The organism is Jeotgalibacillus sp. 10bf12, from assembly GCF_055597105.1.
In genome coordinates, this window is record NZ_CP200276.1 from 2,127,696 (window position 1) to 2,185,366 (window position 57,671).

The 57,671-nt window shown below is 41.3% G+C and carries 54 protein-coding genes, 1 pseudogene and 1 other annotated feature (2 of these 56 cut by a window edge); of the genes and pseudogenes, 43 read left to right on the forward strand and 12 right to left on the reverse strand.

Annotated elements, in window-relative coordinates:
- A protein-coding gene (locus tag DH10bf12_RS11075) for a chemotaxis protein (RefSeq protein ID WP_471735351.1) crosses the window boundary here: on the forward strand, positions 1 to 258 show its 3' end. The gene continues 648 nt to the left of window position 1, outside the view; only the last 258 of its 906 coding nucleotides appear in the window; the start codon falls outside the window, past its left edge; the stop codon is at positions 256 to 258.
- A gap of 76 nt (positions 259 to 334) precedes the next feature.
- Here the strand turns inward: DH10bf12_RS11075 and DH10bf12_RS11080 are convergent, their stop codons facing one another.
- The gene (locus DH10bf12_RS11080) at positions 335 to 772 is read right to left on the reverse strand and encodes a YkyB family protein (protein ID WP_471735352.1); all 438 of its coding nucleotides are present in this window, start codon (positions 770 to 772) and stop codon (positions 335 to 337) included.
- A 78-nt stretch (positions 773 to 850) separates the two neighbouring features.
- Between DH10bf12_RS11080 and DH10bf12_RS11085 the strand changes: the two genes are divergently transcribed.
- The 6 genes from DH10bf12_RS11085 (at position 851) to DH10bf12_RS11110 (ending at position 8,337) form a co-directional block, all read left to right on the forward strand.
- Positions 851 to 2,392, forward strand: coding sequence for a Ppx/GppA phosphatase family protein (locus DH10bf12_RS11085; RefSeq protein ID WP_471735353.1), 1,542 nt, complete (start codon positions 851 to 853; stop codon positions 2,390 to 2,392).
- An 11-nt stretch (positions 2,393 to 2,403) separates the two neighbouring features.
- Positions 2,404 to 4,485: an RNA degradosome polyphosphate kinase gene (locus tag DH10bf12_RS11090; RefSeq protein ID WP_471735354.1), complete on the forward strand. Its 2,082-nt coding sequence runs from the start codon at positions 2,404 to 2,406 to the stop codon at positions 4,483 to 4,485.
- 107 nt (positions 4,486 to 4,592) lie between these two features.
- Positions 4,593 to 6,677: a putative bifunctional diguanylate cyclase/phosphodiesterase gene (locus DH10bf12_RS11095; RefSeq protein ID WP_471735355.1), complete on the forward strand. Its 2,085-nt coding sequence runs from the start codon at positions 4,593 to 4,595 to the stop codon at positions 6,675 to 6,677.
- A gap of 85 nt (positions 6,678 to 6,762) precedes the next feature.
- Positions 6,763 to 6,987 (forward strand): hypothetical protein, encoded by a 225-nt coding sequence (locus DH10bf12_RS11100; RefSeq protein ID WP_471735356.1) that lies wholly within the window; start codon positions 6,763 to 6,765, stop codon positions 6,985 to 6,987.
- A 127-nt stretch (positions 6,988 to 7,114) separates the two neighbouring features.
- On the forward strand, positions 7,115 to 7,867 hold the full coding sequence (gene fadH / locus DH10bf12_RS11105) for a 2,4-dienoyl-CoA reductase (RefSeq protein WP_471735357.1): 753 nt from the start codon (positions 7,115 to 7,117) through the stop codon (positions 7,865 to 7,867).
- A 263-nt stretch (positions 7,868 to 8,130) separates the two neighbouring features.
- Entirely contained in the window at positions 8,131 to 8,337 is a 207-nt protein-coding gene (locus DH10bf12_RS11110) for a hypothetical protein (protein ID WP_471735358.1), read from the forward strand.
- A gap of 22 nt (positions 8,338 to 8,359) precedes the next feature.
- Here DH10bf12_RS11110 and DH10bf12_RS11115 read toward each other — a convergent pair whose 3' ends face one another.
- Positions 8,360 to 8,605 carry a glutaredoxin domain-containing protein gene (locus tag DH10bf12_RS11115; protein ID WP_471735359.1) on the reverse strand — a complete coding sequence of 82 codons (246 nt, stop codon included), beginning with the start codon at positions 8,603 to 8,605 and terminating at the stop codon, positions 8,360 to 8,362.
- Between the two features lie 264 nt (positions 8,606 to 8,869).
- On the opposite strand from DH10bf12_RS11115, the gene DH10bf12_RS11120 reads away from it, so the two are divergent.
- The 6 genes from DH10bf12_RS11120 to DH10bf12_RS11145 all read left to right on the forward strand — a co-directional run bounded on the left by DH10bf12_RS11120 (position 8,870) and on the right by DH10bf12_RS11145 (position 14,113).
- A complete protein-coding gene (locus DH10bf12_RS11120) occupies positions 8,870 to 9,127 on the forward strand; it encodes a YkuJ family protein (RefSeq protein ID WP_471735360.1) in 258 nt (85 codons plus the stop codon).
- Positions 9,128 to 9,254: 127 nt separating this feature from the next.
- Complete coding sequence (gene cbpB / locus DH10bf12_RS11125; protein WP_404408876.1) at positions 9,255 to 9,704, forward strand: cyclic-di-AMP-binding protein CbpB; 450 nt, start codon at positions 9,255 to 9,257, stop codon at positions 9,702 to 9,704.
- A gap of 18 nt (positions 9,705 to 9,722) precedes the next feature.
- Complete coding sequence (locus tag DH10bf12_RS11130; protein WP_471735361.1) at positions 9,723 to 11,216, forward strand: MDR family MFS transporter; 1,494 nt, start codon at positions 9,723 to 9,725, stop codon at positions 11,214 to 11,216.
- A 12-nt stretch (positions 11,217 to 11,228) separates the two neighbouring features.
- Positions 11,229 to 12,092 carry a LysR family transcriptional regulator gene (locus DH10bf12_RS11135; RefSeq protein ID WP_471735362.1) on the forward strand — a complete coding sequence of 288 codons (864 nt, stop codon included), beginning with the start codon at positions 11,229 to 11,231 and terminating at the stop codon, positions 12,090 to 12,092.
- 114 nt (positions 12,093 to 12,206) lie between these two features.
- Positions 12,207 to 12,920 (forward strand): 2,3,4,5-tetrahydropyridine-2,6-dicarboxylate N-acetyltransferase, encoded by a 714-nt coding sequence (gene dapD / locus DH10bf12_RS11140; protein WP_404408881.1) that lies wholly within the window; start codon positions 12,207 to 12,209, stop codon positions 12,918 to 12,920.
- 77 nt (positions 12,921 to 12,997) lie between these two features.
- A complete protein-coding gene (locus DH10bf12_RS11145; protein WP_471735363.1) occupies positions 12,998 to 14,113 on the forward strand; it encodes an N-acetyldiaminopimelate deacetylase in 1,116 nt (371 codons plus the stop codon).
- Between the two features lie 65 nt (positions 14,114 to 14,178).
- Here the strand turns inward: DH10bf12_RS11145 and DH10bf12_RS11150 are convergent, their stop codons facing one another.
- Positions 14,179 to 15,033: a mechanosensitive ion channel family protein gene (locus DH10bf12_RS11150; protein ID WP_471738227.1), complete on the reverse strand. Its 855-nt coding sequence runs from the start codon at positions 15,031 to 15,033 to the stop codon at positions 14,179 to 14,181.
- Between the two features lie 232 nt (positions 15,034 to 15,265).
- On the opposite strand from DH10bf12_RS11150, the gene DH10bf12_RS11155 reads away from it, so the two are divergent.
- The 6 genes from DH10bf12_RS11155 to DH10bf12_RS11180 all read left to right on the forward strand — a co-directional run bounded on the left by DH10bf12_RS11155 (position 15,266) and on the right by DH10bf12_RS11180 (position 22,994).
- Positions 15,266 to 15,808 carry a peroxiredoxin gene (locus DH10bf12_RS11155; RefSeq protein WP_471735364.1) on the forward strand — a complete coding sequence of 181 codons (543 nt, stop codon included), beginning with the start codon at positions 15,266 to 15,268 and terminating at the stop codon, positions 15,806 to 15,808.
- Positions 15,809 to 15,988: 180 nt separating this feature from the next.
- Complete coding sequence (locus tag DH10bf12_RS11160; RefSeq protein ID WP_471735365.1) at positions 15,989 to 17,743, forward strand: ABC transporter ATP-binding protein; 1,755 nt, start codon at positions 15,989 to 15,991, stop codon at positions 17,741 to 17,743.
- A 4-nt stretch (positions 17,744 to 17,747) separates the two neighbouring features.
- Positions 17,748 to 19,562: an ABC transporter ATP-binding protein gene (locus DH10bf12_RS11165; protein ID WP_471735366.1), complete on the forward strand. Its 1,815-nt coding sequence runs from the start codon at positions 17,748 to 17,750 to the stop codon at positions 19,560 to 19,562.
- Between the two features lie 251 nt (positions 19,563 to 19,813).
- Positions 19,814 to 21,160, forward strand: coding sequence for a cytochrome ubiquinol oxidase subunit I (locus tag DH10bf12_RS11170; protein WP_471735367.1), 1,347 nt, complete (start codon positions 19,814 to 19,816; stop codon positions 21,158 to 21,160).
- 97 nt (positions 21,161 to 21,257) lie between these two features.
- Positions 21,258 to 22,271, forward strand: coding sequence for a cytochrome d ubiquinol oxidase subunit II (locus DH10bf12_RS11175; RefSeq protein ID WP_471735368.1), 1,014 nt, complete (start codon positions 21,258 to 21,260; stop codon positions 22,269 to 22,271).
- 63 nt (positions 22,272 to 22,334) lie between these two features.
- Complete coding sequence (locus DH10bf12_RS11180; protein WP_471735369.1) at positions 22,335 to 22,994, forward strand: potassium channel family protein; 660 nt, start codon at positions 22,335 to 22,337, stop codon at positions 22,992 to 22,994.
- A gap of 103 nt (positions 22,995 to 23,097) precedes the next feature.
- Here the strand turns inward: DH10bf12_RS11180 and rnjA are convergent, their stop codons facing one another.
- The 3 genes from rnjA to def form a co-directional block, all read right to left on the reverse strand.
- A complete protein-coding gene (gene rnjA, locus DH10bf12_RS11185; protein WP_471735370.1) occupies positions 23,098 to 24,768 on the reverse strand; it encodes a ribonuclease J1 in 1,671 nt (556 codons plus the stop codon).
- A 3-nt stretch (positions 24,769 to 24,771) separates the two neighbouring features.
- Positions 24,772 to 24,981: a DNA-dependent RNA polymerase subunit epsilon gene (locus tag DH10bf12_RS11190; RefSeq protein ID WP_471735371.1), complete on the reverse strand. Its 210-nt coding sequence runs from the start codon at positions 24,979 to 24,981 to the stop codon at positions 24,772 to 24,774.
- A gap of 345 nt (positions 24,982 to 25,326) precedes the next feature.
- Positions 25,327 to 25,881 (reverse strand): peptide deformylase, encoded by a 555-nt coding sequence (gene def, locus DH10bf12_RS11195; RefSeq protein ID WP_471735372.1) that lies wholly within the window; start codon positions 25,879 to 25,881, stop codon positions 25,327 to 25,329.
- A 217-nt stretch (positions 25,882 to 26,098) separates the two neighbouring features.
- Here def and DH10bf12_RS11200 point away from each other — a divergent pair, with 217 nt between their 5' ends.
- From DH10bf12_RS11200 to DH10bf12_RS11225, 6 genes are all read left to right on the forward strand, one after another.
- Positions 26,099 to 26,749, forward strand: coding sequence for a YkyA family protein (locus tag DH10bf12_RS11200; protein WP_471735373.1), 651 nt, complete (start codon positions 26,099 to 26,101; stop codon positions 26,747 to 26,749).
- Positions 26,750 to 27,090: 341 nt separating this feature from the next.
- Positions 27,091 to 28,203: a pyruvate dehydrogenase (acetyl-transferring) E1 component subunit alpha gene (gene pdhA / locus DH10bf12_RS11205; RefSeq protein WP_471735374.1), complete on the forward strand. Its 1,113-nt coding sequence runs from the start codon at positions 27,091 to 27,093 to the stop codon at positions 28,201 to 28,203.
- A 3-nt stretch (positions 28,204 to 28,206) separates the two neighbouring features.
- Positions 28,207 to 29,184 carry an alpha-ketoacid dehydrogenase subunit beta gene (locus DH10bf12_RS11210; protein ID WP_471735375.1) on the forward strand — a complete coding sequence of 326 codons (978 nt, stop codon included), beginning with the start codon at positions 28,207 to 28,209 and terminating at the stop codon, positions 29,182 to 29,184.
- Positions 29,185 to 29,270: 86 nt separating this feature from the next.
- Positions 29,271 to 30,605 (forward strand): dihydrolipoamide acetyltransferase family protein, encoded by a 1,335-nt coding sequence (locus DH10bf12_RS11215; RefSeq protein ID WP_471735376.1) that lies wholly within the window; start codon positions 29,271 to 29,273, stop codon positions 30,603 to 30,605.
- Positions 30,606 to 30,609: 4 nt separating this feature from the next.
- The gene (gene lpdA / locus DH10bf12_RS11220) at positions 30,610 to 32,019 is read left to right on the forward strand and encodes a dihydrolipoyl dehydrogenase (RefSeq protein ID WP_471735377.1); all 1,410 of its coding nucleotides are present in this window, start codon (positions 30,610 to 30,612) and stop codon (positions 32,017 to 32,019) included.
- Between the two features lie 120 nt (positions 32,020 to 32,139).
- Positions 32,140 to 32,991: a polysaccharide deacetylase family protein gene (locus DH10bf12_RS11225; protein ID WP_471735378.1), complete on the forward strand. Its 852-nt coding sequence runs from the start codon at positions 32,140 to 32,142 to the stop codon at positions 32,989 to 32,991.
- Positions 32,992 to 33,266: 275 nt separating this feature from the next.
- On the opposite strand, the gene DH10bf12_RS11230 is transcribed toward DH10bf12_RS11225, so the two are convergent.
- Positions 33,267 to 34,463 (reverse strand): CapA family protein, encoded by a 1,197-nt coding sequence (locus DH10bf12_RS11230; protein WP_471735379.1) that lies wholly within the window; start codon positions 34,461 to 34,463, stop codon positions 33,267 to 33,269.
- A gap of 139 nt (positions 34,464 to 34,602) precedes the next feature.
- Positions 34,603 to 36,123: an aminotransferase class I/II-fold pyridoxal phosphate-dependent enzyme gene (locus tag DH10bf12_RS11235; RefSeq protein WP_471735380.1), complete on the reverse strand. Its 1,521-nt coding sequence runs from the start codon at positions 36,121 to 36,123 to the stop codon at positions 34,603 to 34,605.
- A gap of 109 nt (positions 36,124 to 36,232) precedes the next feature.
- Here DH10bf12_RS11235 and DH10bf12_RS11240 point away from each other — a divergent pair, with 109 nt between their 5' ends.
- Entirely contained in the window at positions 36,233 to 36,508 is a 276-nt protein-coding gene (locus DH10bf12_RS11240) for a UPF0223 family protein (protein ID WP_471735381.1), read from the forward strand.
- Between the two features lie 43 nt (positions 36,509 to 36,551).
- Here DH10bf12_RS11240 and DH10bf12_RS11245 read toward each other — a convergent pair whose 3' ends face one another.
- Positions 36,552 to 37,190 carry a YktB family protein gene (locus DH10bf12_RS11245; RefSeq protein WP_471735382.1) on the reverse strand — a complete coding sequence of 213 codons (639 nt, stop codon included), beginning with the start codon at positions 37,188 to 37,190 and terminating at the stop codon, positions 36,552 to 36,554.
- A gap of 173 nt (positions 37,191 to 37,363) precedes the next feature.
- Here DH10bf12_RS11245 and DH10bf12_RS11250 point away from each other — a divergent pair, with 173 nt between their 5' ends.
- Together DH10bf12_RS11250 and DH10bf12_RS11255 are read left to right on the forward strand one after the other, a co-directional pair.
- Positions 37,364 to 37,564, forward strand: a complete 201-nt coding sequence (locus DH10bf12_RS11250; RefSeq protein WP_471735383.1) for a hypothetical protein — start codon at positions 37,364 to 37,366, stop codon at positions 37,562 to 37,564.
- 155 nt (positions 37,565 to 37,719) lie between these two features.
- Entirely contained in the window at positions 37,720 to 38,514 is a 795-nt protein-coding gene (locus tag DH10bf12_RS11255; RefSeq protein ID WP_471735384.1) for an inositol monophosphatase family protein, read from the forward strand.
- A gap of 36 nt (positions 38,515 to 38,550) precedes the next feature.
- Here DH10bf12_RS11255 and DH10bf12_RS11260 read toward each other — a convergent pair whose 3' ends face one another.
- A complete protein-coding gene (locus DH10bf12_RS11260; RefSeq protein ID WP_471735385.1) occupies positions 38,551 to 38,733 on the reverse strand; it encodes a YlaF family protein in 183 nt (60 codons plus the stop codon).
- Between the two features lie 111 nt (positions 38,734 to 38,844).
- Here DH10bf12_RS11260 and typA point away from each other — a divergent pair, with 111 nt between their 5' ends.
- The 11 genes and pseudogenes from typA to DH10bf12_RS11315 all read left to right on the forward strand — a co-directional run.
- A complete protein-coding gene (typA, locus tag DH10bf12_RS11265) occupies positions 38,845 to 40,689 on the forward strand; it encodes a translational GTPase TypA (RefSeq protein ID WP_471735386.1) in 1,845 nt (614 codons plus the stop codon).
- A 22-nt stretch (positions 40,690 to 40,711) separates the two neighbouring features.
- Positions 40,712 to 41,023 carry a YlaH-like family protein gene (locus DH10bf12_RS11270; protein ID WP_471735387.1) on the forward strand — a complete coding sequence of 104 codons (312 nt, stop codon included), beginning with the start codon at positions 40,712 to 40,714 and terminating at the stop codon, positions 41,021 to 41,023.
- A gap of 479 nt (positions 41,024 to 41,502) precedes the next feature.
- Positions 41,503 to 42,402: a branched-chain-amino-acid transaminase gene (gene ilvE / locus DH10bf12_RS11275; protein ID WP_471735388.1), complete on the forward strand. Its 900-nt coding sequence runs from the start codon at positions 41,503 to 41,505 to the stop codon at positions 42,400 to 42,402.
- A 40-nt stretch (positions 42,403 to 42,442) separates the two neighbouring features.
- Positions 42,443 to 42,674 (forward strand) — a binding site (T-box leader).
- Between the two features lie 82 nt (positions 42,675 to 42,756).
- A complete protein-coding gene (gene ilvB / locus DH10bf12_RS11280) occupies positions 42,757 to 44,496 on the forward strand; it encodes an acetolactate synthase large subunit (RefSeq protein WP_471735389.1) in 1,740 nt (579 codons plus the stop codon).
- Positions 44,493 to 45,005, forward strand: coding sequence for an acetolactate synthase small subunit (gene ilvN, locus DH10bf12_RS11285; protein ID WP_039808635.1), 513 nt, complete (start codon positions 44,493 to 44,495; stop codon positions 45,003 to 45,005). The genes ilvB and ilvN overlap by 4 nt, the downstream gene beginning before the upstream one ends.
- 229 nt (positions 45,006 to 45,234) lie before the next feature.
- Positions 45,235 to 46,263: a ketol-acid reductoisomerase gene (ilvC, locus tag DH10bf12_RS11290; RefSeq protein WP_471735390.1), complete on the forward strand. Its 1,029-nt coding sequence runs from the start codon at positions 45,235 to 45,237 to the stop codon at positions 46,261 to 46,263.
- Entirely contained in the window at positions 46,250 to 47,791 is a 1,542-nt protein-coding gene (locus tag DH10bf12_RS11295) for a 2-isopropylmalate synthase (protein WP_471735391.1), read from the forward strand. The genes ilvC and DH10bf12_RS11295 overlap by 14 nt, the downstream gene beginning before the upstream one ends.
- Before the next feature lie 18 nt (positions 47,792 to 47,809).
- Positions 47,810 to 48,910 carry a 3-isopropylmalate dehydrogenase gene (gene leuB / locus DH10bf12_RS11300; RefSeq protein WP_471735392.1) on the forward strand — a complete coding sequence of 367 codons (1,101 nt, stop codon included), beginning with the start codon at positions 47,810 to 47,812 and terminating at the stop codon, positions 48,908 to 48,910.
- Positions 48,911 to 48,929: 19 nt separating this feature from the next.
- Positions 48,930 to 50,330 (forward strand): 3-isopropylmalate dehydratase large subunit, encoded by a 1,401-nt coding sequence (leuC, locus tag DH10bf12_RS11305; RefSeq protein ID WP_471735393.1) that lies wholly within the window; start codon positions 48,930 to 48,932, stop codon positions 50,328 to 50,330.
- A 12-nt stretch (positions 50,331 to 50,342) separates the two neighbouring features.
- On the forward strand, positions 50,343 to 50,915 hold the full coding sequence (gene leuD / locus DH10bf12_RS11310) for a 3-isopropylmalate dehydratase small subunit (RefSeq protein WP_471735394.1): 573 nt from the start codon (positions 50,343 to 50,345) through the stop codon (positions 50,913 to 50,915).
- Between the two features lie 81 nt (positions 50,916 to 50,996).
- Positions 50,997 to 51,935 (forward strand): annotated as a pseudogene (locus tag DH10bf12_RS11315) (threonine ammonia-lyase); the annotation flags it as partial.
- 43 nt (positions 51,936 to 51,978) lie between these two features.
- On the opposite strand, the gene DH10bf12_RS11320 reads toward DH10bf12_RS11315, so the two are convergent.
- Positions 51,979 to 52,182, reverse strand: coding sequence for a YlaI family protein (locus DH10bf12_RS11320; RefSeq protein ID WP_039808648.1), 204 nt, complete (start codon positions 52,180 to 52,182; stop codon positions 51,979 to 51,981).
- A 302-nt stretch (positions 52,183 to 52,484) separates the two neighbouring features.
- On the opposite strand from DH10bf12_RS11320, the gene DH10bf12_RS11325 reads away from it, so the two are divergent.
- Positions 52,485 to 52,940 carry a pyridoxamine 5'-phosphate oxidase family protein gene (locus DH10bf12_RS11325; RefSeq protein ID WP_471735395.1) on the forward strand — a complete coding sequence of 152 codons (456 nt, stop codon included), beginning with the start codon at positions 52,485 to 52,487 and terminating at the stop codon, positions 52,938 to 52,940.
- A 22-nt stretch (positions 52,941 to 52,962) separates the two neighbouring features.
- On the opposite strand, the gene DH10bf12_RS11330 is transcribed toward DH10bf12_RS11325, so the two are convergent.
- Positions 52,963 to 53,463, reverse strand: coding sequence for a peptidyl-prolyl cis-trans isomerase (locus tag DH10bf12_RS11330; RefSeq protein WP_471735396.1), 501 nt, complete (start codon positions 53,461 to 53,463; stop codon positions 52,963 to 52,965).
- Positions 53,464 to 53,641: 178 nt separating this feature from the next.
- Between DH10bf12_RS11330 and DH10bf12_RS11335 the strand changes: the two genes are divergently transcribed.
- From DH10bf12_RS11335 to pyc, 3 genes are all read left to right on the forward strand, one after another.
- The gene (locus tag DH10bf12_RS11335; protein WP_404408945.1) at positions 53,642 to 53,923 is read left to right on the forward strand and encodes an Fpa/YlaN family protein; all 282 of its coding nucleotides are present in this window, start codon (positions 53,642 to 53,644) and stop codon (positions 53,921 to 53,923) included.
- 116 nt (positions 53,924 to 54,039) lie between these two features.
- Positions 54,040 to 55,281 carry an FtsW/RodA/SpoVE family cell cycle protein gene (locus DH10bf12_RS11340; protein ID WP_471738228.1) on the forward strand — a complete coding sequence of 414 codons (1,242 nt, stop codon included), beginning with the start codon at positions 54,040 to 54,042 and terminating at the stop codon, positions 55,279 to 55,281.
- Between the two features lie 28 nt (positions 55,282 to 55,309).
- Positions 55,310 to 57,671, forward strand: the 5' portion of a protein-coding gene (pyc, locus tag DH10bf12_RS11345; protein WP_471735397.1) for a pyruvate carboxylase. Its footprint extends 1,082 nt past the window's final position; 2,362 of the gene's 3,444 nt are visible here — the first part of the coding sequence; the start codon lies at positions 55,310 to 55,312; its stop codon lies off the right edge, out of view.

Sequence of the window (57,671 nt, forward strand, 5' to 3'; positions counted from 1 at the left end):
CTGACATCTGAGCAGACAAAAATTGAAGATCACGTTCAGCTTGTTATTACTGATATTGAAATGCCGCAGATGGACGGACATCATTTAACAAAACGGATTAAGGAACATCAGAATCTGAAAAAATTGCCTGTTGTGATCTTTTCATCGTTAATCACAGACGACTTAAAGCATAAAGGAAGTAGAGTGGGAGCTGATGATCAGATTAGTAAGCCTGAGATTAATCAGCTGATTCATTCAATCGACCGGTTAATTCTTTAATAAAAACCGGAGCAGTTAAATATTTCAGCTGCTCCGGTTTTTTGTTTATACAGTTAAGGGAAGAGAGTAATATAAGTTATTCACCGAGCCGTTTGAATACAGGCCGCTGATAAGCCGGTTTTTGCTGGTTTTGTGCAGGTGCTGATTTAAGACCTGTGTAGGACTGCAAAATGCTCTTAGCTTCCCTGAGATTCATTCTGGTTTTGGGGTTTCTTACATTGTCTGAAAGCTTACCGAGATGCGGGAGTTCTTTGAAGTCTGTCTTTTGGGGAGGGATGTGAAACATATAGTTTGCACATTCTACTAATAAGTCTGAACGCTGCTGACTTAACCCTGGATTTCTGGAGTATTGGAGCCCGACTTTTTTGGCTTTTCCTTCTTTCAGCATCTGATCAATCGCTGCTTTTTTCATTTGATACAAAAATTTTGAATCCGGTGCTGTTTTTGCATGTTTATTGACGGTGAAAATAGCCTGGGCAATTCTTTCTGAAGAAAGTTCTGAGGGTTCACTCATATTGTCACTACCTTTTCCTTTGATTTGGACAAGTATACATCAAATAACTGAAAATTTAAAGTTGGAGCGTGATGAAGCTTGAAGAATAAAACAGCAGTTATTGATATTGGATCAAATACGATCAGACTGGTTCTATATGAATATGATCCTGAAAATGGAATGAAAGAGATCGAGAATATTAAAACTGTTGCCCGCTTAAAAATGTATCTTGATGATGACCAGAACCTGACTGGTGAGGGTGAAGAAATCCTTGAAGAAGCGCTTTTGGCATTTAAAGAAATTATTGAGTATCACGGAATTAAAGATATTCGTGCAGCAGCAACGGCAGCAGTACGTCAGGCAAGAAATAGCGATGAGATCGTTAAGAGAATGACAGAAAAGACGGGGATCAATATTAAAATTCTGACAGAGGAAGAAGAGGCATTCTTTGGTTTCCTTGCTGTGATTCATTCTACCCCTGTCATGTCAGCCGTCACGATTGATATTGGTGGTGGCAGTACTGAAGTAACCTATTATGAACATAAGCAGCTTATACATTCACACAGTTTCCCTTTTGGAGCAGTATCATTGAAGAAAGATTTTATGGCCGGTGATCAGATGACGAAAAGCGAGAGGAAGAAACTGATTAAATTTCTGAGAGAATCTTTTTTAAGCCTGGACTGGCTGTCAGATAAGAAAGTTCCTATTGTCGCAATCGGTGGAAGTGCACGGAATATTGCGCAGATTCATCAGCAGTCTGTTAATTATCCGGTTGCAGGTGTTCATCAGTACTGGATGACAGAGAACGATCTGAAAGAGGTAAACGACGAACTGGTTGACATGACAAAGGATGAGCTAGAAAAACTGGACGGATTATCAAGTGACCGGACAGATATTATTGCGCCGGCTTCACAGGTATTTTGTGAGCTGTATGACATTGTTACTGCCAAAGGTTTTATGTTCAGCAGGAAGGGTCTCCGTGATGGCATAGTGTTTAGAGAACTGATGAAAAAGTATGATGCACCGCTTGATAAAGAGAAGGTTTTTCTATCGAGTATGAACGAGCTTGCTTTTGATTACGCGATTGAAAAGTCTGAAGCGGAGCATATGATTTCTCTGGCAACTGAATTGTACTCTCAACTTGGCGCTCTGGGAGAGGTGAGCGAGTCAGAAAAAGGACTGCAGCTGCTTAAAAGAGCGGCTTTCCTTTATTACCTTGGTGAATATATTGATTCAGACTCAAGCAGTCAGCATACCTTTTATATTATTGCGAATCGGTCAATCGATGGTGTTTTACATAAAGACCGAATTGCACTTGCTTTGGCAGCTTCTTTCAAGAGTAAATCAATGTTCCAGCAGTTCTTAGAGCCATTTGATGGCTGGTTCAGTGATGAGGAGCTCTATGAAATCAGACTGATTGGGTCTTTAGTTAAGTTGGCATACAGCTTGAATGGGTCAAAGAGAAACCTGATTAACCAGATCGAAATGAGAAAAAAAGAAGAGAAATTATATTTAAGCTTTTATGCTGAAGGACGCACTTTAGCAGAAGAATATCAGGCGAATAAACAAAAAAAGCATTTGGAGAAGACTTTGAAATCCTCACTCGTACTCGACTTTATTCCAATTAAACAGGAAGCCTAGGAGAGATTACTATGGGACATAACAATAAGAAGTTCAGCAAACCTGAATATTTTAACAATCGTGAACTAAGCTGGCTGGCGTTTAATCAGAGAGTCCTTGAAGAGTCATTTGATATGAATAACCCTTTGCTTGAACGTCTCAGGTTTCTTGCGATCTTCAGTTCAAATCTCGATGAGTTTTATATGGTACGTGTGGCTGGTCTGAAGGATCAGGTGAAAGCAAACTTTACAAAGCCTGAAAATAAAGCTGGACTCACCCCGAAGCAGCAGCTGAGTGCGATTTCAGAGAAAACACATCACCTTGTTAAGCTGCAGTACCAGACACTTTCCACACTTGAAAAGGACTTAAAAAAAGAAGATATCACTATTAAGTCAGTCAATGACCTGTCTTCCAAGCAGCAGATATTTACTGAGCATTTTTTCAAGGAGCAGGTATTTCCTGTACTCACGCCGCTCGCAGTGGATGCTTACCGGCCATTTCCGATCTTGTTAAATAAAAGTCTCAATATCATTGTTGAACTATCAAGTAAACAACAGGAAAAAAAGGTGGCAATTGTTCAGGTGCCATCTGTCCTGCCCCGCTTTATCAGGCTGCCTTCGATCACGGATTATGAATTTATCATGCTTGAAGATGTGATCAAACACTTCTTAAACAGACTATTTGTCGGCTATAGTGTGACTTCAAATCTGCTTTTCAGAATTACGCGAAATGCAGATTTAACCATCCATGAAGAAGGGGCCCGCGACCTACTTCTTGAAATTGAGAAAGAACTGAAAAAGAGAAAATGGGGAGCGGCTGTCAGGCTTGAAATCGAACATCATGATGCTCCGCAAAAACTGCTTTCTATGCTGACTGAAGAACTCGAAATTGAAGAAAAAGACGTCTATTCAATCCGGGGGCCATTGGATTTAACCTGTTTATTTGATTTTATAAAAGCATGCTCAAAAGATAAGGATGATCTGATCTTTGAATCATTTATTCCCCAGCCGCCGGGCGACCTGCAGCCGGGGGAGAATATTTTTGACAAAGCGCTGAAAAGAGATCTGTTTTTCCATCATCCTTATGAATCTTTTAATCCGATTATTGATTTTATTGATGAAGCTGCTGAAGATCCTGATGTACTCGCCATTAAACAGACGCTCTACCGTGTAAGTGGAGGTTCACCCATTATTAATGCATTAAAAAAAGCTGCTGAAAATGGTAAGCAGGTGACTGTACTTGTTGAATTAAAAGCCAGATTCGATGAAGAAAACAATGTGCAGTGGGCTAAAGAGCTTGAAAAAGCAGGCTGTCACGTCATTTATGGCATGACTTTTCTGAAAACTCACAGCAAGATTACACTGATTGTCCGTAAAAAAGATCAGAAAATTGAACGGTTTGTCCATCTGGGAACCGGAAATTACAATGATCAGACAGCGAAAATCTATACAGACATGGGGATTATCACAACGAAAAGAAAATTCGGTACAGATGCGACGAATTTCTTCAATTATCTGAGCGGGTATACAGAAAAACCATCTTATCATCATTTAATTGTGGCGCCATTTTCAATACGTGATGCATTTATTGAAATGATTAATAAGGAAATAGCATTTCATAAAAAACATAAAAATGGGCATATTATTGCAAAGATGAATTCACTTACTGATAAGCCGCTTATTATGAAATTTTATGAGGCATCTGCTGCCGGGGTGAAAATTGAATTGATTATTAGGGGGATCTGCTGTCTGAAACCTGGTGTTCCGGGAGTAAGTGAGCATATCTCTGTCAGAAGTATTGTTGGCAGATTCCTTGAGCATAGCAGAATTTATTATTTTTATCATAACGGTGAAGAAAAATGTCTTCTTTCATCAGCCGATCTGATGACTAGAAATATGGACAAACGGGTTGAACTGCTGTTCCCGGTTACTGAGCAGATCCATAAAACCAGAATTAAGAACATACTGGTCCTTCAACTCTCAGATAATATGAAAGCCAGAGTTCAGGATCAAAACGGCGTTTATTCATATGTTGATAAAGGCGAAGATGCTGAAATCCATGCACAGAAAATATGCCTGGAGGAGGCATATAGAATCAGTGAAGGGGAGGAGTGATGAGTAAATATAACCATCTGACTGATTCTAAAGATTCACAATTTGATTGACTTTGAAAATGAAATTTGGAATGATTAAGGCAGTACGGTTCTTGGAAGGATGGACTCATGGAAACCTCACACTTACAGTCAATTGATGTTCAAAAAGATTTTCAAACTAAAATGTTTGATATGCTTTCAGTTATTATTACAAAACACATTGCAGATGCAGTTTTCATTATGGAAGAGGTTGGAGAAGAATTTATTTATAAATATGCAAATCAGTCTGCTCTTCGTATTGTTGATAAAAAAGACGATCAGATTATTGGGAAGAGTCTTCAGGAGGTGATGGGAAGCCTTAGCTCAAAGCTGATCAGTTTATACAGACATGCAAAAAAGAGCACGAAAGATTTTCGTTATCGTGACCTGATCCATATAGATGGTCAATCAGTTCATTATGAGACCAATCTCACTGCGCTGTCAGATGATCAGAGTCAACGCAGTTATATTGTTGCGGTTGTCCGGGATGTGACGGATGAAGAAAGCGAGAAGGAAAAGCTTAGGAATCTGCATGAGCACTATCAATCAATCATTCAGCATAACCTGGATGCAGTTTTGACATTGTCAGAGAATGGTGTCATTACCTCCGTCAATCAGGCTGCAGTCAAAATATTTGGTGCAGAGGCTGACCGCCTGGTGGATCAGCCTGTTTCAGCTTTATTTACAGTTGGGAAAACATTTAATGCGGTTAATTGTATTCAAAAAGCAATCACAGATGGCCCGCATGAACTTCATTTTATTCCTGCTTCAACGGCAGAAGGTACAGCAATCGTTGTACACGCAAAGTTTGTACCTATTATCGTTCAGGGACAAGCCAGAGGTGTATTTATGATAATCCGTGATGCAACCAGTGAGCAGGAAACAAAAGAAAAAATGGATTTTCTCTATCTTCACGATCGGTTGACCGGATTATATAACCGGCAGGCATTCAGCTTGCATATCGATGAACAATCAGAGCTGACTGGAGATACTCATTCTGTCTTATGTCTGGATCTGGATAACTTTAAGAAACTGAATAATACGCTCGGGTTTAACGCCGGAGATGAACTGCTGAAAAAAGTAGCAGGAAGGTTAAGGACGTTACTTGGTGAAAAGGATTCATTATACCGGCTTAACGCGGATGAATTTGTTTTTCTACTGCATCACACAACACAGGTTCAATCCAAATACTTTGCTGATCAGGTTCTGACCTTATTTCAAGACCCGTTTAATATTGACAGCCAGGAGTACTTTGTCACAGCAAGCATCGGGATCAGTTTATTCCCTGCAGATGGCATACATAGCGAAGTTCTGATCAATCGTGCGGCTCAGGCTTTACATGCGGTAAAGAAGGCAGGGGGACCCGGTGTAGGCATTTATCACAACGAGATGACACAGGCTTTACCGGACAGGATGATTATGGAAACTCATCTTAGAAGAGCGATCGAATTGAATGAACTATCTCTTCATTATCAGCCTCAGGTAGATTTGCAAAATGGTGAAATATCAAGCGTGGAAGCGCTTCTCAGATGGAATAACAGAAAGTTTGGAGCAGTACCACCTTCAAAATTTATTCCTATTGCAGAAGAAAACGGATTGATCCATACAATTGGAGCTTGGGTGATCGATCAGGCGTGCCTGCAGCTTCAGACATGGGCCCTACAGGGCATCGACCATATCCGTATCGCTGTTAATATATCTCCAAAGCAATTTGCACAGACAGATTTTGATCAGACCATTATGAATGCGCTGAATAAATATCATATTGATGCAACCCTGCTTGAAATTGAAATTACTGAAAGTGCAATGAGTAATATGAATACAACTTTAATTATGCTGAAAAAATTGAAGAAAGTTGGTGTCAAAATATCGGTTGACGATTTTGGTACCGGCTATTCATCTTTAAATTATCTCAGGCTTTTTCCGATAGATATATTAAAGATTGACCAGTCATTCGTTCGGGAAATCCAGTCTGAATGTAAGGATGCAGCCATTACAAAAACCATCATACATCTTGCACACAGCCTGGGTCTTGAAGTTGTCGCAGAGGGTGTGGAGGAGATGGCACAGGTATCCTTTTTAAGAAAAGAACACTGCCAGAAGGGACAGGGATACTTTTTCAGTAAACCGCTACCTTCAGCTGAAATGGAAAAGAAGCTGCTTAATATCGGATAAAAGATAGATTGACATTTTTCTTTTAGTAGTTTACTGTAAAGCTGTTGTGCAGAATTTAAGTATTTTACTAAAGGAGCTTTTTCAATTGAAAAAAGGGCTGACACTCAATATCCTTCGTATTCCGGTAAACCCAGGTGTGATTACAGTGTATATCGAAGGTTTTAATGAAGAAAATTCAAAGGGCACGGTTTATGCGGAACTAAATAATGAACATGTATCTGCAACTGGCTTTAACAAGAAAAAAACAATTGTACGCGCGATTGCCAAGCTGCAACATAAGAATACAATTCATCAGGATCATCATCAGTAAACTGATTTGGCCTCACGGGCTGGATCAGTTTTTTATTTTCTCCGCTTTCTCAGGATTAAATTGAATATGACAGAAATTGATAGTATAATGAATGAATAGCCATTCATTATACTCAGGAGGGATTCAGATGGGAAAAGTTTATATCGTAACCGGTGGTTCAAACGGAATGGGGAAATATATGGCAAAAAGGCTTGCGGATGATGGACACTCTGTATTAATCACGGGAAGAGATGAAGAAAAACTGAAAGCGGCAGCAGAAGAGATCGGCTCTGACGTTCAGTACTTCCAAATGGACGTACGTGAGCCTGACATGGCAGTGGAAATGGTAGAAGCAGCAGTTCATCATTTTGGCACAGTAGATGGACTCATTAATAATGCTGCCGGAAACTTCATTTGTCCAGTTGAGAAGATGTCTGCAAATGCATGGAGATCAGTGATCGACATCGTCTTAAACGGTACGTTCAATTGTACAAAAGCAGTAGGGGATTACTGGATCGAACATCAGATTAAAGGTGTCATCATTAACATGGTTGCTACATATGCATGGAATGCAGGCGCAGGTGTTGCGCATTCAGCAGCAGCAAAAGCAGGGGTATTGTCGCTGACAAGAACAATTGCTGTTGAATGGGGGCATAAATACGGCATCAGAGCAAATGCAATTGCACCGGGTCCCATTGAGAGAACAGGCGGAGCAGAAAAGCTGTTTCAGTCTGAAGAAGCAGCTCAGAGAACTTTGCAAAGTGTTCCACTGAAAAGACTTGGAAAGCCGGAGGAAATTGCAGGACTTGCGGCATTTATGCTCTCAGATGACGCCGCCTATATGAACGGTGAATGTGTCACGCTTGATGGGGGTCAGTGGTTGAATGCATTTCCTTTTTAATTTTTGACTTTGTAATGTTTGCTGATGATTACAGCGGGATGAGGATGTTTTTCCGAGATTGGACAGTGAAGCCCGCCGGATTTGCCGCGGGCTCACACCTTCTTTGCTGCCGGAGGATTTGCTCATCTGAGTGGTAATTACCAGCTGGGCAGTAAAAAAATGATCCTTTACATAAGGTGATTTTTATAACATTTAAATATCTTAAAGGTATAATTTAAAACGAATTGACCACCTTATGATTAAAGACTAAAGGTGGCGATCGCTTGGTTACAATACTCACCATATCAGTGATTGTTTTAATTTGTATTATCGGACTTGCAGGTACGCTGCAGGCAGCGGGTAAAAAAGGTGAACGTGATGAGGTTTCTGACGAGGTGCAGAATCACCCTGTTCTCTTTAACCCGGTTATTATCATATACAGCCTTGCAGGGATCGCTGGCGTGGGGATCATTTTATATTATATGATATAAAAAAACCGGCATGAGGGCCGGTTTAGTCACAAGAAATATTCAACTTTTCAGCCAGTGCTTCCAGGTTGTAACCTCTGACAACATCCTGGTCATTTATTAAAACCGTTGGGGTCGAATAGGACTCCAGCGTTTTAATCATGTACTCCTGAGAAGACAGATCTTCTTTAATATTTATCTCATTAAATTGAATATTGTTTGCTTTGAAAAAACGCTTTACAATTTCACATGGAGGGCACTGAGGCTGAGTGTACAAAGTTACCTTTTGCACGATGCTCACATCCTTTTAACGATTTATCTCTACACATAGTTTCCCGTAAATACCATGCTGTGTCAAAGAATTTGCAGTCTGAATGAACTGATCCTGAATTTGCGCTGTTATGAGTTGGCGATGTGTGTTATAGTATTCTTTGTTTTGTTAGAGCCGAATAAGGGAATGATGATGGAGATTTCGTCAAAATTAATTCTTTATCATCTGTTACTCCTAATCAAATGTTATAATGAAATGATCAACAAACAGAAGGGAGAATACCACATGTCTCAACTGATGGGTATTATTCAAAGACTTAAAACATTGCAGGAACAGGATCAGTCAGGTGATGTTCCTTCCCGCTTTTTCGAATTGAACGGCAAAAGAGTGTGTCAGGTTAAGTATTTCGGCACAAATGATACGTTCGAGCTTGAAGTGTATGATAAAGATCAAAAACCGCAAAAATATCCTTTCGACAACATTGATATGACTGCGATTGAAATTTATGAATTACTTCAGGAAGAAAATAATAATCAGGCGTAATAAAGAAACCGGGCTATCCGGTTTTTTTTATGGGTTTTTTTAGATAAAACCATCAGCAACATAGTGGGGCAAGAATGAGATTATGTTATGATATGTAAAGAGAGATTTTGTAAAAGGGGTTTAACTGATGTTAACTACAGAACATAAAGAATTCTTAGAGACGCCAATCAGTCAATATATTATACCATCTGAAAAAATAGCACACGTGCAGGAAATGAATACAGCTGAGCATGCTTTACTTGTGCTGACCAAAAGTGGTTATTCATCTATTCCTGTGCTCGATGCAACATATCACCTGAAAGGGCTGATCAGCGTTCAGATGATTACGGATTCAATGCTTGGACTTGAAGAAATTGAATTTAGCAGACTAAATGAAAAGAAAGTAAAAGATGTGATGCTTTCAGACATCCCATCACTAAAAAAACAGGATCAATTCCAGTTTGCACTGAACCTTCTCGTAGACCATCCATTTGTGTGTGTCATGAGCCCTGAAGGATACTTTGAAGGGCTGCTAACCAGAAGAGTGATGCTCAAGCAGCTGCAGCGTCATATTCACAAACAAATTCAGCGTTCGTAACGTCAAGGGAGCTTCTCAATGTCGAATTCAGAACATGAGCACCGTGAATTGAAATACCGTCCGTTTATATTGGCAGCTGTCATGTTGGCAATGTTTGTCGGAGCAATTGAAGCAACGATTGTCTCAACAGCTATGCCGGCTATTACAGCTGATCTGGGAGGATTCCAGCTGTATAGCTGGGTTTTTTCATCTTATCTTTTAATGAGTACAGTGACTGTTCTTTTATATGGTAAACTCTCAGATATTTTTGGGAGAAAGCCTGTATTGACATTGGGGATGTCACTGTTTTTGCTCGGCTCAATCCTGTGCGGTTTTGCTGAAACAATGGAATGGCTGATTGTATTCCGTTTTATTCAGGGACTCGGGGCTGGAGCGGTTATGCCAATTGCCTCTACAATAGTAGGTGATATCTATTCAAAGGAAGAGCGTGCAAAGATCCAGGGGTATCTCTCGAGTGTATGGGGAATTTCAGCTGTTATGGGTCCTGCGATTGGGGGCCTTCTTGTTGAGACAATCGGCTGGCAGTATGTATTCTGGATTAATGTGCCGCTTGGTATTCTGTCTTTAACAGTGTTATGGCTGTTTTTGAAAGAAAATGTTGAAAAGAATACGTCACCAATTGATTACAAAGGTGCTGTTCTTTTATCAGTTGGGCTGACGATTCTTTTATATTTATTAGTGGAGGGCGGCATTTCTATTCCATGGCTCTCACCAACTGCTCTTATCATGCTAACTGTATCTGCAGTGATTATTGTCTTGTTTGTCAGACACGAATTAGCAGCAGCTGATCCGATGATGCCATTTTCAATCTGGAAGAATCGCGCAATTTTCATTGCAAATATTGTATCCCTGACTACAGGTGTTCTGCTCATCGGTATCTCCAGTTATCTTCCTGCATTTGTGACTGGGGTAATGGGAGAAAGTGCAACCATTGCCGGTTTTACTCTTACTGCAATGTCAGTAGGCTGGCCGATCGCAGCAACAGTGGCAGGAAGGCTGCTGATTAAAATCGGCTACTATCGGACAAGTCTGATTGGCGGGATTTCACTTATTGTCGGCTCATTCCTGTTTGTTTTAATGGAGCCCGAATATGGACCGCTCTGGCCAACCATTTCATCGTTCTTTGTAGGAGTGGGAATGGGACTGACAACCACTTCATTTATCGTATCGATTCAGAGCTCTGTTCCGTGGAAGCTTCGCGGTGCAGCAACTGCAGCGAATATGTTTATGAGAAACCTTGGAAGCACGGTTGGAGTTGCGCTGCTTGGCGGGATTTTAAATTCCTCAATCAGGTCTTCTTTTGAAAATAATGAGAATCCGGAAGTCCAGTCTCTCGGAGTAGATGCGGTGAACCGGCTGTTAGAAGCTGAGCAGAGAAGTCAGATTGAACCGGCCGTATTAGAGCAGCTTCAAATCGCAATGACAGACGGATTAAATATCGTTTATTTTATTGTGTTTGCCGTTGCAGTGATCAGCCTGTTGTTTATACTGTTCTTACCTCGAAATGAATAGGATGTATGTGAGATGAATCATTCTGATTACCGTATGCTCGACGTACTGGCAGAAGAAATGAATATGAGGAAAGCTGCTGAAAGACTTTTCGTATCGCAGCCTGCGCTGTCTCAGCGCCTGCAGACACTTGAAAAAGAATGGCAGAAACCATTATTTATACGGTCTAAAAAAGGGTTAACGCTTACACCGGCAGGAGAAATGATTGTTGGTATGGCAAGGGAGATCATTAAAAAAGAAGAAGCAGTAAAAGAACAGATCCTCGCCATGGACTCGAAAGTATATGGAACCCTCAAGATTGCGTGTGCATCAATAGTAGGTCAGAACTGGCTGCCTAAAGTATTGAAGGATTTTGTTGAAACAAATCCCCATGCCAGAATCTCACTGATGACCGGTTGGAGCAGTGAAATTCTTCAGGCTGTTTATAACGGGGAAGTACACGTTGGCATTATCCGCGGAACACCTGACTGGAAAGGTCCGAAAATGCACCTGTTTCAGGATCAGTTATATTTGGTGGATAAAGAAATTAAACGGGTGGAAGACCTGCACTTAACCGATAGACCTTTCATTCAATTTAAAAGTGATTCAACGTATTATCAGGAAATTCAGGAGTGGTGGAGCAGACAATTTCAGATCTCGCCACGTCAGAATATCCTTGTAGATCAGATCGAAACATGTAAGCAGATGGCGCTTAACGGGATCGGTTATGCAATCCTCCCGTCAATCACATTGACCGGTCAGGAAAGCGTCTATTGCACACCGCTTCACACAGAGGAGCAGACGCTAAAAAGAGATACCTGGCTGATCGGTTATCAGTCAGCATTTGAACTCCCGCAGGTAGAAGCTTTTATAGAATCTGTACAGAAACATTTGGATTAAGATTTATCAATTAAATGAAATTTTCTAATATTGATCACTTGTGTTGTGGTACGGTGATCTGATAAAGTAAAAGTCAGTTGTATATTGATACAAAAGATTGAGAGGGGAATTCAGATGAATACAATGGATGCAAATGAAATTATTTCCTATATACAGAACGCGAAAAAATCGACGCCTGTAAAAGTGTACGTAAAAGGTGCAGATCTGCACAAAATTAACTTCGGAGACGGTTCTCAAACATTTCTATCTGAAGGATCAGGAGTCGTATTCGGCGAGTGGGCTGATATCCAGCCGGCACTTGAAAAGCATACAGACCAGATCTGGGATTATGTCGTTGAAAACGACCGCAGAAACTCGGCTATTCCAATGCTTGATATGAAAAATATTAAAGCGCGTATCGAGCCGGGAGCAATTATCCGTGACCAGGTTGAAATCGGTGATAATGCTGTTATCATGATGGGTGCCTCAATCAACATCGGTTCAGTTGTCGGATCAGGGACAATGATTGATATGAACGTTGTTTTAGGCGGCCGTGCAACAGTTGGTAAGAACTGTCATATCGGTGCAGGCGCAGTACTTGCCGGCGTAATTGAGCCACCTTCAGCAAAACCTGTCATTGTAGAAGATGATGTTGTGATTGGTGCAAATGCAGTCGTTCTAGAAGGTGTAACAGTCGGTAAAGGAGCAGTTGTAGCTGCGGGCGCAATTGTTATTGAAGACGTAGAACCTTACACAGTGGTTGCAGGAACACCTGCAAAAGTACTGAAGAAAATTGATGAAAAAACTAAGTCTAAAACAGAAATCAAGCAGGAACTTCGTCAGCTGTAATAGCTGTTTTAAAAAACGCAGATGACATTCTGCGTTTTTTTCATGAATAAAAACTATCGTTTGGAAGGTGTAATGAAATGGATTCATTTATTCAGGTTCGCAGAGATCTTCATAAAATACCGGAAGTCGGCTATCATGAATTTAAAACCCAGCAGTATCTGCTTAATTTTATTCACACTCTCCCGCAGGATGCTTTAACAATTAAAACCTGGGAGACAGGTATTTTTGTTTTAGTCAGAGGGAATGGCGAACAGCCGAGAACACTGGCATATAGAACAGATATTGATGGTTTACCAATTACTGAACAGACTGAACTTCCATTTGCATCCGAACATTCAGGCTTTATGCATGCATGTGGTCATGATTTTCATATGAGTATCGCACTCGGCATTCTCTCAGGCTTAGCGCAGAAACCCTTAAGGGACAATATTCTTTTTATATTCCAGCCTGCAGAAGAAGGCCCGGGCGGTGCAGAGCGTATGCTGCAATCTGAAGAGATGAATGCGTGGATGCCTGATGAAATTATGGGACTCCATATCGCACCTGAATACCAGGCAGGAGAAGTCGCTGTTAAAAAAGGTCTCCTATTCGCCAATACATCTGAACTGAAAATTATGCTGAAGGGGAAAGGTGGCCATGCAGCCTATCCACATAAAACAAAAGACATGATTGTTGCGGGGGCGCACCTGATTACACAGCTGCAGTCAATTGTTGCAAGATCGATTGATCCTTTGAACAGTGCGGTAGTAACCGTTGGAAAACTTGAAGCAGGGACAGTTGGAAATATCATCGCTGAAACAGCTGAACTGAATGGCACGATGAGAAGCCTGGACCCTGAAGTAATGGAGACACTCAAAACGAGAGTAAAAGCAATTTGTGATGGGATTGCTTTAGCGTTTGATTGTGAGGTGAAGGCAGAGTTTAACCAGCCATATTATATGGTTTATAATGACCACCAGTTAACCGGTGAATTCATGACATTCGCCGAAAAACACCAGGGCATCAAGTGTATCGAATGTGAAAAGGCCATGACTGGAGAAGACTTTGGTTATTTCCTGAAGGAAATCCCGGGGTTCATGTTCTGGCTTGGGGTTGGTTCAGAGTATGGACTCCATCATTCAAAGCTAAATCCGGATGAGAGAGCAATTGATCCTGCCATTGAATTTATTATAGATTACTTAAGAAGTAAGTAATATCTTTTTAATGAATTGTTCATGCAAAATGATAAAGAGCCTGGGAAACCCCCAGGCTCTTAAAATTATGCCTCTTTCTGTACATACACCTGATGAGGAAACGGAATTTCAATACCGTTGCGATCAAGTGCTTCTTTCATTTCTTTCCTTAACTCTCTTTCAACTGCCCATTGTTCCATATTAGCAGTTTGTCCAATCACCCGGATTACAACATCTGAAGACCCGAGCTCCTGCACGCCAACTACATTTGGACCATCGAGAATTGCACTGTTAGAAGCAGCTGCTTTATCACATACATCCTGCAGCACTTTGATTGCCTGATCAATATCATCATCATATGAGATACCGATATCAATCATCGCTCGCATATTGCCGCGTGAGTGGTTACTCATACTTGTAATTTCACGGTTAGGAACAAAGTGAAGCGTGCCGTCAAAGCCTCTGATTTTAGTTTGTCTTAAGCCTACCTCTTCACAAATGCCTGAGAATTCACCAGTCGTGATGTAATCACCTACATCAATCTGTTTCTCGAGCAAAATAAAGAATCCGGTAACCACGTCGCTCACAAGTCCCTGTGCACCAAAACCGATTGCTAGACCAATAATACCGGCACCGGCGATCAATGCAGTTACATCAATATTGACAAGCTGCAAAATTGTAACGATTAAAATAAAGAGCAGTGCATAGCCAAAAACGTTTTTGGTTAAGCTTTCTAATGTGCGGGCTCTTCCGACGGAGATATTCTCACGGGTTTCATATTTAGCGAAAACACCTGAAAGTACTCTGTTGCCGATCGCTCTGACAATTAAGTATACAATCAGTATCCCAATTATTTTCAGAGCTACAATTCCAATGTCAATCAATAAGGCGCCCCATGCATAGTCCGCAAGTCTTGCGCCAAGTGCGTTCAAATTCAACAACTGATCCAATGACTGTCATCCTTTCTACTGTACAATCTATCGTCCTACTATACCCTTATAACAAATGAGAAAACGTATATCAAGGTTTCGATAGGGATTTTTAGGTTTTTAGGTATTCATTCTTTATAAAATTGACTATTCAATTTCAGTATATTATGATTGGAATCGTGAGTTTAATTGGAAAGAGAATTTTCTTTTTCCGGTGTACATTTTTTATTTGGAGGGATTTTTAATGGCAGAACGTATGGTAGGCAAGCAAGCGCCCCGCTTTGAAATGGACGCAGTACTTGCTAACAAAGAATTTGGAAAAGTAAGCCTAGAACAAAACATGAAAGAAGATAAATGGACAGTATTATTCTTCTATCCAATGGACTTCACTTTTGTATGTCCAACTGAAATCACTGCAATGTCAGATCGTTACGATGAATTCGAAGACCTTGATGCTGAAGTAATCGGGGTTTCTACTGATACTATCCACACTCATCTTGCATGGATCAACACAGAGCGCAAAGACAATGGTCTTGGCGATCTGAATTATCCGCTTGCAGCTGACACAAACCATCAAGTATCCCGCGAATACGGTGTACTGATTGAAGATGAAGGTGTTGCACTTCGCGGACTTTACATCGTCAGCCCTGAAGGCGAGTTAATGTATCAGACAGTATTCCACAACAATATCGGCCGTGATGTAGATGAAACACTACGTGTACTACAGGCACTACAGACAGGTGGACTTTGCCCTGCTAACTGGAAGCCAGGTCAAAAAACACTTTAATACAAATGAACGATGAAAGATCAGCCTGCAGGCTGATCTTTTTTTAATGGCAAACCTATAAGCTGAGGAATAGTAAGAAATGAGAAAAAATTCAAATAAAGGTGGAAATATATTTCGAAAACCGATATATTTAAGAGGTGACTATTTAAATAGAAGGAATATGAAAAGGAGGGATAAGCGATGGATGTATTTAAAAAATTAAAGGAATTTTACTGGCCTCATAAACGTCACTTTATACTATCGATTATTTTCTTATTTGTGATGACGCTGATTACAATTGTTTATCCGATCATTTTGCAGATTACAATTGATGATGTGGTGGGAGACGGCAGGTATAACCTGATTCCTTATCTCGCATTTGGCTTTATCGGTATTATGGCCGTTAAAGGGATCGCAACATTTATATCCCAGTACAACGGTGACCTGTTTGGTATTATCGCAGTATATGACCTGCGTGAAAAGCTGTATGATAAGCTTCAAAGTCTGCCGTTTCAGTATTATGATAATGCAAAAACCGGTGATATCATGTCGAGGCTGACAGCGGATGTTGAAGGTTTCCGTTTCTTCTTGTCATTCGGATTCGCGGAATTAATCAGACTGATTCTGCTTTTGATCGTCACAACAGGCGTGATGCTTTATTATTCTGTTCCGCTTACAATCGTAACGATGCTATCTATACCATTTTTGGCAATCGCAGTTTATAAGTTTGATAAAAAAGTACATCCTGCTTTTCGGGGTGTAAGAAAATCATTTGGTAAGCTGAATACGAATGTGCAGGAAAATATCAGTGGTATTAATACTGTAAAGTCTTTATCTAGAGAAGAGCATCAGATTAATAAATTCAACAGCTCAAATCAGGATTATAAAGAAAAATACTTATTTACATCAGATGTATGGGCGAAGTACTTCCCACTGATGGAATTCCTTGGGAATATCAGTGTTGTGATGTTGCTCGGCTATGGGGGTTTTCTTGTTGTTAATGGAAGTCTTACTGCAGGGGAACTGACGGCTTTTTACAGTCTGGTCGGCTTTATTATCTGGCCGATTATGAACCTTGGGTTTACCATTAATCAATTCTCTCAGTCAAAAGCTTCAGGAGAACGTTTACTTGAAATTCTTGAAGCAGAAGAAACGATTCAGGAAAAGCCTGATGCAATCGAACTCACTCGTTCTTCAGGGGAAGTGGAGTTTAAAAACGTTTCATTAAACTACACAGCTGATGATGAAAAAGCCATTAACAATGTATCTTTCAAAGTCAACAGTGGGAAAACAGTCGGTCTGATCGGTGCAACAGGGTCAGGTAAGACGAGTGTTACGCAGTTGATAACCAGATTTTATGAGCCGACAGAGGGTTCTGTTTTAATTGATGACAAAGAGGTAAGTGATTACACGATCAGGTCTCTTCGTAAAAATGTCGGATTCGTTCTCCAGGAATCTTTCCTGTTTTCATCAACGATTAAAGCTAATATTGCATTCGGTAGACCTGAAGCAAAAATGGATGAGATCATTGATGCAGCGAAGAAGGCTGAAGCGCATGATTTTATTATGGAGATGCCGGATGGCTACGATACGATGCTCGGAGAAAGAGGGCTTGGTTTATCAGGAGGTCAAAAACAGCGAATTGCCATTGCGCGCGCGATCTGCCTGGACCCAAGTATTTTAATTCTTGATGATGCGACAAGTGCTGTAGATATGCAGACAGAATTTAAAATCCAAAAAGCATTAAAGGAAGTCATGAAGGGACGCACAACACTTATTATCGCCCACCGGATTTCTTCTCTGAAACATGCGGATGAAATCTTTGTGTTTGATAACGGTGAAATCACTCACCGGGGTACACATGATGAACTCATTCAGCTCGAAGGACAATATAAAAGAATTTACGATATTCAGTATAAGGATCAAAAATCACTTTCTGCAACGGGAACGAGGTGAAAAGATGAGCAGTGAGCAACGAATACAAAACAGATTTAAATATTCTACAGATCAGGTAATTGAAAAACCGTTTAACTGGCTCCAGCTTTGGAGGTTATTCAGATATTTAAAGCCTTATTCAAAAAAACTGCTTCCATTATCTATTATTATGGTACTGGTTACAACGGCAGTCAGACTGGTTATACCAATCTTAATTGGTATGTATGTCATTGATGAAGCAATCGCCGGCAGAGATGGCAATCTGCTGATGCAGCTTGTCGGGGTAATCGCAGGACTTTATATCATCAACTATATTGCCAACATTTTCAGAATTAAATGGATGAACATTCTCGGTCAAAGTGTGATTTACGATTTACGTAAACATTTATTTACTCATGTCCAGTGGCTGAGTAACCGCTTTTTTGATCAGAGATCAGCAGGTTCGATTCTTGTAAGGATTATGAACGATATTAATTCACTGCAGGAATTATTTACAAACGGTGTTATTAATCTGCTGATGGATATTCTCATGCTGATTGGTATTTTTATTGTGTTATTTACCATCAGCCCTGAGCTAGCGATGGCGGTTATGATTGTGCTGCCGGCAATGTTCTTTATTTCGACTAAGCTTCGAAAGAAAATCAGAAGATCATGGCAGACTGTTCGATTAAAACAGTCAAAGCTGAACTCTCATTTAAACGAAAGTCTTCAGGGGATGAGAATTACACAGTCATTTACACAGGAAAAAGAAAATGCACAGTATTTTGAAGGGGTAAACAATGAAACCTTCGAAAGCTGGAGAGATGCGACGAAGAAAAATGCAACATTCAGACCGCTTGTTGAAATGACGAATGCAGTCGGCTCAGCCATCCTGATCTGGTACGGGGCTTCGCTGATTCAGAGTGGAAACCTTCAGATCGGTGAGTTCGTCACATTCGCTTTCCTGATCGGCATGTTCTGGGAGCCGATTTCAAGACTTGGTATGGTCTATAATCAACTGCTCATGGGAATGGCTTCATCTGAAAGGATTTTTGAGTTTCTGGATGAACAGCCAAACGTAGCAGAAAAGAAAAATCCAATTGAACTGGATGAAATTAAAGGTGATGTAGCATTCAATCAGGTTGATTTTGCTTATTCAGGAGACAGAAAAGCACTTAACGGGATTAACCTTGATATTAAAGCTGGAGAAACCATTGCGCTTGTTGGACACACAGGTTCAGGTAAGACAACGATTGCCAATATGGTTACCCGCTTTTATGACCCTACAGCAGGTTCAATCAAAATGGATGGACATGATTTGCGGGATGTCTCACTTAGAAGTCTGCGTTCACAAATCTCGATTGTACTTCAGGATACATTTATTTTCTCTGGGACAATTAAAGACAATATCCGTTTTGGATTTCCCCATGCAACGGATGAACAGCTTATTGATGCAGCAAAGGCAGTAGGTGCGCACAATTTTATTCAAAAGCTGCCAAAAGGGTATGACACTGAGGTTGAAGAAAGAGGTAATATCCTTTCTGTTGGAGAACGTCAGTTGATTTCATTTGCGAGAGCGCTTCTTGCAGATCCCCGCATTATTATTCTGGATGAAGCAACAGCTTCGATTGATACAGAAACAGAAGTCGTGATACAAAAAGCACTGTCAACATTATTAAAGGGAAGAACAGCAATTATTATTGCACACAGACTTTCCACGATACGTGATGCAGACAGAATTTACGTTCTTGACCATGGAAACCTGATGGAGAACGGAAATCATGATGAATTGATGAAGCATAAAGGTATTTATCAGGGACTTGTTCACTCACAGTTTACGATGCAGCAGAATACAGGATGATAAGGAGCTGATCAGACAATGTCTGGTCAGCTTTTTGACTATAATTTGAACAACTTATTACGGTGGTGTGAATCTTAAGCATTGAGAATTGAAATAAGCAATGAAGGCAGATATACTAAAATTAAACCTTTGTGAAGGACGTCACAAATTGTTCATGTTCAACATATCACATACACAGTTAATGTTGTAAAAGGTTTGAGAAACAGTGGTATAGTAAATTTACTAGTATGAAGTTTTTTAGGAGGGAAATCATGTTGGAATTAGATGGCGTTACGCTCAGTAGGCTCTTAACAGCTACTACCCTTATATTCCATGTTATTTTTGCCACCATTGGTGTTGGGATTCCAGTAATGATTGCAATAGCCGAATTTATGGGTTTAAAGAAAAAAGACCCTCACTATTTAATCCTTGCCAGACGTTGGGCAAGAGGGTTTACAATTACGGTTGCGGTCGGGGTTGTGACAGGAACGGCGATTGGTCTTCAGCTTTCATTATTATGGCCAAGCTTTATGCAGGTTGCCGGTCAGATTATTGCGCTTCCTCTCTTCATGGAAACATTCGCATTCTTTTTTGAAGCAATTTTCCTTGGAATCTATTTGTATACATGGGACAGATTTAAAAACCGCTGGTTACACTGGCTGCTTAATATTCCGATCGTCATCGGTGCAACCTTATCAGCTTTCTTTATTACCACGGTAAATGCATTTATGAATACGCCTCAGGGATTTGATATCATTGATGGTGAAACGGTTAATATCAGCCCGCTGGCTGCAATGTTTAACCCGGCGACACCTACAAAGGTATTTCACGTCATTACATCAGCCTATATGACATCAGCATTGATTCTGGCTGCTATCACGGCTTTTATCATTCTGATGAAAAAGGGAACAGATTATCACAAAAAAGCACTTAGATTGACAATGACTGCAGGACTGATCTTCGCAGCAGGGACTGCGCTTGCAGGTGACCTTTCTGCCAAGTTTCTTGCAAAAGAGCAGCCTGAAAAGCTGGCTGCTGCTGAATGGCACTTTGAAACAGAATCCAATGCAGACCTGATATTATTTGGAACCATAAATGAAGATAATGAAATTAGTAATGAGATACGGATACCAGGGATGTTAAGTTTCCTTGCCGGAAATTCATTTGATACTGAAGTGATCGGTCTAAATGAATTCCCGGAAGAAGAAAGACCACCGCTTTGGATCCATTATATGTTCGATTTGATGGTTGGTATCGGCATGTACTCCTTATTTATTGCCGGATTGTTCGTCATGTTCATGTTTATCAAACGGTTTAATGAATGGAATAAGCTGTTGCTGATGGGTATAGTAGCAAGTGGACCACTTGCCATGATGGCAATTGAATTCGGCTGGATTTATGCTGAAGTCGGCAGACAGCCATGGATTTTAAGAGGGATCATGACAGTGGATGAAGCTGCGACGACATCGGGATCTGTAGGCATTGCATTCGGTATGTTCCTCGCTCTGTATGCAGTCCTTGGGTTCTTCTGTGTTAGAGTATTACTGAGAATGTTTAAGAACAGACCGCCTGAGGCGGAGCTTGAAAAACGCTTCCCTGGAGGCACGCTGGACAGTTAATGTGAAGAGCATAAGCAGTGGGCGGGGAACTTTCCCGCCTGCTGATCCATTTCTTATACTTAACTTAGAAATATGCCAAAGGGAAGGGGTTACTTAAATGAGTTTAGAGGTATTAGGAATCACTGTATTGTGGTTATTCCTGTATGGGTATTTGATTGTCGCGTCTATTGATTTTGGCGCAGGATTTTTTGCTTACTATGCAAGAGTGTCAAAAAGAGAACATATTATGAGTAAGCTGATCAGCAGATATCTTTCACCTGTCTGGGAAGTGACAAATGTATTCTTTGTCTTTTTCTTTGTTGGACTGGTAGGGTTCTTCCCGGATACTGCTTATTATTATGGTACGGCACTTCTACTCCCTGGTTCAGTTGCGATTATACTGATTGCGATCAGAGGATCATTTTATGCATTTGGTAATTACGGATCAAAAGATAGTACGCTTTATTTATTTTTATATGGCGCAACAGGTCTTCTGATCCCGGCTGCATTGTCGACTGCCCTGACAATATCTGAAGGTGGTTACTTAACGGAAGATGAAAACGGTGTGACCTTTCTTGCCGGTGAGTTATTTACAAGCCCTTACTCATGGAGTGTAGTATTACTGGCAATTGTATCTGTTCTGTTTATCAGTGCCAGCTTTTTAACGTATTATGCCGACCGTGCAGAGGATATTGAATCACGGGGGATTATGAGAAAGTTTGCACTCTGGTGGAGTGTACCTACAATCGGAGCAAGTCTTCTTGTATTTGCAGGCCTCAGATCACATAACAATGAACACTTTGAACGGGCACTGGATCTATGGTGGATGTTTGGATTATCACTCTTATTTTTCCTGATTGCAGTGTTTTTAATCCAGCAGAAAAAGAAATTTGGTACAGCATTCCTAATGGTGATGCTTCAATTTTTCTTCGCATTTTTCGGATATGGAGCTTCACACCTTCCTTATATTCTGTATCCATATATCACTATTGAGGGAAGTGTTGTGAATGAGACAATGGGTACAGCACTTGTCGTAGTCTTCATTCTTGGACTGTGTTTATTAATCCCATCATTGTATCTGCTGATGAGATTATTCCTGTTTGATGCAGATTATGTGAAAGGAAAAAAATAAGCTCATTTTCCGGAATTTCCTGTGCTAAAATGGAAGTAAGGACATGATAGTGGGGGAAAAACTGTGAAAAAAGAATTTGTAGTAATCGGGCTTGGCCGTTTCGGCGGCAGTATTGTACGCGAACTGGTTGAACAGGGAATGGAAGTCATGGCGATTGATAAGTTTGAAGACAAAATTGATGAGTTCTCAACAATTGCAACACATGCGGTGATGGCAGATTCCACAGATGAAGCTGCACTCCGCAGTCTTGGAATCAGAAACTTTGATCACGTGATTGTAGCAATTGGTGACGATATACAGGCCAGTATACTGACAACCCTTATGCTCAAAGAAATCGGCGTGAAGAAAATCACCGTGAAAGCTCAGAATGATTATCATGAGAAGGTACTAGAGAGGATTGGTGCAGATAAAGTCGTTCACCCTGAGCGGGATATGGGGAAACGGATCGCACACAATATCGTTTCAAATAATGTACTTGATTATCTGGAATTATCAGATGAGCATTCAATTGTGGAGATCGCAGCTAACAATGTGCTGATCGGTAATTCAATTATTGAGCTTGATATACGTGCTAAATATGGTATAAATATTGTCGCAATTAAAAGAGGTGACGACATTATTGTATCTCCACAGGCTAATGACGTAATCCGTAAAGGTGATATCCTCATTGTAATTGGAGCGGATAACGACATTAATCGTTTTGAAAAGCGCGTCATGCAATAAAAAAATTCCGGTCTAATGAACCGGAGTTTTTTTATTGCTTTATATTCCACTTGAATTGTATAAATGGAAAAGAGCCTGAGATTTTTCTCAGGCTCTTTTAACATCACGAAACTTCCATAATAATCGGGAGGATCATTGGACGGCGCTTCGTTTTTTCATATAAGAATGGTTCAAGTGTATCTGTAATTTCATTTTTAATTTCTGACCACTGACTGGTCTTATTCGCAAGCACTTTATTTAAATGCTTATAGAGAAGATGCTGTGCCTGATTGATCAGCTCTCCGGATTCTCTCATGTAGACAAATCCACGTGAGATTAGATCAGGGCCTGATGCAATCTTATGATCGTTCAGATTCAGACTGACTACAACAACGACAAGTCCTTCTTCAGACAAAATACGGCGGTCTCTTAAAACGATGTTGCCGATGTCACCGATTCCGCTGCCATCGATATAAACATTACCAGAAGGAATTTTACCTGCGATAGATGCTTCGTTGCTGCCAAGAGCAAGCACATCGCCATTTTCCATCAGGAAGCAGTTCTCTTCCGGAACGCCGCAATCGACTGCGAGACTTGCATGCATTTTCTGCATTCTATACTCACCGTGAATTGGCATAAAGAATTTTGGTTTGATCAGGCGGAGCATTAATTTCTGCTCTTCCTGTGAACCGTGCCCTGACGTATGGATATTGTTAAGTGATCCGTGAATTACGTTAGCACCCGCACGGTAAAGCAGATTGATTGTGCGGTTTACACTGATTGTATTACCTGGAATTGGTGAAGATGAGAAAACAACCGTGTCACCAGGGATTATCTGAATCTGACGGTGCGTACCATTCGCGATTCTTGAAAGGGCAGCCATCGGTTCACCCTGGCTTCCTGTACATAAAATGACTACTTTATCTGCAGGCATTTTATTAAGTGTATGTGCATCAATAAACGTATCTTTTGGTGCATTAATATAACCGAGCTCATGACCGATGTTGATTGCGTTATCCATGCTGCGTCCAAATACAGCAACTTTACGGCCGTATTTAACAGCTGATTCAACAACCTGCTGTAAGCGATAAATATTAGATGCGAAAGTTGCAAAAATAATTCGTCCATTTACAGTCTGGAAGATATCATCAATGCTTTCCCCAACTTTACGTTCAGAAAGCGTAAAGTTCGGCACTTCACTGTTTGTGCTGTCTGATAAAAGAGCAAGAACGCCTTCTTTACCGATCTCAGCCATTTTTGTCAGATTTGCAGGATCTCCAACCGGTGTAAAGTCAAATTTAAAATCTCCTGTATGCACGATATTGCCTGGAGGTGTCTTGACAACAACTCCGAATGAATCCGGAATACTGTGCGTTGTGCGGAAGAAGCTGACAGCAGTCTTACGGAATTTAATCACATCATCTTCATCGATTGGATGAAGACGGGTAGATCTTAGAAGACCATGTTCTTCAAGCTTATTTTTTAAGAGGCCTAACGCCAACTTTCCGCCATATACAGGTACATTCACCTGTCTGAGCAAATAAGGAATACCACCGATGTGATCTTCATGGCCGTGTGTAATGAAAAGGCCTTTGATTTTATCAAGATTTTTTTCTAAGTAAGTGTAGTCCGGAATGACATAATCAATACCAAGAAGTTCATCTTCAGGGAACTTGATGCCGGCATCAATCAGAATAATTTCATCCTGAAACTGAACGCCGTATGTGTTTTTTCCGATTTCGCCCAGACCGCCGAGGGCAAACACAGCAGTCTGGTCATTCTTAACAAATTTCATCTATTATAACTGTTCCAGTTTATAATTTTGGTGATTTTGTTCGTACTCTAAATATTTGCCCTCTAGCTTTTGTACAAACTCAATGTTGTAGTCATTTCCGCTGAGTTTTTTACGAACTTCCTCTTCAGTCTCAGCCTCAATATACATCGCTTTTGTTTTTTCTCTTACTGGTACCTCTGAAGCAACTTCCTGATAATAAACCTTAAAAATCATGTGTATCTCTCCTTCATATAGTTACTAAAAAAGCGCAATCTTTGCGCTTTAATTATCCTGTTCAACAACTTCAAAAATTACCTTAATGTGTATCAATCATTATACTCATTTATAATTAAGAATACTCATTATTTCCCGGACATAAAGAACAGCCCTCCTGATGATGAAGGGCTTACAGGGGCTCAGGCAATCATCTTTTTACGCAACATGTCTCTCCACTGTCGTGCAAGCTTCTTCTTAAGCTTCTTCAACATCGCGGATCACTCCTTATCATTATCATAACGCGGAATGAGCGATCTGTAAAGATAAGGTTCTTGACATAGCTAGTAAAAAACGTTATTTAATTTATCTCTCTAATGGCTCAGCATCAGACGGTTCTTTGAACGGATCTTCATGATTAATATGATCATAAAACATAATCCCATTCAGGTGGTCAATTTCATGCTGGGCAGCAATGGCCGCCAGTCCTTTTAAACGGTATTTCACTTCAGCTCCGTCAATATCAAGACCACGGATTGTCACCTTTGCATATCGGGTAACGTACCCTGGGATATTTTCATCAACTGACAGGCAGCCCTCACCTGATGTCAGGTAGGTTTTATCAACTGAATGACTGATAATCTTAGGATTGGCAATACTAAAGCTGTATTCCCTGCCATTCTGGTCTTCTAGATGCAGGGCGAATATCTGTTTTGAAATATTAATCTGCGGGGCAGCAAGACCAATTCCCGGACGCAGATCATATTTTTCAGCAGTTTCAGGATCCTGGCTGTTTTTTATATATTCAAGAAGTGAAGCCATCGTTTCTTTATCCGCATCGGATAAAGGAAATTGAACTTTTTCGGCTTTTTGTCTCAGCACAGGGTTGCCATCCCGGATAATGTCTTTCATTGTAATCATCTTTCTTTCCTCCCGATCAAATCATTATAAGCAATATCATATCAGATTATACAGTTGAAAAAAATCAATGAAGCTAAAACATGCACAGAAATGATATTTTATGACAAAAATAACTCGTTTTAGAGGATTTACATCGCCATCCTGGCTAAAAAAGATTGAAGTTTGTCTTAATCATAGATATGATATTAAGTGTTATTATTCAAGGGGGTTACATTAAGTGAAAACATACATAGCAGGCGCTTTTTGTTTTTCAGCGATTTTACTTTCAGGTTGTGTGTTCGGAACACCTGCAGAAGAAGAAATCAGTGAAAAGCTTGAAGCTGCTGTAGCAGCAGAAGAAGGATACGTAAGCGCTCAAAATGATCTGCGTGAACTCGAAACAGAAGAACAGCAATTATACGATGAAATCATGTCACTGAGTATGGAAGAGTTTGAACAAATTAATTCATTAGCAGATGACGCCCTCAGCAATCTCGATGAACGTGAAGAAAAGCTTGCAGAAGAAAGATCTGCAATCGAAAGTTCACAGCAAGAATTCAATGGGGTAGAAGAACTGACAGGTGATCTTGAATCTGATGAATTAAGAGAGCACGTGGATGTAATGATCGAAACAATGAATAATCGCTACGCTTCTCACGGAGAATTAACAGCTGCCTACGAATCCGGCATCTCATTAAATAGAGAACTGTATGAACTGCTAAAGAATGAAGAACTTCAATTAGAAGAGCTTGAGGAGCAGATCACGTCAGTGAATGACCAGAATGCAGTGATTATTGAAGCGAATACAGCGTTTAATGATTTAACAAATGAATATAATGAACTGAAGGCTGAGTATTATAACTTAGCTGAGCTTGATACAGAAGAGTAGACAATTGTCTGCTCTTTTTTTATATGCAGACATATAACAGATCGGGATGGAGCCAATTAATATAGTACAGAATTGAAAAAAAGTAATACAGATATAGAAACCCGTGTAAATATATTCCTTTAAAAAACACGTTAAAACTTTATGATTGACGTTATATGAGCAGTCATGTAAAATTTATTTCGTGAACTGTATTAATGATTTTTTTATATAAATTAATACAGATAAAAAGAATTTAACACTTTAGGTTTTTTACCACTGAATTTGTGGAAAAATATAAAGTAATTGTGTTCTGAAGATGAACACGTATGAATTTGACAAAACCGAAAGGATAGGTGGATTACATGGCTTCTAAAAAGAAGACACCATTCGATGCTGTAAAAGTATTAGAACAGATCGAAGACAAGTTTGAAATGTTCCAGATTCTTAACGAAGAAGGAAAAGTAGTAAATGAAGATGCAATGCCGGACCTTAGTGACGAACAGCTTCAGGAATTAATGAGCCGTATGGTTTATACACGTATTCTTGATCAGCGTTCAATTTCTCTGAACCGTCAGGGACGTCTTGGTTTCTATGCACCGACTGCAGGTCAGGAAGCGTCTCAGATCGCTTCACAATACGCTCTTGAAAAAGAGGACTGGGTTGTTCCTGGTTACCGTGATGTACCTCAGATTATCTGGCATGGACTACCGCTTGCTCAGGCATTCTTATTCTCAAGAGGTCACTTCCAGGGAAATAACTCTCCTGAGGGTGTTAATGTACTTCCACCTCAAATCATTATCGGTGCTCAATATGTACAAACTGCCGGAATCGCACTTGGACTTAAAAAGCGCGGTAAAGATACAGTAGCAATCACTTACACAGGTGATGGCGGATCTTCACAAGGTGATTTTTATGAAGGAATCAACTTTGCAGGTTCATATAATGCACCGGCAATCTTTGTTGTTCAGAACAACCAGTTCGCAATTTCAACACCTCGTGATAAGCAGACTAAAGGTAGAACAATTGCTCAGAAGGCTGTATCAGCAGGTATCCCTGGTATCCTGGTAGATGGTATGGATCCTCTTGCAGTGTACGCTGTGACAAAAGAAGCGCGCGACCGTGCAGTTGCCGGAGAAGGCCCGACATTAATTGAGACTCTTTGCTACCGCTATGGTCCACACACAATGGCTGGTGATGACCCAACACGCTACCGTACAGATGATATGGATACTGAGTGGGAAAAGAAAGATCCACTAGTACGTTTCCGTAAGTTCCTTGAAGAGAAGGATCTATGGAATGAAGAGAAAGAAAACGAAGTAATCGAAAAAGCAAAAGAGGAAATCAAAGCTGCAATTAAAGAAGCAGATGATACACCTAAGCAGAAGGTTACTGATCTGATGGAAATTATGTATGAAGAAATGCCTTATAACTTAAATGAACAATATGAAATTTATAAAGAGAAGGAGTCGAAGTAAGCCATGGCACAAATGACGATGATTCAGGCAATTACAGATGCACTCCGGACAGAACTTAAAAATGATGAAAATGTTCTTGTGTTCGGTGAAGACGTTGGTAATAACGGAGGCGTATTCCGTGCAACTGAAGGTCTTCAAAAAGAATTTGGTGAAGAACGCGTATTTGATACTCCGCTTGCGGAATCAGGTATCGGCGGTCTTGCAATCGGTCTTGCACTTGAAGGTTACCGTCCAGTGCCGGAAATTCAGTTCTTCGGCTTCGTATTTGAAGTAATGGACTCAGTAAGCGGACAGATGGCACGCTTAAGATACCGCAGTGGTGGTAAGTACAGCGCTCCAATTACAATCCGTTCACCATTTGGCGGAGGTGTTCACACACCTGAGCTTCACGCTGATTCACTGGAAGGTCTGATGGCACAGCAGCCAGGTCTGAAGGTAGTTATTCCTTCAACACCGACTGATGCAAAAGGTCTTCTGATCTCAGCAATCCGTGACAATGATCCGGTCATTTTCCTTGAGCACATGAAACTATACCGTTCATTCCGTGAAGATGTACCTGAAGAAGAGTACACAATTGAAATCGGTAAAGCTGATGTGAAGCGTGAAGGGTCTGACCTTACAATTGTTACTTATGGTGCAATGGTTCATGAATCACTTAAAGCTGCAGACCAGCTTGAAAAAGACGGCCATTCTGTAGAGGTTATTGACCTTCGTACAATTCAGCCGCTTGATATCGAAACTATTATTAAGTCAGTTGAAAAGACAAACCGTGCGATCGTTGTACAGGAAGCTCAAAAACAGGCTGGAATCGCAGCAAGCGTAGTAGCTGAAATCAACGACCGTGCGATCCTTAGCCTTGAAGCGCCAGTGCTGCGTGTAGCAGCTGCTGATACTGTATTCCCATTCTCTCAGGCAGAATCAGTATGGCTTCCTAACGCTAAAGATGTGGTAGCAACAGCTAAAAAAGTACTTGAATTTTAATGAGTAAAACGGAGAAAAATTCTCCGTTTTCCCTTTTATAAAACTAAAGCAAGAATAGAAAATTCCTAACCAGGAGGGTGAAAACATTGTCATTCGAATTTAAATTACCTGATATCGGTGAAGGTATTCACGAAGGTGAAATTGTAAAATGGTTTATCAGTGTTGGAGATAAAGTAGAAGAAGATGACGTGCTTTGTGAAGTTCAAAACGATAAAGCAGTCGTTGAAATTCCATCTCCAGTGGCTGGTACTGTAGAAGAAATTCTTGTAGAAGAAGGTACAGTAGCGGTAGTAGGTGACACGCTGATCAAACTCGATGCACCTGGCTATGAAAACCTTCAGTTTAAAGGTTCTGACAGCAGCGACGAGAAAAAAGAAGAGCCTAAAGAAGCTAAGGAAGAACCAAAAGAAGAAAAGAAAGAAGAAGCGCCGGCAGAAGATACTTCTACTGAAGAATCAACAGAAGCGAAGCCACAGGAAGATGTAGATCCTGACCGCCGTGTAATTGCAATGCCATCTGTACGTAAATACGCTCGTGATAACGATGTTGATATCCGTTATGTATCAGGATCAGGTAAAAATGGCCGCGTCTCAAAAGAAGACATTGATGCATACCTGAAAGGCGATACTGCTGAAGCTAAATCAGAAACGTCTGAGCAGCCTGCTGAGCAAACAGAAGAGAAGTCAGCACCAAAATCTACTCCTGCGCCAGAGGGTGAATTCCCTGAAACACGCGAGAAGATGAGCGGAATGAGAAAAGCGATTGCTAAAGCAATGGTTAACTCTAAACACACAGCTCCACACGTTACACTGATGGATGAAGTTGATGTTGAAAACCTTGTCGCTCACCGCAAGAAGTTCAAGGAAATTGCGCTTGAAAAAGATGTCAAGCTGACATTCCTTCCATACGTTGTGAAAGCACTTGTATCAGCGCTGCGTGAGTACCCTGTACTAAACACAATGCTTGATGATGAAACGCAGGAAATTGTTCAGAAGCATTACTACAATATCGGTATTGCTGCTGACACTGAAAAAGGACTTGTGGTACCAGTTGTGAAGCATGCTGACCGCAAATCTGTATTCGGTATTTCTGATGAGATCAATCAGCTTGCTGGTAAAGCGCGTGACGGTAAACTTTCTGGTGATGAAATGAAAGGTGCTTCATGCACGATCACAAATATTGGTTCAGCTGGCGGACAATGGTTCACACCAGTTATTAACCATCCTGAAGTAGCAATTCTAGGGATTGGCCGCATCGCAGAGAAGCCTGTTGTAAAAAATGGTGAAATCGTAGCCGCTCCTGTGTTAGCATTATCATTGAGCTTCGATCACCGTATGATTGATGGTGCAACTGCGCAAAATGCATTAAACCACATCAAACGTTTATTGAACGATCCAGAACTTTTACTAATGGAGGCGTAAAACAATGGTAGTTGGAGATTTCCCAATCGAAACAGATACTCTCGTCATAGGATCAGGTCCTGGAGGCTATGTAGCGGCAATCCGTGCTGCACAGCTTGGGCAAAAAGTAACAATCGTTGAGAAAGAAAATCTTGGCGGTGTATGTTTAAACGTCGGCTGTATCCCATCGAAAGCAATGATCTCTATCGGTCACCGCTATGAGCATGCTAAAGGCTCAGATGACATGGGAATCGTAGCTGAAAATGTAAAAATTAATTTTGATAAAGCTCAGGAATGGAAAGCCGGTGTAGTGAAAAAACTTACTGGTGGTGTTGAAGGGCTTTTAAAAGGTAATAAAGTAGAAATCGTTCGCGGTGAAGCATATTTTGTGGACAGCGAAACAGTGAAAGTAATGGATGAAAAGAATTCTCAGACTTATAAGTTTAAGAATGCAATTGTGGCAACAGGTTCACGTCCAATTGAAATTCCATCTTTCAAATTCTCTAAGCGTGTACTTGATTCTACTGGTGCACTTGCACTTAAAGAAATTCCTAATAAGCTGATTGTTATCGGTGGAGGATATATCGGCACTGAGCTTGGAACTGCATATGCGAATATGGGTACTGAAGTAACAATTCTTGAAGGTGCTGACGATATCCTTGGCGGATTCGAAAAGCAGATGACTTCAGTTGTTAAAAAAGGTCTGAAGAAAAAAGGCGTTGACGTTATTACAAAAGCAATGGCTAAAGGCGTCGAAGAATCTGAAGACGGCGTAAAAGTATCATACGAAGCAAAAGGTGAAGAGGTAACGATTGATGCTGATTACGTTCTTGTAACAGTTGGCCGTCGTCCTAACACTGATGAGCTTGGTCTTGATCAGGTCGGAATCGACATGACTGATAAAGGTATTATCAAAACGGACAAGCAGTGCCGTACAAGCGTTGGTAACATCTATGCAATCGGTGATATTGTTGATGGACCACCACTTGCGCATAAAGCTTCATATGAAGGTAAGATTGCTGCTGAGGTAATTGGCGGTGAGAAGTCTGAAGTAGATTACCTTGCAATTCCTGCTGTATGCTTCACAGATCCTGAACTTGCTACAGTTGGATATAACGAAGCGCAGGCGAAAGAGGAAGGCATTGAAGTGAATGCAGCTAAGTTCCCATTTGGTGCTAACGGACGTGCGCTTGCACTTAACCAGACTGAAGGTTTTGTTAAGCTTGTTACGCGTAAAGAAGATGGGCTAATCATTGGTGCACAGATCGCTGGAGATGGCGCATCTGATATGATCGCTGAGCTTGGACTTGCAATCGAAGCAGGAATGACTGCTGAAGATGTAGCAATGACAATTCATGCTCACCCAACTTTAGGTGAAATTTCTATGGAAGCTGCAGAAGTAGCACTTGGAACACCTATCCATATCGTGAAGTAATACTTTTTAAGAGCTGTGCTTTTAGCACAGCTCTTTTAAATTTGTCATATTTCAGTTAAATCTGGAAAAATGTTTGTGCTATACTGATCATATACATATGTTGAAAGGTGAGGTTATCCGTTGAAAATTTATGCACCAGTGGCTGTATCTGCAGCGCTATTACTTGCTGCCTGCAGCTCAGAAGAAGCAGAACAGCCAAAAGAACAAGAACAGGCTGTATCTTCTGAAGAAAGTACAGAGGAAACAGTTGAAGAAAGTACAGATGTATTATTAGAAGATGAAGAAGCGGCAACAGATGAAGAGTCAGAGGAAACTGAAACAGAACCGATTGAGCCTTTATATGAGATCAATGAAGCAAATTGGTCAGTAACGCCAATCAGTGACGCCCCTTCAAATGTTGTTTTACTGACAATAGATGATGCACCTGATCAACACGCAGTTGAAATGGCTGAAAAATTGCATGAAATGGATGCACCGGCTATCTTTTTTGTGAACGGTCATTTCCTGGATACACCTGAAGAAGAGGAAATGCTAAAAGAAATTCACGCATTAGGCTTTCCGATCGGGAATCATACTTTTTCACATCCGAATTTAAGAGAGATTTCAGAAGAAGAGCAGCGTGAAGAAATCATTTCTCTGAGTGATCGCGTGGAAGAAATCATTGGTGAACGTCCTAAATTCTTCAGAGCGCCTTTTGGTGCTAACACTGACTTTACAGAGTCACTCGTTAAAGAAGAAGGGATGGTTCTGATGAACTGGACTTACGGTTATGATTGGGAAGCTGATTACCAGGATGCTTCAGCTTTGGCTGACATCATGGTAAATACTGAATATCTTTCACCTGGTGCAAACCTGCTGATGCATGACCGGTCATGGACAAATGAAGCACTAACAGGAATTGTTGAAGGTCTTAGAGCGAAAGACTACTCGATAGTTGATCCAAAAACCATTAAAGGGTACGAAGAGAATTAATTCAGGAGCAGGGCGTTACGGCCTTGCTCTTTTTCTATAGCATCCTTAAGTTTTCAGAACATACAAATATTAATAAGTAGTGAAATTGATATTGTATTTTTTATCCTAAAGCATTAAAATAAGTAACGGAAGCGCTTACAAGCATATGGGGATGGGAGTAAGCCAAACGGGTGAGCAATCTATATACTCGTCATGAATAAATAGGGAAAAGAAAAAAGCTGATGCACATTGCATCAGCTTTTTTGATTTTAATGGAATATTTATAGATGTTGTTTCTACAAATCATTTCGATCCATTCTGACTTCAACTTCATTCATCCTTTCAGAAAGAATCTCAGTCACATAATTTTTGTGAGCAGGGAGATCACACCACCTGAATTCGTTTTGTTCAAAGTCACCCAGAGGAATGATTTCATAATCTGTATAATCCTCAGAGAAGGAGGTAAAGGTTGGTACAGCATAAACAGAGTCAAAATAGATCTCTTCACCTTCTTTTATAATATCAAAACCGATCATGGAGCCAGTAAGTCTTTCGCAATCAAGGTGAGGCACCCGGTCATCAAATGGACCGGATATAAAGTTTCCGAGTGAATAAGCAACGAGGGCACGTTTACTATCCGGTGCCTCAATCCATTCTATCGGTTGAAGGACATGAGGGTGGTGTCCGAGGATAATATCAGCTCCGTTTTGCACCAGCTCTTGAGCAAGATCCTCCTGTTTTTGAATAGGCTGCTGATATTCATCCCCCCAATGAATGCCAACAGCTACTACGTCAGCAATTTCCTCAGCGCGTGCAACATCATTGAAGAGCTGCTCCTCGTTCTCAGTAAAAATATTGACTGACTCAGGATATTCAACAGGCAGATTAGAGCTGTATGTACTTGAAATTAAAGCAATGGAAATTCCCTGTTTTTCGATGACCGGAATTGCTCTTCGTTCATCAAAAGATGGGTATACGCCACTCAGCATGACATCAGGGTAATGATTCTGCCAAAATGCAAGATTCCGCTCAAGACCTTCATAGCCCATATCCAGTGTGTGGTTATTAGCCAGCTGAAGCATATTGAAGCCTGTGTCATAGTAATAGTGTCCAAGTGCATAAGGATTATTGAAGACAAAGTTCCCATCTCCAAGCCCGTATTCTGATCCGGTAATCGGTGTTTCCTGGTTTGCGTAAACAAAGTCACCCTTTTGAATCAGGTGTTCAACTTTTGCGAGCAGAGGATCAAATTCAAACGTGCCATCTTTCTGCATGGCATCGTATAAAATCGGCCGCTCAACTAACAAATCGCCTACAGCAGTAAAATGAGCTTTATGTATGGGATCAGACTGACTGGTGTCGATCTCTGGTTCAATTTTCTCTGTTTCAGTCTGATTGACGATGTGATCCGGCGCGGTCACATAAATCAGATCCGCAGTACATGCGCTGATCACTAGTGAAAGAAGGACAACAGTTAAGAGTTTATAAAACAAAAAGCATGTCTCCCTGTAAGATAATTTTGGCAACGGAATCATTCTATCATGTACTCATACTAAAAACATAGGAAACTAGAAGAAATTACTACTTTTATTCAAATTAAAAACGCTGATGCGATTTGCATCAGCGTTTCGTTTATTTAATGGCTCTGTGTTCTTTAATGACACGAAGCATTGTTAAGGTTTCATCCTGAGGGCCCTGTACAGGTAATCCCGCTTCGATATTCTCATGGATATATCTCAAGTTGTCTTCTGTGACAATTTCACCCGGGATAAAGATCGGGATACCCGGAGGATACACCATTATGAATTCAGCACATACTCTTCCTGCTGTTTCATCAAGCGGTAAAAGCTCAGTATCCGCATAAAATGCTTCACGTGGCGTCACAGCGAGTAAAGGAATATCAGGCAGCATAACTTCAGGAACTGAATGTCTGCTGTCATGTCTGAACTCTTTCGCAAGCGCCTGGATTGCTTCAACGAGTACGTCAGCTTCGTACTGTGTATCACCGGGCGTGACAATACATAAAATATTGTAAAGATCGGACAGTTCGACTTCGAGATTATACTGTTCTCTCAGCCAGACTTCAGCCTGATAACCTGTGATGCCCAGTTCTTTAATTGAGATAATAATTTTTGTCGGATCATAATCATAAGTTGCAGGAGTACCAAGAATTTCGCTTCCGATACATTTAATCTGATCGATTTCGCCAAGACGCGTTCTGATTCCTTCCGCCAGATCAATTGATTGGCTAATCAGTTCTCTTCCATCAATAGCAAGTCTTCTTCTGGCAGTATCTAACGATGCCAGGAGAGGGTAGGAAGTAGAAGTTGTTGTCAGCATACTCAATATAGACTGCACGCGTTTTGGTGAGACAAGCCCTTCTTTAACATTTAACACGGAACTTTGTGTCATTGAACCACCCAGTTTGTGAACACTTGTAGCTGCCATATCTGCGCCGGCCTGCATTGCTGAAGCGGGCAGTCTGTCATGGAAATGAATATGAACACCATGTGCTTCATCTACTAATACCGGAACATTGTGATTGTGAGCTATTTTAACAATTTCCTTCAGATCCGCAGCAATACCAAAGTAGGTCGGGTTGATCACCAGGACCCCTTTTGCATCAGGGTGCTGTTCAAGTGCATGCGCAACAGAAATCGGTGTAATTCCGTGCGAAATACCAAGTTCCTTATCCACTTCAGGGTGAATGAAAATGGGAATTGCACCACAGAATACAATTGCTGACATAACAGATTTATGAACGTTTCTCGGGACAATAATCTTTTCGCCCGGACCGCAAACGCTCATAACCATTGTCATAATTGCTCCACTTGTGCCCTGAACCGAGAAGTATGTGTGGTCAGCGCCAAAAGCCTTAGCAGCAAGGTCCTGAGCATCCTTGATCAATGATTTTGGCTGATGAAGATCATCAAGCGGTGCAATATTAATCAAATCAATCGATAATATATTATCACCCGCAAATGCTCTGAACTCAGGATCCATTCCTGCACCTTTTTTGTGGCCTGGAATATGAAACTGAACAGGGTTGCGGTCTGCATGTTTTTTTAAACCTGTAAATAACGGTGTATCATGTTGAGTTAAAGTATGGTCTTTTCTCTCTACATTCAGCAGAGATGAAGGTGTATTGGACAATTGAAAATTCACCTCATTAACGGTATTGTTATCTAAAGAAGGATAACGGAAAAATTATATCATTTTGTGATAGAAAAAGAAACGTTTTAAATGGAAAGGAAGTTGTAAAGTGGAATATCAATACCCGCTGTCGATAGATTGGTCGACTGAAGAAATCATTGATGTAGTTAAGTTTTATGAAGCTGTTGAAAAAGCATATGAAAAGTCGATTGAAAGAGAAGAATTTATGAACCAATATAAGCGTTTTAAAGAAATTGTTCCCGGAAAAGCTGAAGAAAAAACAATAGACAAAGAATTTCATGATATGAGTGGTTATTCAATCTATAGAACACAGAAAAAAGCCAGGGAAGCAGCAACCGGTGATAAAATTTCAATGAAAAAATAAAAAATCGGGTATATGCAGATTACTGCATATACCCGATTTTAAATTAAACTGCCTGCTGAACACGTGTTCCAATTTTATAAAGAGGGAGCAGCTCTGTCCATGTTTGAATAATTAGCTGCGTCAGCTCATCTTTACTCAGTTTAACAGCTTCTGAAGCTTCAATTCTTCTTCCTGCAAGGAACTCTGCTTTTTTTACATTTTCGAATCTTTCAAGGGCATGTAAAATGTCCCCTTCATTCATCTCACTAATTTTTTTAGCTTCTTTTTTTGTATGATCTGTGCTGATCCATCCGTCTTCCGGTAACACCTTTACAATGTCATCAAGATTCTCAATCATTGTCCTTGCAATGTTCTCTTTTTCAGGCAGCTCATATATAAATGCTGTCCAGATAAAAAGATGGTCATCCCATACACCAAACTGGAAATGCGGCAGTTTCTTGTAACCACGCTTACTTGGTGCAGCTGCCATCCAGGTATCATCTGGTGGATTAACTGATCGCCTTGCATGTCTTGCAATGTGCAGGTGCATATCTTCATCTGTGTGTTCTGACAGTGAAGGAACAGTTAGATCACCAAGCTCCTGAAATTTCGGCTGAATCCTTGAGCGGATGCCTTCCATACGCTCATCTAACCCTTCAATACTGAACACTTCAAAATCTTCTTTACTGAAATACCCGGTCATGAACAACCCTCCGTTGTGTTTTAAACAGTTTAAGGCCTGCTGATTTTGGCTATAATACATGTAACAGGCCGCCTGAAGCTGAATTTATTCTAGCATATTTGATCTTTGTGAATAAACTGATTTGAATTGAATACACTGCTTTAAATACATTAATTCAAGAGGAGTGAAAGGGTATGAAGCAAGTAATCCAGGTAACCAGAAAAAGAGACTATATTCAGGAGAGACTCGCTGTACTTAGAATGGAACTTGATTATGAACTGGCAGTTTTGTTTGAAGCGATGGAACTTGGCAAAAAATCAGATATTGAAAGCACAAAAGAAAGATTGTCACTGATCAGACATGAAATGAATGAACTGGATGGATTTGCGAGATGAGACAAATCAATCTGAATGACAGAAAGCAATGCTAAGACGAACGCTTATTACATGAGCGTTCGTCTTAGCATTGCTTATGTAGCGGTTTTCTTGATAAAAAAAGGGAAATCCACTAAAGTCTTATATAGGACTGTAAGGTACTGGAGGTAGTATAGATGGATAAACAGTGGCAGGAGATCGATTTGTTTGCTAAAAAGGCAATTAGAGAAGCTGGAAAGAAAATTATCGATTCATTTGATGAAGTATTAAATATCCAGACAAAAAGCAATGTAAATGATCTTGTTACAAATATGGACAAGCAGATTGAAAAGTTTTTTGTTGAGAAAATTGCAGGGGCTTATCCTGCTCATAGAGTTCTAGGTGAAGAAGGTTACGGTGATTCTGTGAAAGATACTAACGGTACCGTATGGATTATCGACCCGATTGACGGAACAATGAACTTCGTGCATCAGCAGAGAAACTTTGCGGTTTCGATTGGTATTTTCCATGAAGGTGAAGGTATGCTTGGCTATATCTACGATGTTGTGGCGGATGAACTTTATCATGCCGGCAAAGGGAATGGCGCGTATCTAAATGATGAGAAGCTTCCCCCGCTCGATGATGTACCGCTTGAAGAAGCCATTTTATCATTAAATGCAACCTGGCTTGTGCCAAACAGGAAAATAGATCACGAAATTTTCATCTCACTTGTACACAGAGTAAGAGGGACTAGGTCGTACGGTTCAGCAGCCATAGAACTTGCTTATATCGCTGCAGGCCGTCTTGACGGGTATATTACAATGAGGCTGTCTCCTTGGGATTTTGCCGGTGGGAAGGTATTGATCGAAGAAGTCGGTGGTGTGATCACAGACTTACATGGTAAAGAGCTCTCAATGATCGATAATTCCCCTGTATTTGCAGGTAACCGTGCTGTTCATGAGAGAGTGCTGAAAGAATATCTTATAAAATAACAATAAAAAACGTGCAGATAAACTTCTGCACGTTTTTTATTGTTCAGCCTGCTCACGGAATTTCTTTTTAGTCTTAAACCCCATACCAAAAACGGCAATGACGGCGATTATAGATACGATTGCACCGATTGCACTGCGTTCAGCAATAGCGACACCGATACCTGACATGGCAATGACTGCGGCGAAAGCAAATAGTAAAAAGACGGTATTATTTTTCATGGTCATCCTCCTCTATAAAGACATTCTACATAATTCATTTCAATATTTCCACCAAATGTGATACAATAGTACAGTTAGAAAAGATTAGTACGTAAAAACAGGAGTGAAATAATGACGAATCTTAGGCAAGACTTACGAAACATTGCAATTATTGCTCACGTTGACCATGGTAAAACGACTTTAGTAGACCAGCTATTGAAACAATCAGGTATCTTTCGATCAAATGAGCATGTAGACGAACGTGCAATGGATTCAAATGACATTGAAAGAGAACGTGGTATTACGATTCTTGCGAAAAACACTGCGATTCAATATAAAGATACACGTATCAATATTCTCGATACACCGGGACACGCAGACTTTGGTGGAGAAGTAGAACGAATCATGAAAATGGTTGATGGCGTTCTTCTTGTTGTTGATGCATATGAAGGCTGTATGCCTCAGACACGCTTTGTACTGAAAAAAGCGCTTGAACAGAATCTGACACCAATCGTAGTTGTAAATAAAATTGACCGTGATGCTGCACGTCCTGCAGAAGTCATTGATGAAGTGCTTGAGCTGTTTATCGAGCTTGATGCAAATGAAGATCAGCTGGAATTCCCAGTTGTCTATGCTTCTGCAATAAATGGAACAGCAAGTCTTGATCCTGAGCAGCAGGATGAGACAATGGAATGTCTTTATGACTCTGTCGTAGAGAATATTCCTGCACCGATTGATAACAGTACAGATCCGCTTCAGTTCCAGATCGCCCTTTTAGATTATAATGACTATGTAGGACGTATCGGAATCGGCCGTGTATTTAGAGGTACAATTGAAGTAGGGCAGCAGGTTTCATTGATGAAACTTGACGGCAGTGTGAAAAACTTCCGTGTAACTAAAATATTCGGTTTCTTCGGCTTGAAGCGTGAAGAAATTCAGTCAGCTAAAGCCGGAGATCTGATTGCAGTATCCGGAATGGAGGACATCAACGTAGGAGAAACAGTAACGCCTGTATCCCATCAGGAAGCACTTCCTGTTCTGCGTATTGATGAGCCTACACTACAGATGACTTTCTCTGTAAATAACAGTCCGTTTGCAGGACGTGAAGGTAAGTTTGTTACTGCGCGTAAGATTGAAGAGCGTCTTGAAGCTCAGCTTGAGACTGATGTCAGCCTTCGCGTTGACCAGACTGATTCTCCGGATGCATGGGTTGTATCTGGGCGTGGTGAACTTCACCTTTCTATCCTGATTGAAAACATGAGACGTGAAGGATATGAACTGCAGGTTTCCAAGCCACAGGTTATCGTCCGTGAAATTGATGGTGTTCGCAGTGAGCCTGTTGAGCGCGTTCAAATTGATGTGCCTGAAGAAAATACAGGTTCAATTATTGAATCTATGGGTGCAAGAAAAGGCGAAATGCTTGATATGGTTAATAATGGTAATGGGCAAGTGCGACTTGTATTCATGGTTCCTGCACGTGGCTTAATTGGATACACAACTGAATTTATGACAATTACGCGTGGTTTTGGTATCATTAACCATTCGTTTGACAGCTATCAGCCTATGCAGCAGGGCCGTGTAGGCGGACGTCGTGCAGGTGTTCTTGTATCGATGGACAAAGGCCAGGCTTCACAATATGCAATCCTTGGTGTTGAAGACCGAGGTACGATCTTTATCGAGCCTGGAACAGAAGTATATGAAGGTATGGTTGTTGGTGAACACACGCGTGAAAATGACCTGACTGTTAATGTAACGAAAATTAAAGCAGCAAATAACATCCGTTCTGCGAATAAAGAGCAAACGACAACGCTTAAAAAAGCAAGATTGATGACACTAGAGGAATCTCTTGAGTATCTGAATGATGATGAGCTGTGCGAAATCACACCGGAATCAATCAGAATCCGTAAGAAGATTCTTGATAAGAACGAACGTGAGCGTGCGCAAAAGAAACAGAAGTACGCTGAAGCAGGTAATTAATTAAGAGGAGCTGACTGCCTCCATGGTAAATGTAGAAGACCGCTTATCGTTTTTTCCTGCGCTATATAGAGTAGACGCAAACCCGGATGCAGGAATGTGGTATCTTTACCTCACGATTATTTTTTTATCAATTGTTGTATATAAACTGGGCTTTGCTAAAAAATTGCCACCGTTAAAGTCTGCGCTCATTTATCTGTTTCTAATTGTAGGGTGTACCGTACTAACGTTTCTGGCTATATTCCTGCCGGTTACAGAAGGACTGATTATCGCTGCACTCATTTTGATTATTTATAAGATCAGATTGAGAAAGGAACAGGCGAAAGGCACAGTTTAACGATCTCATAGTGAGAAAAGCATAAAAAATACGATAGACATCCGCTTATGCGGGTGTCTTTTTTTTTTATCAATAATCTTCTGTAAATGCATAAGGTGAAATTCGTTAATAGTTGTTAAACAGGTTTTCCTGTTAAGTTAAATGTATATAGATACATATTAATACGATAAGATGAATATCATTAGGAATCTGTAATTTTAGCTTATCGAAGTGACAATTTTTAATTATGCAGGGTGTCAAGACACCTTTGTAAAGGGGTTTTTAAAATTTTTTCTTACATGGTTACGTAAAAAATAAAAAAATTTTGTTCTGCAAAAAAGTGCATAGTATCAACAATGTAAACGTATTCATAAAATCATAAAATTCTAATTTGTCTAAAAATTTAATTTTCAGCTGTTGACGGACTTGTATATCCGCGTTATGATTGTCAACAATTCAAGCCCAAAGGCAACGAGAAAGCGATGGAAGGAGTGAATAAGGTGAGTGAACAATTAATCTTTTTAGATGGAGAATTTGTTTCAAAAGAGAATGCAAAAATCTCTGTTTATGATCATGGTTTCTTATATGGTGATGGGGTGTTCGAAGGCATTCGTTCTTATAATGGTAACGTATTCCGACTCGAAGAACATCTGGTCAGACTATACGATTCTGCAAAATCAATTTTACTTGAGATCCCTTATACAAAAGAGGAGATGCAGCAGATTATTATTGAAACACTTCAGAAAAATGAGTTGAAAGACGGCTATATCCGATTAGTTGTTTCACGGGGTATTGGCAATCTCGGACTTGATCCATTTACTTGTAAGAGACCGAGTGTGATTGTCATAGCTGAATCCTTATCACTTTTTCCGAAAAAGCTTTATGAGACCGGCATTGAAATTGTGACTGTTGCAAGCAGAAGAAACCGCTCAGATGTACTCAGTCCGAAAGTGAAATCATTGAATTATTTAAATAACATTTTAGTGAAAATTGAAGCAGGTCTTGCAGGTGTACCTGAAGCATTAATGCTAAATGATCAGGGTTATGTAGCAGAAGGTTCTGCTGACAATATCTTTATTGTCAGAGGAAATAAGATCCTGACGCCGCCGGGTTATGTTGGGGCACTTGAAGGCATTACAAGAAATGCAATAATGGAACTTGCAAAAGATAAAGGTTACGTAATGGAAGAAGCAGTATTTACCAGGCATGATGTGTATGTAGCAGATGAAGTGTTCCTGACTGGAACTGCAGCAGAAGTGATTGCAGTAGTAAAAGTGGACGGCCGGACAGTAGGCAATGGAACACCAGGTCAGGTAACAAATGAATTACTAGAATCATTTAGAGAATTGGTTATCAAAGATGGTGTGAAAGTTTATAATTCAGCATTAAACGCAGGCTAAACATTTATCGCTTAACTTTCGTGAGTTAAAGCACTTATACGTTAAATCATTGATGAGGTTAAAGTATGCAGCAAAAGGCATTTACAGAGAGCCGGGATAGGTGGAACCCGGTATTGCCAGCTGTGTATGACATCCCCTCGGAGTGGAACACTGAAATCTCTCAGTAGGTGTTCACGGACAATTTGTTCGTTAACAAAGAACAGTCTAACTGTTCATGAGGCAGCATTTGCTGCGAAGTAGGGTGGTACCATGAAAAGTCTTTCATCCCTATACAAAGGATCACGTATCTATTTGTATGGGATTGAAAGACTTTTTTATATGTCAATAAAAGGAATTAAAAGGAGGCATGTTTCAATGAGTGTGCAGGTTAATACGAAACAGGCAGAAGCACTTGGCGGTGATGTAGAGAAGCAGGCAGTTCAGGGGGCAGATATATTTATCCAGTCACTTCAGAATGAAGGAGTGGAAATGATTTTTGGTTATCCGGGTGGTGCAGTATTGCCGATCTATGACGCACTATATAAAAATCCAATTCCACATATCCTGGCAAGACATGAGCAGGGAGCGATCCATGCAGCTGAAGGGTATGCGAGAGTTTCCGGAAGAACAGGCGTTGTTATTGCAACGTCAGGTCCCGGGGCTACTAACTTAGTAACAGGAATTGCTGATGCCATGATGGATTCACTGCCGCTCGTTGTATTTACTGGACAGGTCGCCAGTGCAGTGATCGGAACAGACGCATTCCAGGAAGCTGATATCGTTGGCATTACACAGCCGATCACTAAACACAATTATCAGGTGAAAGATGTAAATGATCTGCCGAGAATTATTCATGAGGCATTTCATATCGCATCAACCGGGAGACCGGGCCCTGTTTTAGTCGATATTCCAAAAAACGTTTCAAATGAGATCTTTACCATGGCTGAAGTGAAACAGACTGAAGTAAACCTGCCGGGTTATCAGCCAACAACTACACCGAATTTTCTGCAGATTCAGAAAGTGGCACAGGCAATTCAAAAAGCAAAAAAACCACTTGTCCTTGCAGGAGCTGGTGTATTACACGCAAAAGCAGCTGAAGATCTGACGGCTTTTATAGAGCAAACAGGTATTCCTGTAACAAATACGCTTCTTGGACTTGGAACAATACATGGGGAACACAAACAGTTCCTTGGGATGGCCGGAATGCACGGAACATACGCAGCGAACATGGCAATCTGTGAATGCGACTGTCTCATTAATATCGGGGCACGATTTGATGACAGACTGACAGGTAACCTCGAACACTTCGCACCGAATGCGCAGATCATTCATATTGATATCGATCCTGCAGAGATCGGTAAAAATGTTCCTACAGACATCCCGATTGTTGCGGATGCCAAAGAAGCACTTCAGGCACTTTTAAAGCTTGGAGTAAGTACAGAAGGAATTGAAGAATGGACAGCTCATTTAGATGGCATGAAACAGGAGTATCCATTGCAGTACAAAAAGCAGGAAGAGGGGATCTTACCACAGGAAGCAATTGAAATGATTCATAAGCATACTGGCGGTGACGCGATCGTAACGACTGATGTCGGACAGCACCAGATGTGGGCGGCACAGTATTATAAATTTAATCACCCGGATCACTGGGTAACTTCCGGAGGCCTTGGCACAATGGGATTCGGATTCCCGGCAGCAATAGGTGCTCAACTTGCCAAGCCTAAAGAAACAGTGGTTGCCATTACTGGTGACGGCGGATTCCAGATGACACTGCAGGAGCTTTCACTGCTCCAGGAAAGTCAAATTCCCGTAAAAGTAGTCATCCTGAATAACCAGTGTCTTGGAATGGTAAGACAGTGGCAGCAGACATTCTATCAGGAAAGGTACTCAGAATCTCTGATGCCATCACAGCCGGATTTTGTAAAACTTGCTGAAGCATATGACCTTGAAGGCTACAAAGTAACCAGCCTTGAAGAAGCTGATCAAGTATTTGAAAAAGCGTTAAATTCAAACAAACCGGTGCTGATCGATTGCCGGGTAAAACAGATTGAAAATGTATATCCAATGGTTGCGCCAGGTAAAGGGTTGCATGAAATGATAGGGGTGACACCATGAAGCGAATCATCACAACAACCGTCATCAATCAAAGCGGCGTACTCAACCGGGTCACCGGGCTGCTGATGAAAAGACAGTTCAACATTGAAAGTATCACAGTCGGACACACTGAACAGCCGGGCATTTCAAAAATGACTTTCGTTGTTCACGTGGAAGACCAGAGAAAGCTTGAGCAGCTCTTAAAACAGCTGCAAAAACAGATTGACGTGCTGAAAGTAAATGATATTTCAGACAAAGCGATCGTAACGAGAGAGCTTGCACTGATCAAAGTGCTCTCACCACCGGCAGTCAGAAGTGAGATCACAAGCATCATTGAACCATTCAGAGCAACCGTCATTGATATGAGTAAAAACGTCATCACGGTTCAGGTGACAGGTGATCCTGAAAAAGTTGAAGCATTTATCGACCTGGTCAGACCATACGGCATCAAAGAAATGACCAGAACAGGCGCTACAGCCTTCGTCAGAGAAAACCAGAAAACACCATCCCAGCAATTATCGATTTTATAATCTATTTAGTAACGAAGTATTGATGAAAATTTAAGTTATGAATACTAAACCAGCGGACCCTCGGAGTTGAGGGCGAAGACTCCTGCACCGGGGAAGGGCAGTCGAGACCCCGGAAATGCGTAGCATTGAGGAGGCTCGCCTGCCCGGGTGCGGAAAGCGAAGCCCTCAACGGAGAAGGGCCGCGGTTTTAGAAATACCAAAACTCAAACAAACACTGGAGGAATTTATCATGGTAAAAGTTTATTACAATCAGGACATCAACAGCTCACTAGAAGGCAAAAAAGTAGCAGTAATCGGATACGGCTCACAAGGTCACGCACACGCACAAAACCTGAAAGACACAGGCCATGACGTAGTAGTCGGAGTGAGAAAAGGAAAGTCATGGGAGCAGGCTGAACAGGATGGACTTGAAGTAAAAACAGTGAAAGACGCTGCAGAAGAAGCAGACATTGTGATGGTACTTCTTCCGGACGAAAGACAAACGCAGGTGTATGAAGAAGAAATTAAGCCGGGTCTTCGCGCAGGAAAATCTCTGGTATTCGCACACGGCTTTAATGTTCATTTCAACCAGATCGTACCGCCGTCTGATGTGGATGTTTTCCTTGTAGCACCTAAAGGTCCAGGGCATCTTGTACGCAGAACATTCGAATCAGGCGCTGGTGTACCTGCACTATTCGCAGTTTATCAGGATCAATCAGGTCACGCGTCAGATACTGCACTTGCTTACGCTAAAGGAATCGGAAGCGCCCGTGCAGGTGTACTTGAGACAACATTTAAAGAAGAGACTGAAACAGATCTTTTCGGGGAACAGGCAGTACTTTGCGGCGGACTTACTTCATTAGTAAAAGCAGGATTTGAAACGCTTGTAGAAGCGGGCTACCAGCCGGAACTGGCATACTTCGAATGTTTACATGAATTAAAACTGATCGTTGACTTGATGTATGAAGATGGCATGAGCGGCATGAGATATTCAATCTCTGATACAGCTCAGTGGGGAGATTTCGTATCAGGCCCGCGCGTTGTTGATGCAGATACAAAGAAACGTATGAAAGACATCCTGACAGATATCCAGGACGGTAAGTTTGCAAAAGGATGGTTACTTGAAAACCAGCTGAACCGCCCTGAATTCACAGCAATTGCTAATCGTGAGAACGAACATCAGATCGAAAAGGTGGGTCGAGAGCTGCGCAGCATGATGCCGTTTGTTAAAGCAGGAAAAGAAAAACAGAAGGAAGTGGTTGCGAGTGCGAAAAATTGATGTATTCGATACAACGCTTAGAGATGGTGAACAGTCAGCCGGAATCAATCTGAATACAGCTGAGAAACTTGAGATTGCAAGACAGCTTGAACGATTTAATGCCGATGTGATTGAAGCGGGATTTCCTGCTTCTTCACAGGGTGATTTTGAAGCAGTAAAAAAAATCGCCCAGACGGTTAAAGGCTCTATTGTTACAGGTCTTGCCAGATCAATAAAAAGCGATATTGATACTTCCTGGGAAGCACTTAAATACGGTGAACAGCCACACATTCATATTTTTCTGGCAACATCGCCGATTCACATGACCCACAAGTTAAAAAAGACGCCTGATCAGGTCGTTGATATTGCAGTGGAATCTGTGAAATACGCTAAAAAGAACTTTCCGCTCGTGCAATGGTCAGCTGAAGATGCGTTCAGATCAGACCCTGACTTCCTTGTCAGAGTAGTAAAAGAAGTCATCAAAGCGGGTGCGACTACAATTAACCTGCCCGATACAGTCGGTTACGCAACACCTTCAGAATACGGTGCGATGTTCAGACATCTGAAAGAAAATGTTCCCGGTATTGATCGCGTAAAACTTTCTGCACACTGTCATAATGACCTTGGAATGGCGGTTGCAAATACAATCGCAGCGATTGAAAATGGTGCTGATCAGGTTGAAGGTACAATTAACGGTCTTGGCGAACGTGCAGGAAACGCAGCGCTTGAAGAGCTTGCCGTTGCGCTTCATATCAGACAGGATAAATTTACGTTTGGCACTGATGTGAAGCTTGATGAGATCAAGCGTACTAGTCAGCTTGTCAGTCAGCTGACAGGTATGGCGATCCAGGCAAATAAGGCAGTCGTTGGTAAGAACGCCTTTGCTCATGAATCAGGTATTCATCAGGACGGCATGCTGAAAGAGCGTACGACCTATGAGATCATTACACCTGAACTGATTGGTGAGAATTCTACCCAGATCGTACTGGGTAAACACTCAGGACGCCATGCATTTAAAGATAAAGCCATTGCGCTTGGTTTTGAACTGAGCGATGAAAAGATTACTGAAGCATTTAAAGCGTTTAAGACGCTTGCTGATAAGAAGAAAGAGATTTCAGAAGATGATCTGTATGTGTTATTAACAGATCAGCAGATTCAGGAAGAAGAAGTACCTGTTTACGAATTGAAATCAGTTCAGGTTCAATATGGTAATGGAAGTATCCCGACAGCATCAGTATCAGTCATCTCACCTGATGGCGATCTGCTGCAGGAAGCATCTACAGGTTCAGGAAGTGTAGAAGCAATTTGTAATACGCTTGAACGCCTGGTGAAGGGGAAAGTTCATCTGCTCGATTATCGTGTTACTTCTATTGGTAAAGGGCGCGATGCCCTGGGAGAAGCGGTTGTGAATATGACGTATAACGGAAAGTCAACAACAGGCCGTGACGTGGCGCAGGATGTACTTGAAGCATCAGCTAAAGCATATCTGAATGCGATTAACCGTCAGCTGGTCAACGAACGTAAAAGATCGTACGCAAAAACTGTATAGCAAAGGGGAGGAATTATCATGAAGAAGACAGTAGCAGTTCTACATGGAGACGGAGTTGGACGGGAAGTTACAGAAGCAGCAGTGAAAGTTCTCCAGTCAGTTGGACGGAGATTTGACCATACATTTGAGGTTGAAAAAGGGCTGATTGGTGGAATTGCTATTGATGAAACAGGTGATCCTCTGCCAAAAGAAACGCTTGAGATTTGTGAAAAAAGCGATGCAGTACTGCTTGGGGCAGTCGGCGGACCGAAGTGGGATCAGAACCCTTCAGCACTTCGTCCGGAAAAAGGACTGCTTGGCATCAGAAAACACTTTGGATTGTTCGCTAACCTGAGACCGGTTAAAGCAGTCAAGGGCATGAGCGAAGCTTCTCCGCTGAAGGATCATCTGTCAAAAGGTGTTGATATGATGATTGTCAGAGAATTAACAGGTGGACTATACTTCGGAGAACCAAAGAGAAAAACCCATAACGGAGCTGTGGATTCGCTGACGTATTCCCGCTCAGAAATCGAGCGTATTGTTGTACAGGGATTTGAGCTGGCACGCCTTAGAAAAGGGAAAGTAACATCGGTAGATAAAGCAAATGTACTTGAGACAAGTAAGCTTTGGAGAGAAGTTGTAGAAGAAAAGAAAGCACACTATCCGGATGTTGAGGTTGAGCATCTGCTGGTAGACGCGGCAGCAATGAAGCTGATTACCCAGCCTGCATCATTTGATGTGGTTGTAACGGAAAACCTGTTCGGAGATATTCTGAGTGATGAAGCATCAGTTCTGACCGGCTCGCTTGGAATGCTGCCTTCAGCAAGTATCCGTTCTGATGGCTTCGGGTTATACGAACCCGTACACGGTTCAGCGCCGGATATCGCCGGCATGAACATCGCCAACCCATCAGCAGCAATTCTGTCAGTCGCAATGATGCTTAAATATTCATTTGGAATGGAAACAGAAGCATCAGCTGTTGAAACGGCTGTTTACAGTGTATTCGATGATGGATATTGTACAACTGATGTTCAAAAAGCAGGACACCGTGTTCTTAGCACATCCGCTTTTGCAGAAAAAGTAATTGAAGAACTTGAACGAGAACTGGTATCAGATCATATCTTGTCTGCTTATGTATAAGTGAGGAGGGAACAGTCTTATGGCGAAGACAATTATTGAAAAAGTTTGGAATGACCATATTGTATATGAAGAAGAAAATAAACCTGACCTTCTCTATATTGACCTGCACCTTATTCATGAAGTAACTTCACCGCAGGCATTTGAAGGATTAAGGCTTAAAGACAGGAAAGTCAGAAGGCCTGATCTGAGCTTCGCCACGATGGACCATAACGTACCCACTAAAAATCGTGAAGTGATTAAGGATCCAGTATCCAGACAGCAAATGGATACTCTTGCAGATAACTGCAAAGAGTTCGGGATACCACTGGCTCACATGCATCATCCTGATCAGGGAATTGTGCACGTGATCGGTCCTGAACTAGGGCTGACTCAGCCGGGTAAAACCATTGTATGTGGTGATAGTCATACTTCAACGCACGGAGCATTCGGCGCACTGGCGTTTGGTATCGGTACGAGTGAGGTTGAGCATGTCCTTTCAACCCAGACACTTTGGCAGTCAAAGCCGAAGACTATGGAAATCAGGGTAGAAGGTGAACTAGGTTTTGGTGTTGCAGCTAAAGACGTAATCCTAGCCATTATTTCAAAATTCGGAGTTGACGCAGGAACTGGCTACGTTGTTGAATACACTGGTGACGCGATCAGGAAAATGTCAATGGAAGAGCGCATGACAGTCTGCAACATGTCCATTGAAGCAGGTGCCCGTGCAGGCTTAATCAGTCCAGACGAAACAACAGCTGAATTCTTAAAAAACCGTGCACACGTACCGTCTGAACAATATGAAGCGTTAAAGCAGAAATGGCTCAGCTACGCTTCTGATGAAGGAGCGGTATATGATAAAACGCTCACGATTCATTCAGATGAGATCGAGCCGTTTGTTACATGGGGGACGAACCCTTCTATGGGGTCCGGCATCTCAGCTACTGTTCCAAGAACTGAAGACTTCTCTACACAATCTAAAAAAGAAGAGCTGAAGCAGGCACTCACTTATATGGATCTATCAGAGGGTATGCCGATTACTGATATTGAAATTCAGCATGTTTTCATTGGGTCCTGTACAAACTCCCGTATTGGGGATCTGAGAGCAGCTGCTAAAGTCATTGAAGGTAAAAAAGTGCATGAGAATGTAACGGCTATTGTTGTTCCGGGCTCATTCACAGTGAAAATGAAAGCTGAAGAAGAAGGGCTGGATCAGGTATTTAAGGATGCAGGCTTTGAATGGCGTGAATCAGGCTGCAGTATGTGCCTTGCAATGAATGATGATATTGTACCGGCAGGGGAGCGCTGCGCATCTACATCCAACCGGAATTTTGAAGGCAGACAGGGAGCGGGTTCAAGAACACACCTTGTCAGTCCGGCAATGGCGGCTGCAGCAGCAGTTGAAGGTAGATTTACAGATGTAAGAAATCTCGTTCACGCATAAGGAGGGAAGTTGATGGAACCGGTAAAAAAACTAACTAGCAATATTACACCTCTTGACCGGATTAATGTAGATACCGATCAGATTATACCAAAGCAGTTTTTAAAAAGAATTGAGCGTACCGGATTTGGTCAGTTTCTCTTTTATGGCTGGCGCTTTAATGACGATGGTACACCTAATCAGGATTTTGTATTAAATGAGCCTGCTTACAAAGGGGCTGAAATCCTGGCAGCAGGGGAAAACTTCGGATGCGGCTCTTCACGAGAGCATGCACCGTGGGCACTTCAGGACTATGGCTTTAAGGTTATCATCGCTCCGTCCTACGCAGATATTTTCTATAATAACTGTGTGAAAAACGGGATCCTTGCCATCAGGCTTGAAGAAGCAGATCAAGTCATCCAGGCAGGAAAAGATGGAAAGGCAGCTACTGTTGATCTTGAATCACAAACTGTAAACTGTGATGGAAAGACCTGGCACTTTGAAATTGATCCCTATTGGAAACAGATGCTTTTAAACGGCTGGGATGAAATTTCAATTACATTCCAGTATAAGGATGCCATCAGTAAATACGAAGAATCGCATGTCTAATTACAATGAGAGGATGATCAACTTGGGAATTTCTATAACACGAGCGCATTATTCGACGCAGCAGAAGAACTAAGCAGTTATGTACACAGAACGCCATGCAAACAGTCTGAAACACTGAATAAAATGACTGGACAGCAGGTATGGATGAAGCTTGAAAACCTTCAGAAAACAGGATCTTTTAAAGTCCGTGGGGCAATGAATAAAGTATCCTCACTGACAGAGCTTGAATGTAAAAGAGGTATTATTGCAGCATCAGCAGGCAACCATGCTCAGGGCGTTGCACTTGCCGGTAAGAAAAAAGGGGTGGAAGTGACAATTTTCATGCCACTTACGACACCTGAGACAAAGGTAAATGCAACACGTGAATATGGTGCTGAAGTTGTGCTGACTGGCGAATCTTTTGATGAGGCCTATGCCGCTGCCTGCAAAAAGCAGGAAGAAACAGGTGCAGTATTCATTCATCCATTTGATGATCTGAAAATCATTGAAGGGCAGGCAACCGCTGCAATTGAAATGATGCAGCAGTGCCCGCACCTTGAAAGAGTGTTTGTACCGGCAGGCGGAGGCGGGTTGCTTGCAGGGACTGCACTTGCAGTGAAAGCGCTGAAACCATCTGTAAGGGTGATCGGTGTTCAATCTGCATCAGCACCTGCCATTGCAGCTTCATTCTTTGGACAATCCAGCAGTGAAGTGCCGTTTTTACCTACAATTGCTGAAGGGATCAAAGTGAAATCACCTGGTAAACTGACAACATCTATCATTAATAAATATGTTGATGATATGGTAACAGTAACTGAAGGTGAGATTGCAAAAGCCATCCTGTTCATGCTTGAAAGAGAAAAGATGATGGTAGAAGGAGCAGGCGCAGCAGGTATCGCAGCGCTTCTCAGTAATACGTTGTCTTATTCAGGTCAGACAGGCGTTATTGTAAGCGGCGGAAATTTTGATGCAGCTAAACTCGGTAAATGTATTGAATTAGCCGGGGAAGTGAAGGAACCTAAGCGCAAGTTGATTATTTAACGAAAAACCCCCAAAAGCCTTTAAGCGCTTTGGGGGTTTTGTTTTAAAATTCTTTTTCGATTTTTCTAGAGCTCTTATACTGCTTAAAATTGCCGGTAGCGATACGTTTTTTTGTTTTACTTTCTATACGCGTATTGCATTCATCGCATAAATAAGTATGGATCGGCCGGTTGCGGAGCTTTTTGGCAAGTGGGCTGAAATCTTCGATTGATTCAATTTTGTCGCATAAAAAACATTTAACTCTCATGTCAAAGCTCCTTTTTCTATGGCTTTGCTAAAGTTGGCTGTTGATTGCAGCGAGAGGGGGACGCTTTCCGCGGACGAACGCTCAAGCCTCCTCAGGCAGAAGAGCACTGCCTTCCGGGGTCTTTCACGATCGTTTTTCCGCAGGAGTCGCCCCCTTACGCTCCAATCACCAGCTGTGCAAAAAAATAAATACCTTTAACAAAGCTTGATCTATAATGGTAAAGTCATTATAACATGTAGCAGGCAGGAACTGTTAAGTGAAGAAAATCTGCTGTATAATAAATCAAAAAAGGGAGTGATTTCGTGGCAAACAGAGTTGAAGACCACCTGACACCTGGATTGTACGAGGAGTTTTTACATGAACGGTTTGTTCAGCTTGCGACAGTGGATGCACAAACCGGCGGCACAAATGTGGCCTCTCTTTCCTGGGTTCATGCTAAGGATGAATCAGCACTTATATTCGCTGTGGACCATCGTTCAAGGATCATTCAAAATATCGATAAACAGCCACTGTGTTCACTTTCGATTATTGCAGGGGGAAGCACGTATTCAATCAGTGGGAAAGCCTATGTGGTTGGACAGTCCTCAGCCGATGTACCGATTGGTCTTTCGATCATCCGTCTGGATATTGATGAAGTGAGAGATGTCATGTTTTATGGCGCGAAGATTGTCACTGAACCTGCATTTGCTAAAACGTATGATGAACAGGCTGCGAGAAGCCTTGACGAGCAGGTTATGGAAGAATTAAAAAAGCACTGATACGAGATCAGTGCTTTTGTCATTAAGATAATGTGATTTTACGTACATGTGTTATCGGATTGTCTCTGTTAGAACCATCTTCAAACAAAATATGAACAGGACCGTCTTCACGGAGCGGCTTACCGTCTTTTGAAAAAGCCATAATCAGTTCACCGGCTTCTTCAATTGTAAATGAATGAACGCCTTCTGAAGTAGAAATCATTACTTTTTCTGCGTCTTCTTCAGGTTCGGCATTCTGTATAAACGGCTTCATTTTGATACCGAAAGTTCCGTTCAAAAGCTTTTCTTTTTCATAACGTTTTTTTGATTTTGATGCGGGCTTAGGAATTTCAGCGCCTTCTTTAATTTCTTTGGAAAAATGTTCTGCAACAGCTTTGGAGTATTGCTCAATTTCATCAATCTCCACACGTTCTTCGTCAAAATAAGTCGTTAAATCGATTTTTCTTTCATCAAATATCCATACACTTGGGTCAATGGTAAGCTGAAATTTAACCCGGCCGGTGATTGGTATAATGTCGCTCATGATTTTATCCCCCTTTTATCTGTCTATTGAGTATACATTGGATTGCTAAAAGTGTCACATCTGGGAAACGTGCCAATTGGACAAGTCACTGCTTGCAATTTCGTCGATAAAACGCTACACTTTAGGTTAAGCAGATATGATGTGTGGCACGAATAATGAATGGATTGGGGGGATCAGTGTGACATCAGAAATGAAGATTGACCATCGTGAAAAAGCCTATGAGCTTTTACGTAAAGACGCCGAGAAAATAGCGCAGCTAATCAAAGTTCAAATGGATAACTTAACGATGCCCCAGTGTCCATTGTATGAAGAGGTATTAGATACGCAAATGTTTGGGTTATCCCGTGAAATAGAATTTGCCGTCAGGCTCGGGCTTGTGGATGAAGTGGATGGAAAGACATTAATAGACTCGCTTGAAAAAGAAATGTCTGTGCTCCATGACGCTTTCACCAATAAATAACTTAACCACTCAAACAAACTTTTCAGATTGTTTGAGTTTTTTTATATCAAAAAAAGAGGATTTTACACATTTCCTGTTGAATAAATATACAGATGGGACTGATAAGGATGTCGATCATTCTGAAAAGAATGTTCAGGTCTTACGATTATTCATTGATGGCTGTATACATACTCTTAGGAATTTTCGGGGTAGTCATGGTTTACAGTGCAGGAATGGTGTACGCAGTAGAAATCCTTGACCAGAGCCCGGATTACTTTTACACCAGACAACTTAGAAATTTAATCATCGGAGTCATTCTGTTTACTGTAATGGCACTCGTACCATATAAGCTCTATCAAGAAGGGTTTATATTAAAATTAATTTTCGGTCTGATGTTTGGTCTCCTAATCGCAGTACATATAATCGGATCTGAAGTCAATAACGCGCAAAGCTGGATTATGCTACCCGGATTCCAGCTGCAGCCTGCTGAATTTGCAAAACTCGGAATGATCGTGTATCTTTCAGCAGTTTATGCAAAAAAACAATCGTACATTAACGAGTTCAATAAAGGGGTAATGCCGCCGATCATCATATTGGTATTTGCATGTTTTCTTATTGCAGCTGAACCGGATTTTGGTACAGCATCCATTGTATTTGCAATCGGTATGAGTGTGATCGTTGCTTCAGGTATGAAAGTGAAAAGTATGCTGAAGCTTGCGGGGCTGGCCGGTGGTGTGATCACATTGTTTACCGGTATTATATACTTATTTAACCGCAACACTTTCACAAGTATTTTTTCAGAAGAAAGACTTGGGAGAATTGCCGCTTATCAGGATCCTTTCGCACATATCAGTGATAATGGCTGGCAGCTTGTCGGTTCATATTATGCGATTGGAAATGGTGGTCTGTGGGGCACCGGGCTTGGTCAGAGTATTCAGAAGCTTGGGTTCCTGCCGGAGCCGCACACTGACTTTATTATGGCAATCATTGCAGAGGAACTTGGGGTATTCGGTGTAAGCTTTGTGCTGCTTGGGCTTGCCTACATCGTATTGAAAGGAATCATGATTGGACTCAGATGCAGGAATCAATTCGGGAAAATGCTCGCAATTGGTATTTCAAGCATGATTGGGATTCAGACATTTATTAATCTTGGCGGCATGTCAGGGTTGATCCCGATAACGGGTGTTCCACTGCCATTTATAAGCTATGGCGGATCTTCACTTATCCTTCTCTCATTATCTATGGGTCTACTTGTAAATGTATCCATGTTTGTGAAATATGAAGAGAAGTACTTTGCAAAAGAAAAACAGCCTGTGCCACAAAAGAAAAGTAAAGCATCTACAATGAATGAGAAAAACACAGCAAGATTGTATCGCTAGAAGTTTGACATCGTAGAGGAGGATCATTATGAAAAAGATTAAAAAAGTGTTGGTAGCAAACAGAGGAGAAATTGCAATCAGGGTGTTTCGTGCCTGTACGGAATTAAATATCCGTACAGTCGCTGTTTACTCTAAAGAAGACAGTGGGTCATTCCACCGTTTTAAAGCAGATGAGGCTTACATAGTAGGAGAAGGGAAAAAGCCGATTGATGCATACCTTGATATTGAAGGCATCATCGAGATCGCTAAGCGTGCAAACGTTGATGCAATTCACCCGGGGTATGGCTTTCTTTCAGAGAACATTCACTTTGCAAGACGCTGTGAAGAAGAGGGGATTACATTTGTAGGACCGACTTCTGAGCACCTTGATATGTTCGGGGATAAGGTGAAAGCAAGACAGCAGGCAATCAATGCAGGAATTCCGGTTATTCCGGGTAGTGAAGGACCGGTTGAAAGTCTTGAAGAAGTAGAACAGTTTGGAGAGCAGCATGGCTTTCCTTTCATTATAAAGGCATCACTTGGCGGTGGCGGTCGCGGCATGAGAATTGTCCGTTCAGCGAGCGATGTAAAAGAATCATATAACCGTGCAAAATCAGAAGCAAAAGCAGCTTTTGGTAACGATGAAGTGTATGTAGAAAAATTTATTGAAAACCCTAAACATATTGAGGTCCAGATCCTTGGAGATCAAGAAGGTGAAATCATTCACCTGTATGAGCGTGACTGTTCAATCCAGAGAAGACACCAGAAGGTAGTAGAGGTTGCACCGTCAGTTTCACTTCCTGAAGGTCTGCGTGATGAAATTTGTGATGCTGCAGTAAAGCTTGCAAATAACATATCTTACGTGAACGCAGGAACGGTTGAATTCCTGGTAGCAAATAATGAATTTTTCTTTATTGAAGTTAATCCACGTGTTCAGGTTGAGCATACAATTACTGAAATGATTACAGGTGTTGATATTGTACAATCACAGTTAAAAATCGCTGAAGGTCATACACTGCATAGCCGCGAAGTTGGTATTCCAAAGCAGCATGAGATTCAGCTGAACGGTTTTGCGATCCAGTCACGTGTGACTACAGAAGATCCGTTAAATGGCTTTATGCCTGATTCAGGACGTATTATGGCTTACCGTTCCGGTGGAGGATTCGGGGTTCGTCTTGATGCGGGTAATGGGTATCAGGGGGCAGAAATTTCAGCTCACTATGATTCACTATTAGTGAAGGTTTCCACATGGGCACTGACATTTGAACAAGCTGCAGCTAAAATGGTCAGAAATTTACAAGAATTCCGTATTCGCGGAATCAAAACAAATATTCCTTTCCTTGAAAACGTAGTGAAGCATGAGAAGTTCTTAAGCGGTGAATATGATACATCATTTATTGATCATACGCCTGAACTGTTCCTTTTCCCGAAACGAAAAGACAGAGGAACGAAAATGCTCGCATATATCGGTAATGTAACAGTCAATGGATTCCCCGGTATTGATAAAGGTGAAAAGATTGACTTTGGTAAGCCGAGAATTCCAAAAGTCAATCTGCTTGAAGAACCGCCTTCAGGAACGAAGCAGATTCTTGATGAGAGAGGCGCAGATGGACTGAAGGACTGGGTGAAAGAACAGAATGACGTACTCGTTACAGATACGACATTCCGTGATGCGCACCAGTCACTGCTCGCTACACGCGTCAGAACAGTAGATCTTAAAAATATTGCAGATGCATCTGCACGTATGCAAAGTGACCTGTTCTCATTTGAAATGTGGGGAGGAGCTACATTTGATGTTGCCTACCGCTTCCTGAAAGAAGACCCGTGGATGAGACTGCTGACACTGAGAGAGAAAATTCCAAATGTGATGTTCCAGATGCTGCTTCGTGCATCAAATGCAGTCGGTTATAAAAACTATCCGGACAATGTTATACAGGAATTCGTTAAGCGCTCTGCATATGCAGGAATTGACGTCTTCAGAATTTTCGACAGCCTGAACTGGGTTGAAGGAATGGAAACAGCGATCACTGCTGTCCGTGATTCTGGAAAAGTGGCTGAAGCAGCGATCTGCTATACAGGTGATATTCTGGATCCGACACGTACTAAATATGATACTGATTACTATAAAGCCCTAGCAAAAGAGCTTGAAAATCAGGGCGCTCATATTCTGGCGATCAAGGATATGGCAGGCTTACTGAAGCCAGAAGCTGCCTACCGTCTGATTTCGGAGCTGAAGGACACTGTTGACCTTCCGATCCATCTTCATACGCATGATACAAGCGGAAACGGTATTTTCCAATATGCACGTGCGATTGAAGCGGGTGTGGATATTATCGATACGGCGCTTGGTTCAATGAGCGGACTGACATCACAGCCAAGTGCAAGCTCACTTGCTTATGCAATGAAAGGCA

Coding starts and splice junctions, on each gene's coding strand:
- DH10bf12_RS11080 (WP_471735352.1), bottom strand. CDS start 772: ATGAGTGAACCCTCAGAACTTTCTTCAGAAAGAATTGCCCAGGCTATT.
- DH10bf12_RS11090 (WP_471735354.1), top strand. CDS start 2,404: ATGGGACATAACAATAAGAAGTTCAGCAAACCTGAATATTTTAACAAT.
- DH10bf12_RS11095 (WP_471735355.1), top strand. CDS start 4,593: ATGGAAACCTCACACTTACAGTCAATTGATGTTCAAAAAGATTTTCAA.
- fadH (WP_471735357.1), top strand. CDS start 7,115: ATGGGAAAAGTTTATATCGTAACCGGTGGTTCAAACGGAATGGGGAAA.
- DH10bf12_RS11120 (WP_471735360.1), top strand. CDS start 8,870: ATGTCTCAACTGATGGGTATTATTCAAAGACTTAAAACATTGCAGGAA.
- cbpB (WP_404408876.1), top strand. CDS start 9,255: ATGTTAACTACAGAACATAAAGAATTCTTAGAGACGCCAATCAGTCAA.
- DH10bf12_RS11130 (WP_471735361.1), top strand. CDS start 9,723: ATGTCGAATTCAGAACATGAGCACCGTGAATTGAAATACCGTCCGTTT.
- DH10bf12_RS11135 (WP_471735362.1), top strand. CDS start 11,229: ATGAATCATTCTGATTACCGTATGCTCGACGTACTGGCAGAAGAAATG.
- dapD (WP_404408881.1), top strand. CDS start 12,207: ATGAATACAATGGATGCAAATGAAATTATTTCCTATATACAGAACGCG.
- DH10bf12_RS11145 (WP_471735363.1), top strand. CDS start 12,998: ATGGATTCATTTATTCAGGTTCGCAGAGATCTTCATAAAATACCGGAA.
- DH10bf12_RS11155 (WP_471735364.1), top strand. CDS start 15,266: ATGGCAGAACGTATGGTAGGCAAGCAAGCGCCCCGCTTTGAAATGGAC.
- DH10bf12_RS11160 (WP_471735365.1), top strand. CDS start 15,989: ATGGATGTATTTAAAAAATTAAAGGAATTTTACTGGCCTCATAAACGT.
- DH10bf12_RS11165 (WP_471735366.1), top strand. CDS start 17,748: ATGAGCAGTGAGCAACGAATACAAAACAGATTTAAATATTCTACAGAT.
- DH10bf12_RS11170 (WP_471735367.1), top strand. CDS start 19,814: ATGTTGGAATTAGATGGCGTTACGCTCAGTAGGCTCTTAACAGCTACT.
- DH10bf12_RS11175 (WP_471735368.1), top strand. CDS start 21,258: ATGAGTTTAGAGGTATTAGGAATCACTGTATTGTGGTTATTCCTGTAT.
- rnjA (WP_471735370.1), bottom strand. CDS start 24,768: ATGAAATTTGTTAAGAATGACCAGACTGCTGTGTTTGCCCTCGGCGGT.
- DH10bf12_RS11190 (WP_471735371.1), bottom strand. CDS start 24,981: ATGATTTTTAAGGTTTATTATCAGGAAGTTGCTTCAGAGGTACCAGTA.
- def (WP_471735372.1), bottom strand. CDS start 25,881: ATGATTACAATGAAAGACATTATCCGGGATGGCAACCCTGTGCTGAGA.
- pdhA (WP_471735374.1), top strand. CDS start 27,091: ATGGCTTCTAAAAAGAAGACACCATTCGATGCTGTAAAAGTATTAGAA.
- DH10bf12_RS11210 (WP_471735375.1), top strand. CDS start 28,207: ATGGCACAAATGACGATGATTCAGGCAATTACAGATGCACTCCGGACA.
- lpdA (WP_471735377.1), top strand. CDS start 30,610: ATGGTAGTTGGAGATTTCCCAATCGAAACAGATACTCTCGTCATAGGA.
- DH10bf12_RS11245 (WP_471735382.1), bottom strand. CDS start 37,190: ATGACCGGGTATTTCAGTAAAGAAGATTTTGAAGTGTTCAGTATTGAA.
- DH10bf12_RS11250 (WP_471735383.1), top strand. CDS start 37,364: ATGAAGCAAGTAATCCAGGTAACCAGAAAAAGAGACTATATTCAGGAG.
- DH10bf12_RS11255 (WP_471735384.1), top strand. CDS start 37,720: ATGGATAAACAGTGGCAGGAGATCGATTTGTTTGCTAAAAAGGCAATT.
- DH10bf12_RS11260 (WP_471735385.1), bottom strand. CDS start 38,733: ATGAAAAATAATACCGTCTTTTTACTATTTGCTTTCGCCGCAGTCATT.
- typA (WP_471735386.1), top strand. CDS start 38,845: ATGACGAATCTTAGGCAAGACTTACGAAACATTGCAATTATTGCTCAC.
- DH10bf12_RS11270 (WP_471735387.1), top strand. CDS start 40,712: ATGGTAAATGTAGAAGACCGCTTATCGTTTTTTCCTGCGCTATATAGA.
- ilvB (WP_471735389.1), top strand. CDS start 42,757: ATGAGTGTGCAGGTTAATACGAAACAGGCAGAAGCACTTGGCGGTGAT.
- ilvN (WP_039808635.1), top strand. CDS start 44,493: ATGAAGCGAATCATCACAACAACCGTCATCAATCAAAGCGGCGTACTC.
- ilvC (WP_471735390.1), top strand. CDS start 45,235: ATGGTAAAAGTTTATTACAATCAGGACATCAACAGCTCACTAGAAGGC.
- leuB (WP_471735392.1), top strand. CDS start 47,810: ATGAAGAAGACAGTAGCAGTTCTACATGGAGACGGAGTTGGACGGGAA.
- leuC (WP_471735393.1), top strand. CDS start 48,930: ATGGCGAAGACAATTATTGAAAAAGTTTGGAATGACCATATTGTATAT.
- leuD (WP_471735394.1), top strand. CDS start 50,343: ATGGAACCGGTAAAAAAACTAACTAGCAATATTACACCTCTTGACCGG.
- DH10bf12_RS11320 (WP_039808648.1), bottom strand. CDS start 52,182: ATGAGAGTTAAATGTTTTTTATGCGACAAAATTGAATCAATCGAAGAT.
- DH10bf12_RS11330 (WP_471735396.1), bottom strand. CDS start 53,463: ATGAGCGACATTATACCAATCACCGGCCGGGTTAAATTTCAGCTTACC.